The organism is Helicobacter cetorum MIT 00-7128 (assembly GCF_000259255.1).
Classification (GTDB): Bacteria; Campylobacterota; Campylobacteria; order Campylobacterales; family Helicobacteraceae; genus Helicobacter; species Helicobacter cetorum_B.
The window spans coordinates 402,621-460,291 of record NC_017737.1; the positions used below are offsets into that span (position 1 = coordinate 402,621).

The window sequence follows — 57,671 nt, forward strand, 5'->3', positions numbered from 1 at the left end:
ACTTTTTGACTTTCAATCAAATTTGTTTCTATTAAGATTGATAGAAAGTGATACTATAAAATTGTAGATACATTTATTTATTTTTTCTTATATCTTTAAGTGTATGGCGTATATTGTATTGATGGCACATATGGCAACTTGACTTAGCTACTAGAAAGAGGGATACATGAGAGTAGAGATAAGTCTCTTGATTTTTTTGGTAATAGATTGATAGTTATTGACATGATATATTTGTTGGATATGGAAACTTGTTTTTATGTTTAATAGAAATTTTAAGTTTTTACCAAAGGTAATTAGCCAAAAAATTCAATACTTGATTGGTGGTTTAAATTAACCCAAGATAGGCAAATGTTTGTTTTTAGTTTTTTTATTTCTTTCTTGATTGTTGTATTGAATATTGTTGGTGGTTTTTGATGGAGTTGATTGTGTGTTGCAGTGTAGGGCTATAGCAATGGTTTTGTTTGGTGTGATTGTAGGGTTGAGAATATATGTTTTAAAAAATGCTAGAATATTTCCAAGCATTAAGCGATGAGAATCTAAAGGAGCAATAGCTAAGTTATGGCAAAAGATATTGTTGATACAAAATTTACTCCTCTTTGTGGACTTTTTGGTAGAAAAGAGGATTTATATCAAGTTCCTAATTATCAACGCCCTTATAATTGGGGGTTAGAGGAATTAGAAGCCTTAATAGATGATTTAAGTGGGGCATTTGTTCATAGGGGAAGTGAGAGGTATTTTTGTGGTTCTTTAGTGCTGTATAAAAAAGATACCGATGATAGATATGATATTATAGATGGACAACAGCGTTTAACTACTTTTGTTCTTTTGGCGTGTGTGTTAGAAAAGCTTTGTGAGAGTAAAATCATAACTTTATCTGAGGCTACTTTAAATAAGTATATTAAGGAGAGTATTTATAGTGCTTGGGGTAAAGAAACGCTTACCTTGGCTACCCTTGATGATAAAATCATTCAGTTTAAAGTTGGTGTGGTTAAGGAACTGGATTTTACTAATGTGGCAACACAAAAGAATAAGCTTAACAACAAGTATTTAGAGAATGCGCACCACCTTAAGGACTTATTGGAAAGCGTATGTCAATCACATGATTTTGACAATAAAAAACTTAATGGTTTTATAGATTTTATTTATGAAAAAGTAGTATTTAGTCTTGTAATTTGTGATAATTTAGAGAGTGCGATTAAAGTTTTTACAACTTTGAATGCTAGGGGCATGCCTTTGAGTTTTACAGATATTGTGAAGGCAGAACTTATGGGGAAAAGCAAAGAAGATAAGGACAAGAGAGGTTTTCAAATGGCTTGGGATAGACTTGGGGAATCTCTGAAAAAATTTAATAAAAAAGAAGCAAAGGATAGTTCTGGGGCTTTTGAGCTTTTTCTGACTACTTATCTTTATTATCTTAAGGGGAGTAAACCCGAAGTAGCTTTGAGCAAGGGGCTTTTGCAAGAATGGCTAGATAAAAATGGAAATCTACAAAAAAGCATTTTAATAATTATGAGAGAGCTTGAAGACTTTGCTGTTTCGTATAAAGAAATATTGGAGAATGAGAAAGATGTCCACATAGCCCTTTTAAAACACTTAAAGCATAAGGTTTATTATAGGAGTATTTTATGTACCGCTCATTGTGTAAAATATGAGCATATAGAAAGTCTTAAAAGATTATTGGTACAATATTATTACCAGAATTTGCTTAAAGGCAGGAGAGCTGATGCGATTAGGGAGACTAGTTTTGCAATTATTAAGGATGTTAAAGAGAAAAAAACTTTAGAGGAAGTTAAGAAAAAAATTAGACAGAATTTAGGTATTCAAGGAGACAATGCAAAAGAAATTTTGGAGCTGTTGAAAGTTTCTAATTTTGCTAAAAGGCCATTTTCAAAATACATTTTACTTCTAATAGAATATTATCGTGTAGATAATCCTAAATTTTATCCATTTAATCAAGTATTCTTGGAACATATTTTGCCCCAAAATCCTAGCGAAGGTAGTCAGTGGCTTAAAGATTTTAGCAATGAAGAAAGGGAAAGATATACTCATTCTTTAGGTAATCTTACTCTTTTGGCAGAGCGCAAAAATAATCAAGCTGGGAATAAGGATTTTAAACAAAAATGTGATGTTTATATGAATAGCAACAAGAAAATAACAAGTTTTGCAATGACTCAAGATATAGTCAGGAAGTATCAAAAATGGGATAAAGAGAGTATAGAGAAGCGTTTCAAAGAGTTGAGCCAACGAGTGATAGAAATTTTAAAAATTCCAGAAGATAAAAAAGATTTAAAAGAGAAATCTGCTATAAAAAAGCATGTTAGCCTTAATTTGTTTGGACAAGAGATTGATTAGAATTATCAACAAAATATTGACCTACAAGTTGTGAAAAAGTTTTAGTTTTCTAACGATGGAGAAGGGGGAAAGGTCACTTAAATATTTAGCGCTAAGCAATAGATAATGCTCCAAAGTTTTCTAGCTATTGTATGTTTTTCTAAAAAGAGAATATAGTAGGTCTGTAATTGTAAAAGAATTGCAGATCGGTATTAAAAAATTAGAGTGCTTGAAAATTTATATTTAAGCTATTGAAATAATAAGGTATTTTAGAGTATCTAGGAATCTACAATGAATTTTGTGCTAATTGATGAGACCAAGTTTTATAGGAGGAATTGGGGGAGTTAGGTTCATATTCCTCTTAAGTTATTCTTTAGGAACATTATGGTAAAATACCTAAATACCTAAATACCTAAATACCTAAATACCTAAATACCTAAATACCTAAATACCTAAATACCTAAATACCTAAATACCTAAATACCTAAATACCTAAATACCTAAATACCTAAATACCTAAATACCTAAATACCTAAATACCTAAATACCTAAATACCTAAATACCTAAATACCTAAATACCTAAATACCTAAATACCTAAATACCTAAATACCTAAATACCTAAAGGTATATCTATTAGGTTAGATTATAGAGGCTAGGCTGATAGTTTTTAGGTTGTTAGGTATATTACAATTTATTCTTAGGAGATTTATATGGCATTTGTGGTTAAGGTAGTTAATGGTAAAGTAGTGGAATATGAAAATGGTTTTCAGAGAAAAACATATGGTAGTAATGTTGTGGATGCAGATACTGATGGGCATATTGTTGCTACCGTCACTAGAGATGGTAAGATAGTGGAGTATGAAAATGGCTTTCAAAGAAAGACTTATGGTAGCAATGTTGTAAGGGTGCAAATTTCAGGCGGAAGAGTGATTGCAACTACAGCAAATGGCAAGATGGTGGAATATGAAAATGGGTTTCAAAGAAGAACTTACTAGTAATTATGGGGTAGGGCAATGGCGACAAGAACTTATGCGTATCGCGTTAATTGTTGTGGTATTTACAATATGTCTTTGAGATGTGATGTTGAAATTATTGGAGAACCACCACCAGATTCTTTTCCTGCTACTTCAAAGAATGCAATCTATTGTAATATATTATTTCAAATGCTATATGAGGGAGGTTTTGAGATAGTATCTGTTGCGGTATGTCATGTTGGAAAGAAACTTGATGAAAGGTTTTCCAAAGAAGGAAAATATGGGGAATACGAGAATATCTTTTATGAGCTTATTGTTGTAGCCAACCCCCCTATAGTTGAAAATGGGAAAGATGAAACCACAGGTCTATTTTCGTGGGTCAAGCGAAAGTTAAGCAATCTAATTAAAAATTAAGAATAGGAGAAGAGTATGTTGAATGGAGCACATTTTTGGCACATGCAAATGCGCCCTGGTGAAGACAATCCTAAGGTTGAAGATACGATAAAGATTTTAAAAAATGGCTTTATTTGGTTTAGGCGGTTGGGAGCATGGCAATAACCAAATCGCTAAGTTTTTGAATGAAATAAAAGTCAATGGTATGGTTGCTATTAAGGTTGGGCAAGGCCTTGTTGCTTTGGTGCAAGTGATTGGTGGGGCGTATGATATTAGGAAATACGCCCATTATTCTGTGCCAAAAATAGAACATGATTGGCTCATTTATAGAATACCGGTTAGAGTTTTAGACTGGGCTAATAGTGGCGAAAGTATTCCGCAAGGCAGAGGCACTTTAAATAAATGTGTAAACCCTAGTGCAGAGACTTCACAAATCATTTTAAAATGGTATGAAAAAGTATGTGTCAAATTAAAAGAAAAAGGTGAATAGATAGTCTTAGTATAAATCATCACAAAACAAATATTAAAAAGGAGATGGAGATGATTTTAGAATAGTTTTGAGTGCATTGTTGGCATTGGTTTCTGTAGCTTGTGGGAACAAAGAGCCTCTAGTAGAAGTTGCAAGCAGTGATGGAGGGCTTATTATTACCTCTAAAACCGATGAAATAATGATTAAAAATGTTGAGGTTATCGTGGCAATTGTGGGTTAATCAGTGATTTAATGCGTTATTTGTCAAAGCTTGACCAACTTGATAAAAATCAAAAGCAATTTATCAATCAAGTCTTAGCGAATAATATGCCTACTAGCGAATATAGTGGGAGTGATGGCTATTCAATTGGTGCGCAAATAGGTGAAAGATTAGCATTTAAAAATCGTGTTCTTGGACTAGATGATGATGAGTTGCAATGGGATTTAAAATCAATGGTTGAAAAAAAGCAAAAAGACAAAGAAAACATGCGTTCAACTCTAAAATTTGGAGAGAAGAAATTTATTTTAGCTGGATGTGATGGGATTTTAGAAGTTAAAGCAGAAACTAATAAGGGGGGGGTTGGAATTTTAGCTTTTCGCAATGATAAATAAAAGTAAAGTGGGGGGGGGGTAAATTTATTAGGCTGATAAAACTGCGATAAATGCAAAAATATGGTAATATAAAACATAAAAGATTAGGCTTTCACTAAGCCTAAAAATACCAAAACAATCTTTTAGTGTTAGGATTAGCTTTGTTGTTGGTGGCATTAAAAACCAATCCAACTCATTTCATCATCTCTTCTACAAACCCCTTAATTTTTTCTAACATAGCGTTTTTGTTACTCAAATTCTCTTCTATAATTTTCACTAATGCTGAGCCACAAATCACACCACTTGCTCCCATATTTCTAGCATTTTTCACATGTTCTTTTTTAGAAATACCAAAGCCTAATAGGCATGGGGTAGCACAAAGGGATTTTAAGGTTTTGATAATGTTATTGGCGTCATTTTCTAGCGTATTGCTCGCACCAGTAACCCCACTTCTAGCTAAGGTGTAGATATAGCCTTGCGAATTATTAGCGACTTGTTCTAAGTCTTTAAGATTTGCGTTAGGGCTAGCGATAAAAACTTGTTTGATTTCGTGTTTTTTAGCGTGTTTTTCCACTAATTCTTTTTCTATTAAAGGCATATCCGCTATTAAGATGCTATCCACACCACATTCTTTAGCTGTGGCATAAAATTTTTCTATTCCAAAAGCCACAATTAAATTCGCATACACTAAAAGCCCGATAGGAATATGAGCGTTATGCTCTCTAATCTCTTTGAGAAGTTTAAAGTTTTTGTCCATTTTGGCATGTTTTAATGCCCTTAAATTACTCGCTTGTATTATGGCTCCATCAGCTACAGGGTCAGAAAAGCCAAAGCCTAGTTCTAAGGCACTCACATGGCTATCAATGAGTGTTTTGATAATCTCAAAACTCCATTCATAATTAGGGTCGCCTAAGGTTACAAACGGGATAAACGCCATTTTTTCTTGTCTTTTTAAGGTTTCAAACATATTTTCATATCTCATGGCTATCCTTTTTAAAATATTCATAAACGGTGTTTAAATCCTTATCGCCCCTACCACTTAAATTCACCACAATAATGCTCTCTTTATCGCACTTTTTAGCAAGCTTCAACGCATATGCTAAGGCGTGTGAGCTTTCTAGTGCTGGAATAATGCCTTCTTTTTGACACAATAAACTAAACGCTTCTAAAGCTTCATTATCAGTAGCACTCTCATAGGTAGCACGCTTACTATCTTTGAGATAACTATGTTCTGGCCCCACACCCGGATAATCTAGCCCTGCACTAATGCTATGACTTTCTGTGATTTGACCTTCACTATCCTGTAAAAGATAAGTTTTATTGCCATGCAAAATGCCTATACTCCCCTTATTTAAAGTCGCTCCATGCTTGTTTGTATCTAGTCCAAGTCCCGCTGGCTCTACACCAATAAGCTTGACTTCTTTATCTTTCAAAAACGCATTAAAAATCCCTATAGCATTAGAGCCACCCCCCACACACGCTATAACATAATCAGGTAGGCGATTTTCTTTTTCTAAAATTTGAGCTTTACATTCAGTGCCAATCATGCTTTGAAAAGTTTTAACCATTGTAGGGTAGGGGTGTGGTCCAGCGGCGGTGCCTAGCAAGTAATGCGTGTTTTTATAGCTACTTGCGTAGTCTCTTAAGGCTTCATTCACGGCGTCTTTAAGTGTGGCTGAACCTTGCGTTACGCTGATGATTTTTGCCCCTAATAAACGCATTCTAAATACATTTGGCTCTTGTCGTTTGATGTCTTTAGCCCCCATATAAATCACGCATTCTAATTGCAATAACGCACACGCTAAGGCTGTAGCTACGCCATGCTGACCAGCTCCCGTTTCTGCAATAATTCTAGTTTTACCCATTTTTTTAGCTAAAAGGGCTTGCCCTAAGGCTTGATTAGTCTTGTGTGCTCCGCCATGAATTAAATCTTCTCGTTTTAGATAAAGCTTTACTTTAGGATTAGAAATGATATTTCTACATAAGCTTAAGGGGCTAGGGCGACCTACAAAATCTTTTAATAGCCTTGTATATTCTTTTTGAAATTCGCTATCATTCAAGCTATCATAAAAAGCAAGCTCTAGTTCTCTAAGTGCAGGCACTAATAATTCTGAAACAAAACACCCTCCAAACTCCCCAAAATACGCATTTTTATTCATTCTAATACTCTCTTAAAATTTTTGCTACTTGCTTGATTTTATCTTTGTCTTTTAACCTTGGGGCAATTTCTAATCCTGAATTAAAGTCTAATCCTAAAGCCCCTACTTTTAAGGCTTCTTTAGTATTATTTAAATTAAGCCCACCAGCTAAAATAAAAGGCTCTTTAACATCTTTTAAAATACCCCATTCAAAGCTTATGCCATTACCCCCAAATTTATCCCCCTTGGTGTCATACAAAATTAAATTTGCCCCTTCAAACTTAGGTTTTAAATCTTTCTTAGAACTTACGCTGACTACTTGCCAAATGGCACAAGTTTTCACAAGCTTTTTTCTTAAATATGCCACTTCTTTAGATGAATAGTTGCCATGCAATTGAATGGCTTTTAAACCAAGCTCTTTGGCGAGTTTAACAATCTTTTTAGCTTTATGGCTCACAAATACGCCTACAAAATCTAGCTTTTTAACAGCTTTTGTGATTTTTAGTGCTTTTTTGGGTTTAATGAACCTAGGCGAAGATTTTTCAAAAATCAATCCCCCATAAATGAAATGGTTTTTATAAACCGCCTTAGCGTCTTTAATTCTAGTTAAGCCACAGACTTTATTTTCGCCTAAAATAAGTTTAGCACACGCTTTTTTTAAATCTTTTTCTTTCATTAAAGAACTACCGACTAAAAAGCCATTCACATAAGGGGCTAGGGCTTTAACTTCAGCATGCGAGTTAATGCCAGATTCACTAATCACTACAGCGTCTTTTCCTAAAAGGGGGCGTAAATTTAGGGTGTTAGTAATGTTAGTTTTTAGAGTGTGTAAATCCCTATTATTGATGCCTATAATGTCGTGCTTTAAACTTAAAAGGCGTTTGATTTCTTCTTCATTACTCACTTCGCTTAATACATTCATATTAAGGGTTTTAGCTAAGTCAAAAAGCTTTAAATAAGTTTTATCATCTAAGACACTTAGCATTAAAAGCACTGCATTAGCTCCCATAAATCGTGCAAGCTTGATTTGAAAACTATCTATGATAAAGTCTTTACACAAAATGGGTTTAGTGGTATTTCGCGAAACGATTTGAATGTTTTCATATGAGCCTAAAAAATAGCGTCTATCTGCTAAGACTGAAATGCATGATGCAAATTTTTCATAGGTTTTAGCGATTTTTTCTACATTAAAATCTTCTCTAATAAGCCCTTTAGAAGGCGAAGCTTTTTTACACTCTAGAATAAAGCTTGTGTTTTTTTCTAATAATGCCTTTTTAAAATCTCTATTACTTAAGCTTAGTGTTTTAGGTAAAGTATAGATTTTTTTAAGCGTTGCGACTTCTATGCGTTTGTTTTTGATAATATTTTCTAACACGCTAGGCATGGCTTAACTCTATAATTTTTTGTAAATGCGTATAGGCAATACCAGTTTTTAAATGCTCTAGCACCATTGCAACGCCTTCTTTTAAATCTTTAGCAATACCCTTCAAATACAATAAGCACGCTACATTAGCCACGACTACCATTTTATGCGAATCTTTGGCTTTATTTTGTAGTATATCTAAACATGCTCTTGTGCTTTCTTGTGCGTTATTAATCTGTAATTCTTTCAAATCATAGGGGGGCAAACTAAAATCTTTCGCACTCAAAGAATACTCTAAAATCTCATTATCTTTCAATTCGCACACACTTGTTGTATCGTGCAAGACAATTTCATCACTCCCACCCCCATTAACCACCATAGCTCTTTGAACGCCTAATTTTTTTAAAGCGAGTGCCATAGTCTTACACAAGGATTTATCATACACCCCTAAAAGCTGGATTTTAGGTCTTAAGGGGTTAATCAATGGCCCTAAGCAATTAAATATCGTTTTAGCAAAAAGCTCTTTTCTTAAAGGGGCAGATTTTCTAAAACTCTGATGATATAAGGGTGCGAATAAAAACCCAAATTGCGAATGCTCTAAGCAATTTTTTAATTGTGTGCTGTTCATTTCAATATTCACGCCTAGATTTTCTAATAAATCCGCACTCCCACTATAGCTTGATACGCTTCTGCTACCATGTTTTGCCATAGGTAGTCCCATAGAGCTAGCAATAAGTGCAGCTATGGTGCTAATATTGATTGTTTTTAGTCCATCGCCCCCTGTGCCGCAATTGTCTATTAAGTCCAAGTTGCTATTGAAAGGTTTTGGCGTATGCTTTAAAAGCGTTTGTGCGGCGATACTAATTTCATCAAAGCTCTCACCCTTAATTTTTAAAGCACTTAATATTGCTCCAAGCTGTGCTGGGCTGACTTCTTCATTGATAATAAGCGTGAATAATTTTTCTGCTTCTCTATCGCTCAAATTTTTTTGATTATATAGGGTGTTTAAAATGTCTTTCATGCTTTATAGTTTCCTTAAAAACTCTACGCTCTGTTTTAAAAGCTCCCTTCCTTTTAAGGTCATTATGCTTTCAGGGTGGAATTGATAAGCTAAGATTTTATCTTTTTCATCAATAATTGCCATAGGGATATTTTCATACTCTGCAATCACTTCTAAATTTTTAGGCAAATCACTTGCCATTAAAGAATGATAACGCCCCACAACCATACTTTCCCCTAAGCCCTTAAATACTTCGTGTTTTTTAAGCGTAATAGCACTTGCTTTGCCATGCATAATTTCTGGTGCTTGGATAATCTTAGCCCCATAGCTTTGCGCTAAGGCTTGTAAGCCTAAGCAAATCCCTAAAATGGGGAACTTCTTTTTAGCCATTTCTATGATTTCTAAGAGATTGCCAGAATTATTAGGATTACCCGGACCTGGTGAGAGAAACAAAAGGGGCTTTTCTTGTTCTTGATGCATAAGCTTCATAAGATAACTAGGCTCAATATCATTTCTATACACTAGCACTTCATAATCTAAATGCTCCAATTCATACACTAAGTTATACGAGAAAGAATCAAAATTATCTATAAAAAAGATTTTCATAAGCTTGTTTTCCTAATGGCAAAAATTAGTGCTTGCGCTTTAGCCCTTGTTTCGTCAGCTTCACTTTTAGGATTGCTATCTAGCACCACTCCAGCTCCCGCTTGTATCACAGCTCTATGATTTTTAACAAGACATGAGCGAATAGTAATACAAGAATCCATGGAGCCTTCGTTATTTAAATAACCCACACTCCCCCCATAAGACCCTCTTCTTTGATTTTCAAGTTGATAGATGAGTTTTATAGCAGAAATTTTTGGTGCTCCACTAAGCGTGCCTGCATTCATAAAACTTCTATAAGCATGCAAACTATCACAAGACTTTTTTAATTCCCCCACTACGCAAGAAACTAAATGCATGACATTGGAGTATTTATCCACTTTTAAGAGTTTATCACAATAGCGTTTTTGTGAAATTCTAGCCATGTCATTTCGTGCTAAATCCACTAGCATGATATGTTCAGCCCTTTCTTTATAATCGTGTTGCAAATCAAATTCCATTTTGCTATCCAAATCATAATCAATGTTGCCATTTGTATCCTTACCCCTTAAGCGAGTGCCTGCAATGGGATAAATCTCAGCCGTGTTGGTTAAGGCGTTGTATTTTAAAGCGCTCTCAGGGCTGGCTCCAAAAAGGATAAAATCGCTATCTTTTATATAGAACATATAGGGGCTAGGATTAGCAAGCTTTAAATGATAATACGCGCTCAAAGGCTCTTTGCATTCCATATAAAAACTTCGTGATAATACCGCTTGAAAAATCTCGCCTTTTTTGATTTCTTCTTGTAAAAACAGCACCTTTTTTTCAAACTCGCTATCGCTACAATTAGTGCTAATTTCTGTATTTTGCTTGAGTTTTTTTGGCATAAAATCTTGTTGTATGCTATTAGCTAGAATTTTTAAAGTTTGTAATTCTTTTTCTATCTCTATTTTAAGGTGTTTATCAAAACACGCCCCTAAAATCTCGGTGGTTTTTTCTTTATGGTCTATGATGATTAAATTTTGCGCCACATAGAAGATAAAGTCATTGGCTGTGTTATCCTGTGTTTGTAGCTTGGGCAAATCTTCAAAAAAATTCAGCATTTCAAAAGAAAACAATCCGGCACAAAAGAGTGCAAAAGGGTGTTTGTGCTTGGTGCTAATGCTTTTAAAAAGCCCCCTTAGGGCATCAAAAGGGCTAGGTTCAAAGAGTTTAGAAAACTCATCTTGTGCTTTTCTAACTTGTGGGTAGATTAAGGTTAAAGTGTTATTTTGAATAGGGGTTTTGAAAAATGCGCTTAGGTTTTTTAAAAATGCATAGCCATTAGGCGTAAGGCTAGTGATTATTACGGCGTTATGATTACAGATAAGTTTCAAGCAAGCTTTAGCCATAAGCAAAGATTTAGTATTGGTTTTGCTCTCAATTTCGGCACTCTCAAACAAAAGGGTGTTATTTTGCTCTAATTTCTCATAAAGAGCTAGGGGGTAAGCAACATAAGGGATTTGTTCTATTAGACTAATCATGGGCTACTTTAATTAAGATTTAAGGCTGTATTTTACAAGAAAATAGATGAATTAAGGTAAATAGCAAAATAACAAAAAGAGCTTGTAAGCTCTTTTTGTCTTGTAGGGAGTTTGGTTAAAAGCTGAAAGTATAAGTGCCTTTATTAGTTTTAATTTTAGCCTCTTTAAGATTGTTGCAAGTAGGTATCCTAAAAACTTCGCCAAATTTTAAGGGGACTTCCATAGTGTTGCCTTGCTCTTTCATTTCTTTGATTTTTTGTTCCACTTGAGCGAGTTTTTCTTGGTCTTGTTGCTTTTCTTTGAGAAGTTGGTTTAGATGTCTTTTAGCCTCATCAATTTTATCAGTCTTTACTATTTTTGGGAAAACTTCTTTATACCTTTTAAAAAAAACCTCATGGAACTTAGGCATTAGGGGGAATACGATTTGTTCAAATTCTTTTTTTGAAATTTTGCTTAAAAACTTTTTGTCAGTAAGTTTGTTATAGGTATTGACCCCTATAATATTTGCAACATATTTACTATGATAATATTTATTGTTTTTATATTTTGGACACTCTTTCATGATTAACCCCTTATAATCATCACCACAATAATCGTTAAAACTATTTATATAGCTTATATGCAACTCCGATAAGAAAGAGTTAAAGTAAGAAAGTGAAAACAATTCATTGTCTTTTGTGTATTCCTCTTTGGTTTTACTAGCCAAAACACCTTTTTTCTGCTTTAATTCTTCATAAGTCTTAAAAGAACTAACCTCTCTTTTTTGCTCTTCAACTTTCTTAATCTCTTTTTGGACTTCTTCTTGGGCTCGTTTAATGTTAGTAGGATAGAAATCTGGGTCATCATACCCCTCGATTCGTTTTATTATGTCTGCTCTTTCTCTTTCATAATTTTCTAAATGAGTATAACTATACCACCCACCAAGTTTTAGCCCAAATGACTCATTTTTACACTTCCCTCTGTTAAGCTCAACATTTTGGATAACAACATCATCTGCCTTAGATGAGATATTAAGATAAGTTTGTTTGGTGAGTTCGGAAGTAAAGATATTGGTTTCATGTTTTTTTTCTACAGACACATCAATAGGCGAACTCCCACACCCTGCCATAACTAATGCTAGGCTCAATGCTCCTAATCCTTTAATCCATAGGTTTGTTTTCATATTTGCTCCTTTTATGAAATATTTTAATAAGGTTTGTTTTGCCAACAAAGTGATAGGATAGCTATTTTAGTTTCTCCCATTCCAACTAAAGGATTATTCATTAATTCTTTTACGCACTCTTTTAAGTTATTATAGTTAGGACATTTTTGACAAAAAGAAATATCCCCAAGGTATTCAAAATGATATTTTTTCATGGTGCCTATAAGGTAAGATTGTATGTGTTGGGGGATAAAATCAATTCGTGTTGTATTTGAACAAAAATGTAGCGTGTGCATTCTTTCTAATAAGGCATTTGTGATGCTGGGATTATTTTTTTGGCTTAAGACTTCATCACAAATCTTAAAATAATCTTTTATTTTATTGCCTTGTATTTTGCCTATAGGTTCTAAAATGCACTTTATTTTGTCATCTTTATTATCTACAAAATCCACAAACACCCCTTTTAAATTTAAGTTTCATCTCAAATGGGCTGAGTATAGTAGACTTAGACTTAGACTTAGACTTAGACTTAGACTTAGCTTAAAGAGTGCCTAAATTTTGGGACTATTAGGGAGTATAAGGTTTTAAAAAAGTGGGGTTGAGGTAGACTAAAAAAACGATTAATTTTTTAAATTAATCGTTTTTTTTAAAATTGTCGTTTATTAAGGCTTATTTTTTATTTTTCCATGCTTTTAAAGGCTCAAGGCTCATTATCCCATGTGCCATAAAGAGAGTTGGGTAGAATAATCCATTCTGTGCCAAATTTTTGGGCGTTTTGTAGCACTTTTTTTTGTTGTTCTTTGCTATTTTTGGCGTTTTTGGCAAACATGGCATCAAAATCATGCAAGGTATCGCCAATTTGTAAAATAATCGCATAATCTTTAGCAACCACAGCGCGCCTTATTGCTTTTGGCTTGTTTTCTTCTTCTAATAAAACAGATTTTTCATTCACTTGCGGAAGTTTCAAGCTTTTTAACATTTTTAATACAAACGCCTTATTTTTGTGGGTGCGATTAGAAATATAAAAAATCATCACCCCCTTAGAATGAGCGTATTCTAAAAATTCTAATGCCCCAGCAATGAGCTTAGAAGTGCCTTGTTTTTCATAATTATCCCAAGTTTCTTTAGTGTATCTAAGACAATTTTTAATAAGATAGCCTGCATAATCAGAAGTATCAAGAATTGTTTCATCTAAATCCAAGATAACAGCAGGCTTTTTGTCTTTGATAAGTTTAAGATTGTTATCTAAGGCTAGTTTTGCCATTTTGTAAGTTTGTAGTTGCAAGGCTTTGATTTCAGCGCTTTGCTGGTGATACTTAGCACTTCTTGTAATAGGTGAAACACATTCTTTAGCATTTAAAACGCTCACTAAAGATAGTGCCACTAAGCCTAATATCATTTGATTTCTTATCATTACAACACCTAAATATAAGAATATAAGTTTCTTGGTATTATAGCTTAAGAATTGATTGCTTAAAAATAGGTAAAAAATAATTTTAAAAGATTATTTTTCCTTGTAATTTTCATTAAGAAACTTCTCAAAATAGTTCAATGCTATTGCTAAGGATATAAGCACAATTACTAATAGCCCCACATTTAACCAAGTATTATTGTCCCACTTACCATTTAAAACGACATCGGTAAAAAGATTATATAGCAGAAAACAACCCGCAACCATAAGAGCCAACAATAATAAAATATATGAAATATATATAATGTGTTTCATTGAATGTTTTTATTTCTTGTTATCTTTTCCACCACCAAATATCCAATAAGACACAGTACCTATAACAACAAATATTAACATAGCAAGGAACATAGAAGTGCCGTGTGAGAAACCATGTCTTTCAAGATTTTCGGTTGTCTGTCTTATAAAACGCTGGTGGGCTGATTCTTCGCAACCTACAAATACCAAGCTACTCAATCCGATAAAAAACAATAAATACCATTTACCTAAAAATTTCATGTTTATTCCTTTTATATAAAAATTTTAATCAAAGTTCGTTCTACCAAGAGAGTGATAAGATGGCTATTTTAGTTTCTCCCATTCCAACCAAAGGATTATGCATTAATTCTTCCACACACTCTTTTAAATTCTTATAGTTATTAGAACCGGAGCATGTTTGATGAAAAGAAATTCCACTACGAATTTCACCACGATATGTAAAATGATATTTTTTCATGGTGTTTATAAGATAAGATTGTATGTGTTTGGGGACAAAATCAATTCGTGTCCTATTTGAACAAAAATGTAGCGTGTGCTTTCTTTCTAATAAGATATTTGTGATGCTGGGATTACTTTTTTGGCTTAAGATTTCATCACAAATGTTAAAATAATCTCTTATTTGGTCGCTCCGTATTGCACCTATAGGTTCTAAAATGAATTCCTCATCTATTTTGTCATCTTTATTATCCACAAACACCCCTTTTAAATTTAAGTTTTTATCTCAAATGCGCTGAGTATAGTAGACTTAGACTTAGACTTAGACTTAGCTTAAATAGCGTGAAAAATTTAGTGGTGCTAGAAAATGTAGGACTAGCAAGGGATTTGAGTAAAGGAATAGTAAAAAAATCGTTTTTAATTTTTCGTTCTTTGTGTTATATTAAGCGTTTTATCAATCACATTTTTTCAAAAACTAAAAGGGCATTGTTTTTAAAAAATGAATTTATCCAAGACATTTTATTTTACGCTTTTTTTAGCATGCGCTTTTTTAATTGCTATAAATTTTTTAACTAAGGGTTCAAGCTTAAATCTTATTGCCTCATTAAGCGGGGTGCTATACGCATTTTTTGCCGGAGAGAAAAAGGTTGTTTGCTTTTTCTTTGGGTTTATCTATAATATTTCTTATGCGATTTTAGCGCATTTATGGGGGTTGAAAGCCGAAGTGATTTTAAATCTATTTTTATATATGCCTATGGGGATTTATGGATTAATTTCATGGAAAAAATTAGAAAATTTAGGGGAAGTGAAAATTAGAGCCTTAGATTTAAAGATGCGTGTTGTATTAGCATTTAGTATAGTGGCTTTGACTTATTTAGGCGTATTCTTTTTTGACTGGATGCAATCTAATTATATTTTGTTAGAGAGTTTTATTTTTGTGGTTTTTATCATAGCCTTTATTTTGCAGGTGTTGCGTTTTGTGGAGAGCTACTTTTTAGTAACTTTGGGTAATATGGCGTCTATTATGGTATGGTTTGGTATCTTTAAAATTTCTACAGAGAGTTTGACGCAACTACTCACAACGATTTTATTTCTCTTTATTGGCATGTATTATTTTAATCGGTGGAACAGGTCATGCAGGCAGTGATTTTGGCTAATGGGGAGTTTCCTAAGTCAAAAAAATGCTTAGAAATTTTAAAAAACGCCCCTTTTTTAATCGCATGCGATGGGGCTGTTGCACCCTTGCATAAGCTAAAAATTAAACCAAGTGTAGTCATAGGCGATTTGGATAGCATAGACTCAAACTTAAAAGCTTTGTATAACCCCATATGCGTGAATGAGCAAAATAGCAACGATTTATCCAAAGCCTTTTTTTATGCGTTTAATAAGGGCTATAATGATTTTATTTTCTTAGGATTGAACGGTAAGCGAGAAGACCACACCCTAGCGAACATTTTTTTATTGTTTGAGTATTTTAAATTTTGCAAGAAACTCCAAGCCATTAGTGATTATGGTATTTTTAGGGTGCTAGAAACCCCTTTTACTTTGCCTAGCTTTAAGGGAGAGCAGATTTCGCTTTTTAGCTTGGATTTTAAGGCTCAATTCACTTCTAAAAATCTCAAATACCCTTTAAAAGATTTGTGTTTAAACACGCTATTTTCCGGAACGCTTAATGAAGCTACGCATGATTTTTTTAGCTTATATTCTATGCCTAAAAGCGTTGTGCTTGTGTATGAAAAATACTAGCAAGCTTATACAAGCTCGCTAAATTCTATAATAATCGCTCGTATTGTTTCAAAAGATTTTTCTTGATGGAGCAATCTGTATGGAAAGTTATAGAGTAAGATACTTTTATCTAGGGGGTATTGTTGTTGGTAGGACTTAAAATAACATGCAATACCTTTTAAATTTTCAAGGTTGTCAGAGCTTTCTTTTTCATAACCTGGAGTGGGGAGATGATGAATAAAGCGATTGTATTTGTCTAAGCACCAAGATTGATATTCGTAAGTATAAATAATGAAGTTATGCCAATATTTATCTATGATTGCAGAAAGCATTCCTTGATGTTTAGTATTTAACCAACGCTCAAACTCTTGGTATAGAATTAATGGGTTATCTTCTAGCATTTCTATAACTTGCTTATGCAAATTATCTTTTTGCAATTCTTTTAAGGTTCTTTGGGCTATTTCTTCAATTCTATAAGTTTTTTCCCATTTATTGCCCACTTTCTTTAAGAAAAATTGTGAAGAATTAGCCAAATTCTCTATCTCGCCAACATAGTTTTCTAATATTATTGGGTCTTTAACAACTTCTTCTAGTCTAAAAGGACTAGAAGTTTTATGGTTGTGGACTTGATAATTTAATTTTTTTAAAAAATCAAGAAAATCATTGGTTGTGTTTTGCATCTTTTTAATGCCTATTCTATTGCTAAGTTTATTATTCTTTGCTTAGGTGTTTAATCTGAGCAGTGTCCCTTACTATCTCTACAAGCCCAACCATCGTTGGCGTCTGCGTCGCAGTCTGGATATTCAGAGCAGTCTGAATAAGCATTGAACTCTCTAAGAATTTTTACTTTATGTTTAAGTTCCAAGCTTTGTATTGCTTGTTTAAAATTTTCTTGTGTCATTTGAAATTCCTTTGCATTTTTTCATATATTATTGGGCTTAATGCCATTATTATTTGCTTAAGAGAATTAATTTGTTCACCTTGCTTGATTATTTGTTCATCTTGCTTGATTACAAGTTCAATAAGTTTGGGGGTAAGTTTAGCGCATTCCATTACGACTTTTTGACCTCCCATTTCTTTCATTTCGCAATTATTTCTAGCACCACCTGTTAATTTTCTGTGGGTTGCTGTGCTATGAAACTCATTATCTTTCTTATAGTATTTGTTATTCTTAGGCATTAAAAGCTCCTAATTCAAATTTGACCTTTCAGTCATTATTTATTATAGTTGCATTTGCATTTGCTTAAATAGTATAAAAATTTTGGGGTCTTACAGTTTGTGTGGCTTTAAAAAGCAATTTGTTTAGTTGGGTTAATATTTCAAGAGCAAGGGATATAAAATGAGATTATCCCAAGCTTGTTGTTTTTAAAATTATTTTTCTAATAATCCTAACAACGCCTTTTTATATTCTAACGCCGTTTTTTCATCTTTACCTTCAAAGCGAGTGACTAGACATGGGGTGGTGTTACTCGCACGAATGAGTCCAAAACCATGTTCAAAAACCACTCTCACGCCATCAATACTGATAATTTCTTTGATTCTAGGGAAGTTATCTGGCACATTTTGAAGTTTATTTTGTAAATTTTGAATGACTTCAAATTTTTCTTCTTCGCTCACGAGAATTTTTTCTTCAGGCGTGGTGTAGGAATAGGGGAGATTTTTAATGGTATTTTCTAAATCGCTTGGGTCTTCTTTAAGCATCAACTCTAAGGCTCTCAAAGCTGCATAAAGGGCATCATCATAGCCAAAATAACGCTCTTTAAAAAAGATATGTCCGCTCATCTCGGCTGCAAAATGTGCGTTAGTCTCTTTAAGCTTGACCTTTAAATTGCTATGTCCGGTTTTATACATCAGTGTCTTGCCAAAACTATTGATAGTGTTATACATCACTTGAGAGCATTTGACTTCACCTATCACAAAAGGGGTAATGCCTTGATTATATAAATGCTTTGCAAATAATATGGCTAATTCATCGCCTGTATAAATATGATTAGCCCCTAGCATTGCAATCCTATCCGCATCGCCATCAAAAGCAAAGCCTATAGAAATAGCATTTTCTTGCATATGCGTTTGTAAGTCTTGTAAATTTTTTGCAACGCTAGGGTCTGGGTGGTGGTTAGGAAAATTGCCATTAGGCTCACTATAGAGACTATTAAAATCAATGTTTAAAGCCTTTAAAATAGGCTCTAAGCCTAACGCTCCCACGCCATTACCAAAATCTAGGGCAATTTTGTGTTTGAAATCTTTTAAATGCTTAAAATCGTTGATTAAATAGTTATGATAAGCTTCTAGGGCATTGACTTTTAAAGGCATTTCTTTTAGGGGTTTAACTTCATGCGTAGTGTTTAAAAGCGTGTCTTTTAAAGCTTGAATATCCTTGCCATAAAAAGGGTTGTTATTGAGTGTGATTTTAAAGCCGTTATAAACTTTTGGGTTATGAGAGCCAGTTATCATAATGGAGTTAGGGCATTGAATATTATCTATCTCATTAAAGGTCGCAAAATACGCCACCGGTGTAGGAATAAGCCCTAAATCATACACTTTTAAACCCTCTTGTTGCAATCCTGCACTCAAAGCTTCAAAAAGTTTTTTTCCATGCACCCTTGCATCATAGCCTACAAATACGCCCTTGCTATATTGTTGCATGATTTTTCCTAGCTCTACGCCGATACTAAAAGCGGTATTTTCATCTAAAGTTTTGGGATAAATGCCCCTAATGTCATATTCTCTAAAAATACTTGTATCCATTATTGCTCCTTATTTTTAAGTAAATCTAAACCTTGCTCGCACAAACTTTGCCATGGGTTTGTTTGGTCTTTTTGTTTTAACTGAACACATTTTTCTAAACTCTCTTTAGACTTTGCTTTTTGATTATTTAAATCTAATAAACTAGATTGTAAATACAAGGCTTTTTGATGATTTTCTACAGAAAGCTTATGGTTGAGAAGTTTTTCTAGCACTTCTAAGGCTTTGAGATAGTCTTTGGTGGTTCTATAAGCATCAATAAGAGCAAATTCACTAAATGGTGTGTAAGAATAGTCCTTATAGGTGTCTTGTAGTTTGAGTAAGGTTGTGGCATAGATTTTAATGCTTTTGGGGTCTTTTTCGTTTTCTAGCAATTTGGCATAGACTAAAATTAAGCGTCTGTCATCTTTAAAGTTTTTTTCTAAAAACGCATAAAGTTCCAAAGCTGCATCTTTAGCCTTTGTTTGCATATAATCTGCAAAGAGAATGAATGCAATATCATAAAATTCTTTTTTATTCAAATTTTGAGCTAAAGCTAGGGCGTCTTTAGAGGCGAGTAAAGAATTTTTAAAATCCCCTAAGCGATAATAATTACGCCCTAAACGATAAAGCCATGGCAATTTTTCGCTGGGGGTTTTGGCAACTTTTAAAGCGTTTAAGGCGATGATTTGAGCTTTTTGGTGCAATGATGCGAAATATAAGCAATCAAAGGCTTTGATTTCTTGGTCTTTGCTTAAGTCAAAATTTTTAACTTGTGCTAGATATGCTAAAGCTTGTTTGCAATTATTGTTATCTAATTTTTCCTTAGAGAGAGTGTTGAGTGTTTTTTGAATTAAAGGAAAATCTTTAGGCAAATCTTTTTGCATGTTTAAAACTTCCGTGTAGTGTTTTTCATCAAAGAGTAATTGAGCCTTTAGTTCAGTAGCTTTGAGTGCCTCATTGGAGTTAGGAAAATTGTGAATGATTTTATCATAATGAGCGATTTTTTCTTGAGTGTTCCCACTCATAGAAAAGAGGGCGTTTTCATCTCTTGTTCTAACAATAGGCGCATGCGCTAAATCCCCATAAGCTTCTAAATATTTCAAGTTATAAAAATGAGCGTTTTTAAAATCTTTAAGCCTTGCATACAATGCCCCCAAATCATAGAGCGCTCGCTCTTTAATCTTTAAGCTATCGTCTTGCTTTATAAGTAGTTTGGCTACTTCAATGGCACTCTCATTCATTTGATTATTCTTTAGCATATCAAGCAATTCAAAGCCTAGTTGGCTGTGCGTAGAGATATAAGAGGGGTTGGCCTTAATAACTTTTTGAATGAGAAGTTTAGCGTTATTGAAATTTTGATACATAATTTCTACTTCAGCCCAACTCAAGGCAATTTTACTCGCACTTTCTTTATCTTTAGCATTAGAGAGAGCCTCTTTAAACATAGAGACCGCACTGCTAAAATCAGTTGCATTGGCCGCCTCAATGGCTAGGCGCATTTGTGCTAGGGGGGCATAGCGACTATCTTTGTATTCTAAAAGAATGCGCTTATAATGGCGGATAGCTTGCTTGTAATGGTTGTTTTCATCTAAAGCTTTAGCCACATAATATAACACCTCAGGAATATTTGGGTCAGTAGGGTAGTTTTTAATCCATTTAGTGCCTATATCTATAAGTAAGGTTTTTTTAATGTTTAGTTTGCTTAGAGCAATGATTTCTAAATAGTATAAATCTTTTTTAAAAATGGTTTGGGGATAATTTTTAAAAATACGACTAATAGTGCGTAAGGCATCAAAATAGGATTGTGAATCTACTTGGTTTTTAGCCTCTAAATAAGCGTCTAAATCATAGCCTTTGGTAGTTACTAAAGGCTTGCTATCAACACCTAATTCTTGAATAATTGGGGTCTGTGCGTTTTCAATCAAAATGGGGAAATTCAAGCCCTTTTTAGCCGAGCTATTTTCGTTTAAAAAGGGTATAGCTTGACTATAGCCTACAACTTGCCACATTTTAGCCTTGGAATCATTTTCTTGAAAGATTGGCACTTCATTCTTATAATCTCTAGCAAAAGAAAAAAGAGATTGTCGGCGCAAGGCTTTAGGTTTAATATGCAAATAAAAATGCCCATGGCTAATAGAATAAGTGATGCTAAAAAAAGAGTTTTCTAAAGGTGTGAAACCCTCTTTAGGAATAGAATCTATCATGCAAACTATAGGGCGTTTTACCTTAAGAGGAGCAGTAATTCCGCTATGAGGCTTTTCATTGTTATAAGCACAAGAAAAGGGCTGAGAATGACGCAAGGTTAAGACTGAGAAATTTTGCTCTTCCTCTCTGCCTTGAGTAAGTGTGAGGCTTAAGGCTTCAAGAGAGTAAGCGCTCAAGACTGCAAGGATTAAAAAACAAAAAAGCTTTGATGATTTAACCCACAAATTCTAATAATCCTTGCACAAAAAAGATAGAGAACGAGCAAATTAATGCCATAAGAATCACTACACCATAAATAGGCATGGTGGCGTTTTTGGTGTAAATATCGCCATAACCTTGAGCTTGCAAGGGTTTATTGAAAAACATTGCAACAAACCAACGAAAATAATAAAACGCTGCAACAGCGCTATTAACTAGCATTACAACTGCTAAAAGGGTGTAGTGGTTTGTTAAAGCGCTTTCAATTACAAGGAATTTGCCCCAAAATACACTAAAGGGGGGAATGCCCGCAAGTCCAAAAATAAAAATAGCGCTTAAAATAGCGATTAGGGGGTGTGTTTTAATGAGACCATTAAATTTAGAGTAGGGGTGGTCATAGCGATTATTCCAAGTTGTTTCACGGCTTTTAAGAGACCATAAAAGTCCAAATGCTCCTATGTAAGTAAACATAAACAAAAACCAGTAGATAAACATAGCGTTTTGGCTTTCTGGGGTATGGATAAACACGCAAGCTAGAGCAAACCCAGAATGTGAGATAGAGCTATAAGCAAGCATTCTTTTAACATCTTCTTGCCATAAAGCGATAAAATTTGGAATGGTAATAGTAATAAGAATAAGAGCGTAAAAAATATTTTCTACCCAAGCAATGTGAGTGTCTATAAACGCACCAAAAATGCGAGTAGCTACAACAAATCCAGCAATTTTAGGCACAATAGAGATATAGCTTGCAAAGATAGGATTATTGCCCTCATACACATCAGGCATCCAAGTATGGAAAGGTACTAAAGAGACTTTAAAGCCAATCGCTCCAATGAGAAAGACAACGCCCATAGCAAAGAGTAAGGGGTGCGTAATACCTTCTGTATTCAAATGAGTGCTAATATTTTCAAGGCTCAAACTACCAGTAAGCAAGTAAAAAGCCATTGCCCCCATAGCAAAAAATGCGCTAGCCATTGCCCCCATAGTAAAATACTTGATTCCTGCCTCTAAGCCGTAGCGTTTGTTGCTTAATGCCATAAGAACACAAATAGGTAAGGACGCTGTCTCTAAGCCAATAAGCATTAAAAGCAAGTGGTCTGTAGAAACCATAAATTGAAAGCCAGCCACAATAAACAAGTAAAGGGGGTAGAATTCAGCTGTTTGAAATTCTGCAAAACGCTCTTTTGAGAGCGCTAAGAAAATAAGAAAGAATGCTGAAGTTAAAATAATTGTTTGTGAGATAAGCGAGAGATTATCTAAGCTTAAGAAGTTAAAAAAGGCGTTTTCTTGATTATCAAGACCTAGGACAACCAAAAAGTCTAGGGCTAAAAAGAGCATGCACAAAAACACATTTAAGTTGCGTGAAAATTTTGAAGTGAATGCGTTGATTAAAAGCGTGAAAATTCCGCCACACACTATAACGAGCATGGGCAAAATACTTTGGAGCTTGAAAGTATCAAATGGAATGTGAATACTATTTAACATAAGTGGCCTCTTTTGCATTAGGGTTTGTATTCAGTGAGCCTATGAAAGGACTTGAGCGAAGTTGCATTACTTCTAAAAGCCCTTTAGTGCCTTGCTCAATAGGTTTTAAAAGCACTTTAGGATAGATGCCTAACGCTAAAATTAGGGCTAAAATAACGCTAAAAATCCCTACTTCACGAGCGCTCAAATCTTCAAACACACTCACTTGATTGTTGCCTGCTTTTAAGGTGCCAAAGAAAACATTTTTATATGAAGTCAGCATATAAATGGCTGATAGAATAATGCTTGTGCCTGCAATAATAGCAAGGATAGGGTGGATTGCAAAAAATCCTAGCAAGCTTAAAAATTCGCCTACAAAACCAATGGTTAAAGGCATACCCACATTTGCCATTAAAACCACCATAAAAAAGGTTGCAAAAATGGGCGCATAACTTGCAATAGCGCCAAAATGTGTCATATCCAAACTATCAGTGCGCTCTTCTAAAATCCCAGCGAGCATAAATAACCCCATAGCCGTAATACCATGGGCAAACATCATAAACACCGCCCCAGAAATGCCCTCAACATTGAAAGCAAAAATCCCTAGCACCACTACACCCATATGCGAAAACGAGCTATAAGCAATAAGGGTCTTAACATCTTTTTGTACATGCGCTAAATAACCCCCATAAATAATCATACACAACGCTAAAATAGCAATTGGGGTCAAATAGACTTCTGAAAGAGTAGGGAAAAGGGGGAGCAAAAAGCGTAATAGGGCATAAGTTCCCATTTTAGAAAGTAATGCTGATAAGCATACAGAGCCTAGAGTTGGGGCATTAGAATAGGCGTAAGGTAGCCAAGTATGCAAGGGAAAGAGTGGGACTTTAACCGCAATTCCAGCTAAGAAAGCTAAAAAGAGCCAAAATTTCACTTCGCTAGAAAGGTTTAGTTGATACCAATCTAAAATATCAAAGCTCCAAGCACCATAGCTTTGTGCGTAAGAATGACCAATATATAAAATACCTAAAAGCATAAATAATGATGCTAAAAAGGTATAGAGAAAGAATTTCATTCCTGAATAAACTTTATTATTGCGACCAAAACGCCCAATAAGATAGAGAATTGGCAAGAGAGAGACTTCCCAAAAAGTGTAGAACAATATCATATTAAGCGAAGAGAACACGCCCATTAGGATTCCCTCTAAGAGCAAGAGACAGATAGTAAAATCCTTACGATTTTCTTTGACATAAATCACTGATAAAAGCACTACAATCGCATTTAAAAGTAATAAAAAGAGTGAAATACCATCAATGCCTACATGATAATTTACGCCAATTTGATAAATCAATTCTTTGGTCTCTTCAAATTGCATGCCGATAGCTTGATTTTCAAAACCATGCCATAGTAATAGCGTGATTAACAATTCAATCAAAGCAACAACAATGCCATAGGCCCTACTAGCTTGTGCACTCATAAAGAAAGCTAAAATGGCACTAAGCATAGGGAAAAAGATGGCTATGCTTAAAAGATGTGTGTGTAAATATTGCATTATCTATCTCCCAAAAACAACTACAAATGCAAGCAAGATTAAAACCCCAACCACCATAAAGCGTAACATAGAAGTTAGGTTTCCATCTTGGCTTATTCTAAATAAGCGCCCTAGAATTAAAGTGCTTCTAGCAATATTATCTACTATTGCATCAATGATTTTTAACTCAATCACTTTATGCAAGAATAATGCTATGGCACTAAAGGCGCAAGCAATCTTATGATAAAGCTTAGGGATATAGTATTGATTGAGAAGTAGTTTATAAAAAAAGCCACCCTCTTTTTTGCAAGTTATGCCATGTTTGTATTTATAAATAGCATAAGCAATACTTAATAAAACCACAATGGTGGTAATTCCTACTAATAACATAAAAGGCACAGGGTATTCATCATAAGAATTAGGAATAACTTTTGAAATAAAATGGAAGAATGGCTCTTCAAAAAACCCAGCAATAACAGCCAAAATCCCTAAGGGTAACATGCTTAAAAGCATGAAATTTTTAGCCTCATGGGGGTGATGGATTGTGTGTTGTTTGGGTGCGAAAAAGACTAGCATAATTAGTCTAAAACTATAAAAGGCGGTAAAAATCGCTCCAATTAAAAGCGCAAACCATAAAATGTGATGGTGCATTCCAAAAGCTACTTCTAAAATCTTATCCTTAGAAAAATATCCTGCAAAAGGATAAATACCGCATAACGCTACTGAGCCTATAATCATAAAAATAGCTGTAGCTCTCATAGGCTTGTATAGCGCTCCCATTTTGGTAATATCCAAATTATCTTCCATAGCATGCATAACATTTCCTGAGCCTAAGAAAAGAAGCGACTTGAAAAACGCATGCGTAAAGAGATGAAAGAGGGCGACCCAGTAAGCTCCAAGACCCGCCGCAACAAACATATAGCCTAATTGAGAAAGCGTAGAGTAAGCTACAATGCGTTTTAAGTCCTTATTGACTAAAGCCATGCTCGCTCCAAAGAGAGCCACAAACGCCCCTAAGCATGCAATAAAGTAGCTTACTTCTGGAATTAAGCTATATAAAGGATTTGCCCTAATGACTAGATACACTCCAGCAGTTACCATAGTCGCTGCGTGAATGAGGGCAGATACAGGAGTTGGCCCTTCCATAGCGTTTGCTAACCATGTGTGCATAGGAAATTGCGCACTTTTACCCACAGCACCAATAAAAAGTAATACGCCAATATAAAAGAGCATTTGATTATCTGCGCTATTGAGTGCGCTAAAAACTTCTTTATATTGAAGAGTGCCAAAATTCCAATAAATCAAAATAATACCCATAAGCATGCCTAAATCTGTGATTCTATTCATCACAAAGGCTTCAATAGAGGCGTTATTTGCACTTTCTTTGTGATACCAAAAGCCAATGAGTAAGTAAGAACATAATCCAACCCCTTCCCAGCCAATGAAAAGCCCTAAGAAATTATCGCTCAAAACCAAAACAAGCATAGAAAATACAAAGCCAGAAAGATAAGAAAAATAGCGGTTAAACCCTTTGTCATGTTCCATATAGCCTATAGAATACACATGCACTAAGAAAGAAACTAGAGTAACGACTACAATCATTATAGCATTGATATTATCTAGCATAAGAGAAAAGCCGACGCTAAAATTTCCTATAACAATCCAATCAAACAAATGTGTGCTATAGTTAGCCCCATGCCATACTTGAATAAAGAGAAGTAAAGCGCTTACTAGAGAGATAAATACACACAAGGAATTAAAAATCCCTATGTGTAGCGCCTTAGCTCTAGCCCCAAATAATCCTGCATAAATCGCACCCACTAAGGGCGAGAATAAAACCACTGAGAGTAGCCAAGCATAAGAGTGTTGCATAACTTTCAACCTTTCATAGCATTGAGGTGGTCTATGTCTAGGCTCTTATGTTTTTTGAACCATAAAATGACTAAGCCTAGACCAATTGCCACTTCACTAGCTGCAATAGCAATGATAAAGAGTGCAAACATTTGCCCATCTAAATCTTGCTTGTATTTTGAAATTGCTACAAAGCCAATGTTAATTGCATTGAGCATGATTTCTGTAGAGAAAAAGAGTAATAAAATATTTTTGCGTTTTAGCATGCCCGCTAGACCAATGCAAAAAAGTAGCCCTGACACAATCAAGTAATGATTCAAACCTATCATAGAGATTCCTTTACAAATTGTGCGCCACTATGCCCATGAATTTTTTGAATCCCTGTAGCAATACCTCCAACTAAAGCGACCAAAAGCATTAAAGCAGCCACTTCAAAAGGAATCAAGTAATTAGTAAAGAGCGCATAACCAATGACTTTAATATTGGGAATTTGTGAATCAATGGCATTTTGTGCGTTTCCAAGATGTGCAAGATTTTCGCCAATACTAGGCGCACTTAAAATTAAAGTAAGCAATACCGCTACACCAAAGGAAAGCACGCATAAAATTTTAGGGCTTTGCTTACGCTCAACTACTTCAGCGGCTGAGTTGAAAAACATCATGCCAAAGGCATACATCACAATGACTGCACCCACATAAACCGTGATTTGCACCACGCCCAAAAACTCTGCATCAAGCAAAAAGAAAAAAGCTGAGATAAAGACCATACTACTAGCTAATGCGGTAATGGCATAAAGGATATTAGTGGTTGTAATTACCACTAATGCCATGCTTAAAATCAGCACTGCAAAAAAATAAAAGGCAATCGTTTCAAACATTATGCATCTCCTTTGTTGGTTTCTGTGTTTTGAATGGGGGTTTCTTTAGGTTTTTCTTCAGTCTTTGCTTTAGCGCTTTCTGTAATGTTTTCTTCTGTTTTAGCGCTTTCTTGTGTGCTGTTTTCTGTGCTTACTTCTTCTTTAGGTTCTGTTGTATAATCTAAAGGGGTAGCTGTTATGCGTTCATTGTAGTTAGGGCTTACTGAGCCAAAGCCTAAAAACTCTTTATGCGAGCCATTTTGAGCGTCTTTTTCACTTGTTAAAAACTCACCTTTAGAGCCATATTGAGAACGTTGAGTGCTGGCATTTTCAAACCTATTACCCATAACAATAGCAAGTTCTGGGCAGACTTCCGCACATAACCCACAATAAATACAACGCCCTAAATTAATCGTATAAGAATCAATCTTTTTGCGGTTATCTTCGCCCTTATGTGTGATGATTCTTATGCAATTGCTCGTGCAAATTTTTTCGCATAACCCACAGCCAATACACCTTTCAGAGCCTGAATCTAAAAGGCGTTGCAAATTATGCACTGCACGATAGCGTGGGCTTAAAGGAAGTTGTTCCATAGGATAATGAATGGTTACATTAGGGCTAAAAAATTCTTTAATCGTGAGTCCTAGTCCTTTGAATAAATCCAAACCCAGGCTTGTTTTTATGGTATCTGCAAAATGCTCTGTAGCACTACGAATTTCGGCTCGTTTAGGAAGTTGCTTGTATTCTTGTTTTGCCATAAATCTTCCTTAAATCAAAATGATAATGCCTGTTAGCACAATGTTTAATAACGCTAAAGGCAACATAATTTTCCAGCACATGCCCATTAACTGGTCTGGTCTAACATGCGGAAAAGTCGCTCTAACCCACATGGATAAAAAGACAAAAAAGCACACTTTAATTAAAATTGCAATACCACCAGGAATAAAGCCCCATGCGTTAAACCCGCCAAAAAATACAATAGAAATCACAAAAGAAAAGGCGAATAAATGGGCGTATTCAGCTAAGAAAAACATGCCCCATTTCAAGCCACTATATTCGGTGCAATACCCCGCTACAATCTCTGCTTCATGCTCTAACAAGTCAAAGGGGGTTCTATTAAGCTCAGCATAACTTGCGATTAAAAACAAAATAAAAGCCAAAGGTTGTTTGAATACGAGCCAATCTAAAAAACCACCGCTTTGATAGTGGTTAATCTCTACTAAAGAGAGCGAGCCTACTACCATTAAGGGAGCTAAAATCGTTAAGGTGCTTACCACTTCAAAACTGAGTAGTTGAATGGTAGCCCTTGCTGAGCCTATCAAAGAGTATTTATTATTAGAAGCAAGTCCGGCTAAAATAGGTGCATAAATGCCTGCTGAACCTACCGCTAAGAAAAATAAAAAGCCAATGTTAATATCAGAAATAATAGGCTTGATTTCATACCCAAACAAAGTGAAATTAGGGAAAAAAGGAATAGGTGCTATAGACACAAACGCACTCACCATAGCAATAATGGGGGCTAGTGTGAAAATGAATTTATTCGCCCCTTGGGGAATGATGTCTTCTTTGGTAAAAAGTTTAATACCATCAGCAGCGACTTGCAAAAGCCCAAAAGGCCCTACATAGCAAGGCCCTAAACGGCGTTGAAAATAGGCTAACACTTTTCGCTCAATATAAGTGGCAAAGCCCCCCAAGGCTGAAAAAATGGCAACTAAAACCAAGATTTTAATCAAAGTTTCAATGATGTAAGCACTCATGCTTGCTCCTTTAAACTCACGCTATCAAATACGCTCTCTTTGAAAAAGCTCTCATTAGAAATCTTATCTAAAAGACAAGGCGAAATGATAAATACATCTTGTTCCAAACTCTCATCTAAATACAAAATACCTGTAACTTCATCTTGTTCTTTAGCTAAAGTAATGCTTTGTCCCACTTCCTTATTCAATTTTTCTAAGAAAGCTTTAGAAACATAAATACCGGCTTTTAATTGCAGATTCTCACTTTTATTAGTAGCGTGGTTGAATTGCGTTTCTGGGTATTTCAAATATGCATTGAATGTAATTTTTTCTTTTAGGGGTTTAATCGGTTCGCATTCTATCTTCTCATATTCTTTAGCGCTATTTTCAAAATGACTTGATTCTAGTTTGTAGCCCCTATGATTAGCCCTATCATTAGTGAAGTGGTTCGTCAAGCTATCAAAATCTATGGCTTTAAAACCAGCTTCTGTAGGAAGTTGTTTGGTGCATTCTATTAAATTTTCTTCAATAAAGCCAAAGCCTTGCATAATATCGCTTAAGTCATAGCCTTCAAAATTTAAAGCCGGTTTTAAAGGTAACACACGCCCTTCAATATTAGTTATGGTGCCTTCTAGCTGGTTTAAACTAGGCAAGATGAAATTGACTTCGTTAGTTGCACCTTTTTCAAAGACCTTATCATCGCTACTGATTGTAAAATCCCCTTGAGCGCGAATGCCTACAATTTTTTCATTCTCAAAATCTTGTGTGCTTAATTCACAAAGTGAAGCGATACCTAGAGCGTTCGCACTAGGGGGGATAAGAGCGAAATTGATAGCACTCTTTTGAGCTAATAAACGCAACATTTTAGCGATATTTAAAGCTTGTTTATGGCTATAAATCTCTTCGCCTATGACAAGCAAGGTGTTGCTTGATTTTTGTAAGAGTGCGAGAATTTTTTCATAAGTCTCTAGGTTTATTCCTATTTCTTCAAGCATAGAATAAGTGGTTTTTGTAGGCACTTCAAAATTTTCTTCTTGCTTTTGTTCTTGGTCTTGTGTGGCTACTTCTTCGTTGTTTGAGTGCTCGTTTTTTTCTTTATTTTCTTCTTCTTGCTTCTTCTTTTCTTCTAAAGCTTTTTGACGCTCTTCTTCTAATTTTTTTAGAGCCACTTCATCTACAACGCTTTGTTTGGAATCTTCTAAATTTTTTAAACATGCGCTTTCAATATCAAGCATTTTTAAAAGCATGCCCAAAAGAATTTCTTCAGCACCCACTTCATGTGTGATATTTAGAACACTTCGGCTTAAATTCGCTAACGCATTATCCTTGATAGGGTGTAGAACCACTAAAGTTGCTTTATTGAGTTTGAGAGCGTTATTGATAGCATAACGCACAAGCGGGTTTTCTGTTTTGATAGAAGAGCCAAGTGTAATGACTAGATTAGAAGTTTTGATTTCTTCAATGCTAGGATAATTAATATTACCTAATACTTTCAAAAATTGTTGGAAATGATATAAATCTTCATTATAGATTTTGAAACCTAGTTGCTTTCTCAAACGCTCTATTAAAAACGCCTCTTCATTCGTAATATCTCCGCCTATTCGCACCGCATTACATTCTTTTAAGGCGTTTTGAGCCTCTTTAAGATTAGTGCTACCTTTAGAGCTAGAGCTCACATCAAAGGCAAAACGCCCTGCCCCACAAATAGGGTTGTGATAAAAATCATTCAACACTCTAAAAATCTTAGATTCTTCGCCTAGAGTATCAAAATGACGCACATCATATTGAACTAAACACCCCGCTGAACAATGTGAGCAAGTAGAAGTGATTTTTTTCAATTCCCATGCATTAGCCGTGTAAGCGAAGTCTTTGTAACTCATCGCACCCACAGGGCATACCGCAATACATTCCCCACAATCATAGCAAGGCGTATTTCCCACAAAAGAAATAATCCCTTTTTGCTTGCGACTCCACACGCTAAAGGCATCTTTTGGCATGCTATCTTTGAATTTATCTGGGGCGTGTAAGTTGGCTTTAGTGGCTTTGAGATTATTTTCGCCCACATTGTCCTTACAAGTGGTTACACATCTCTCACACATAATGCATAAATTAGGGTCATACAAGGCTTTTGCCCATGTGTCTAATTCTTTCATGTCATCAGCAACCGCATAGGGTTGGTGTTCTACGCCCGTTAAATGGGTCATGTCTTGCAATTCACACTCCCCACTCTTATCACACACACCACATTCTAGGGGGTGGTTTACATCATAAGTTTGCATAATGCTTTTTCTCTCAGCCATTAAAGCGGGGGTGTTAGTGAATATGACTGCATTATTTTTGGCTTTAGTGTTACAACTATAAATGCGTTTGCCATCCATTTCAGCCATACACATTTTGCATGCGACAGTGGGCGAGCAACCGCTTAGATAACAAATGGCTGGAATATAAATACCAGCACTTCTAGCAATTTCCAAAACGCTTTGTCCCTCTTCGCATTCAATTGTTTTACCATTGATGGTTACTTTAATCATAGATTTCCTTGAGAGTGGGATAAGAAAGTAATAGGGGTATAGGGATAAGTTTCAAAAAAAGCCCCTTCTAAAATCGCAACTAAGCCTTTCAAATAAGGGCATTCTTTTAATTCGCATTCTAATGTTTTATCTAAGACTTGAATGTTAGCCTTAGAATGATTGAGCTTATTGGCCATTTTAAATTGTTTAGAAAAATACAATTTGGGGGTTTCAAGAGTCTTATAGCTAACATAAGCAAATGAACCATTGGCTTCATTGATTTGTTCTAAAGGCTCTAAATCTTTTGATTTGAGCTGTGACTTGAAAGGCAAGATTTGTTCTTTTAAAGCTGTTTTAAGCAACAATTCTTTGTCTTTTGAGTGGTAAAATAAAGGTGTTGAATCTGAAAAACTTGAAAATACTTGTAGGATTTTTAAATGGATATGGTTTTGCAACTCGCTTAAAAGAGTGTATAAAAACAAACCATGAGCATGCTTTGTGATTTCTCTATTTAGGACAAACACCACTTTTTGAGCTTCAAAAATGAGCGTGATGAGTTCTTGCAATTCTTCCTCGCTCATATTAGCTTCAGAGCTTAGATACCCTACATCTATATTTTCTAAAACATGCCCTTTTAATTGCGAAGTTTTTTCTAAAATACCCCTTAAAAGCAAAGATAAAATTGCCACTTCGGTGTTAATTTCATAAGACATAAAAAGACAAGTTTCTTGCAAATCTCTAGTGTCTTGTAGGGGTCTTAGTAGGGCGTAATTGAGTTTTGATTGATGGATGGTTTCTAGCAACAAACGCTCATTTTCATTTAAATAAGTGTTTGAAAATCCCCCAAACAAAACACATAAATCGCTTTTTTCTAAAAAATTTAAGTCATCTTTAGTCACTTTATAGTTTATTTTAAAACCTTTTTTGAGAGATAATTGCTCCAAGTAATAGGTTTCTTCTAAGCTAAGAGATGAGTTTGCTTCTAAAAGAGAATTTAGGGGGTTAAAAGCACTCAAAATTAAGCCTTTTTCTTCACAACAATGGTCCAATCGGCTTGATTAAAACGCAAAGAATTAAGCAGTTCATGTCCTTTTGCCTGAATAAATTCAGCGCTCTTAGGAATATTAGAAAAATCCCCTACTTCAAACATAAAAATTGCTACTTCACTAGGTTGCATTTCTTTTTCAATCAATTGTTCCAAGCGTTCAAAAATATCCGCTTTTAGGGGGCGTAAATCAAAGCGTTTCATCTATCTACCTCGCCAAATACCGCATTTGTTGAGCCAATAACCGTTACTGCATCAGCTAAATATTGTCCTACTAAAATATCAGATAAAGCTCCGATGTGATAAAAGCTTGGGGCTCTAATCTTTAATCTATGGGGGTAGGGCTCACCCTCTGAATGGATAAAAAACCCTAATTCACCCTTAGGACTTTCTGTAGGTGCATACACCTCTCCAACAGGTGGACGCATGCCTTGAGTTACTAAGACAAAATGTTGCATTAAAGCATAGTTTTGAGTCATTATATCCTCTTTGGGCATAGAAATATAATGCGGATTTTGAGCCATAATGGGCGTATCGCTCTTGGCATACATAGGAATGAGTTGCTCAATAATGCGAATGCTTTCATCAATTTCTAGCATATACAAGCAATACCTATCATAGCTATCGCCATAATTACCCACCGGTATATCAAAATCAAGCTCTTTATAAAGCTCATAAGGCTCTTCTTTTCTGATATCATAGGCAATGCCAGTTCCTCTTAGCATAATGCCACTCATACCCCAACTTTGTGCCATTTTTTGCGTTACAACGCCCACATTTTCCAAACGCATACGCCAAATGCGGTTATTATCTAATAACCCTTGAATGAGTTTTTTGCATTCTCTCATTTCACCTAAGAATTTTTTTAAGCCTTCTAGCCAATTAGGGGGCAAATCTAAAGGCACACCACCAATTCTTATGGCATTATGTGTTAATCTTGCTCCGCAATAATCCTCCATTAAATCTAGCCCATACTCTCTTGTTTTAAACGCATATAAAAACACGCTCATCGCCCCTACATCTAGGGCATGCACGCTGATAAAAAAGATGTGTGAAATCATGCGGTTTAATTCCAATAAAATCGTGCGAATCACTTGGGCTCGGCGCGGGATTTCTAAATCTAGCAAGGTCTCTATGGCATGCGCATAAGCGTAATTGTTGCTTGTAGAAGATGTGTAGTCCAATCTGTCTGTGGTAGGCATGTATTCATTATAAGTCATGTTTTCGCCTAGCTTTTCACAGCCCCTATGCAAATAGCCAATTTCAGGCGTTGCTTTAATGATTCTTTCGCCTTCTAGTTCTAAAATCAAGCGTAATTGCCCATGGCTAGAAGGGTGTTGAGGTCCAAAATTGATAACCATTTGATTATCGTCATGTTCAAAGATAATATTTTCAAATTGGGGTTTTAGTTTGGTAAAATTTTGAGCCATTTTATAGCCTCTTCTTTAAAATAGTGGGAGCGAGTTTGTGCAAATCCTTAACAAAAGGAATTTTCTTAAACGCATGTTTTTCTTCTATCTCTTTTAGTTCTTCGCCCTTGCCTTGCTCATAGCCAACTTTTGCAAAATTGAAGGTATCTTTTTCATCTACCCTAGCACTATCTCGTTGCTCTTTGCCAATAATTTCTCTGTATTCTTTGCCAAAGATTTTATCCACTTCATACCACTGGGCAAATTCATCGCCCTTAAGCGGATAAGAGCGTAATAAGGGGTGCCCTACCCAATCATTAGGCATGATAATGCGTTTTAAATAAGGGTGCTTATCAAACACAATACCAAGCATATCATAGGCTTCTCTTTCGCTCCAATTAGCCGAGCGGTATAAAAAGCTTAGTGAATCTATGCTCTCATTAGGCAATAAAGTGCATTTCACGCGCACCCTGCGGCGATTCTTACAATTATCACCAAAACCTACAAATTGATAGAACAATTCAAAATGCCCTTTTTTAGCGCACAAATCTATCGCACTCATTTCACTTAGAGTTTCATAACCTAAATGGCGTAGTATGGTGGCAATCTCAAAAATATCATCTTTTTTAACCCAAAATACGGCGGTGTGAGTCTCTATGTATTTGTCTAAAATCTCATGCTTATAAGAGAGATGGTTATAGACAATTTCATAAGCACTACCTTCTAAATATTTTTTAGGGGTAGGTTCTATGATTTTGTAGCGGTCATGCTGGCGTGATTGTTTTTGCACATCTTCATAAGGGGATTGCTTTCTAATCATTAAATCAACCTTTTAGGGGTGTCTTGTTTAATCGCTTTGGAGCGTCTGATTTTATCTTGTAAAACCATAAGGGCGTATTGCAAAGTCTCTGGGCGTGGTGCACAGCCGGGCAAATAAATATCCACTGGAATGATTCTATCAGCCCCTTGAACGGTCGCATAAGTGTTAAACATTCCGCCAGTATTTGCACAACTTCCCATAGAAATCACCCATTTAGGTTCAGGCATTTGGTCATAGAGTCTACGCATAAACTCGGCATGTTTTTTAGTGAGTGTGCCAGCAATTATCATCACATCAGATTGTCTAGGGCTGGCTCTAAAAATCGTGCCAAATCTATCAAAATCAAACCTTGAACCCCCTGTTGCCATCATCTCAATCGCACAACATGCCAAGCCATAGGTCAAAGGCCAAAGCGAATTAGAACGCCCCCAATTTAATAATTTATCCAAAGTGCTTAGAACAACTGGTGCTTGTTGCATTACTTCACCTCTAAATTTTGCCAAGTTAAGGCATTTCGCTTGAGAGCATAGATAAAACCAATAGCTAAAAAGGATACAAAGCCTAGCATTTCAACTAGCCCAAATAAGCCTAACTTTCTAAAATCAATAGCCCAAGGAAACATGAAAACGATTTCTACATCAAATAAAATAAAAAGCATAGCCATGATATAGAAATGGTGTGAGATTCTATTGGGCTGTTTGAGAGCCACAGGTCCGCATTCATACGGAGCGAGCTTAAGCTTTTCGCCTTTTTTTTGAGCCATTTTACGGCTTAAAAAGCGTTGGATTCTTAAGGTTAGGTTAAACACCCAAAAAGTGAATACTAACAAAACAAAAACGCCAAAATAGGGGTGATTCAATGCTTCTGTAGCTTCTTGCATTAGGCTTTCAAGCTCCTTTGATTTATTACTTTATGGCAAATGATGACAAAGATTAAACCATATTTTTGTTAATGCTTGGCTGAAAAAATCAAAAATATTCTTTTAAATCAAAAATAGCTATGCACTTTCTATGAGTTTTGGCATTAAATCTTGCATAGCACTCACTGCACTACTACTAATACATTGAATATTTTTAGGCATGCGAGCACTTTTAGCCATAGGGTCAATATAATAAATGAGCGCATTCTTTGGTGCATAGGTAAAAAGACTCGCTGCAGGATAGACTTGCAAAGAAGTGCCAATAATCATTAAAATATCAGCTTTTTTAACTAAATAGATAGCCTCTTTTAAGAACAGCACTTTTTCGCCAAACCATACAATATCAGGGCGTAATTGCGATTTGTCTTCAGCCAAATCTCCTAAATGTAAATCCTTTTCCCACAAATAGACTAAATGAGGATTTTTAACACTGCGCACACTCAATAATTCTCCATGCAAATGCAAAACATTAGAAGAGCCTGCTCTTTCATGTAAATCATCTACATTTTGAGTAACGATACTAACTTGATAATATTTTTCTAATTTTGCTAAAGCTTTATGGGCATCATTAGGGCTGACTTCAAAAAGTTGTCTGCGTCTGGCGTTATAAAAATCTAGCACTTTTTGTGGGTTCTTTTCCCAACCTTGTGGCGAGGCAACCTCCATAATATCATGCCCCTCCCATAAACCTCCAGCATCTCTAAAAGTCTTAATCCCACTTTCTGCAGAAATCCCCGCTCCGCTTAAGATTACTAAGTTTTTCATTATTTTTCCTTGATGATTTCAATGTGAGTGCCACTGAGTTTATCATGCAAAAAAAACTTAAAAATAAAGGGTGCAATAAACCCTATAAGCAAACTCATGCTAAGTATCCATGCAACAAAGCGCCATAGGGCTAAGAAAAAGCCCACTTTTTTGCCATTATTTTTGATTAATCTAAAATTTGCATAACGCATTCCGGGGCTTTGAGTTTTGAAAGCAATAAATAAACTATGCACAATAGCATACCAACATAAGCATAAAAAAATCGCACCTTGATTTTCCCTAAAGCTTTGTGCGCTCCCTAAGACAATATAAGTCATAAAATAAAGCATAGGGGTATAAATCATAAAAATATCAGTGATAAAAGCCTTTAAGCGTAAGGTAACCCCAAGTTCTTTTGAAAAGTGGGGTTGGTAGGTATTTTTTGTGGCGTTTTTAATGGGTGAGGGTTTTAAAAGAGTTTTGGCACGATTTCTTTTAGTTCCCACGACTTCCGGGTTTTATAGCAGTGCTTGTAGCACATAAGGGACAAGTGCTAGGCTCATACATATCAAAAATAAAATCCTCTAGGGCAAAAAAGGGCAAATCGCTTGGTAGGCATGCGCCCTCTTTAGCCTCTAAAATAGAATGTGTGCGCTTGCAAATCCCACGATTAGCTAAAGCTCCAAAAGCTACAATTTTAGCGCCCTTTTCTTCTAAGGCTTTGGCGCATTCCATAGCGGATTTTCCGGTAGTGATAATATCTTCACACACTAAAATCCTTTCATTCTCTTTGACTTCAAAGCCACGCCTTAAAGTCATTACGCCATTCACCCTTTCAGTAAAGATAAAGCGCACATTTAAAGCCCTTGCAAGTTCATACCCAGCAAGTATGCCCCCAATAGCAGGCGAGCATACGCACTCAATGTCTAGTTTAGCCTCTTTAATTTGTTTGGCTAGATTGATAGCAAATTCTTGGGCTAGTTGGGGGTTTTCTAATACTTTAGCAGATTGCAAGTAATGATTAGAGTGAAACCCACTACTAAGCAAAAAATGCCCTTCTAAAAGCGCTCCAGCATTTTTGTAACATTCTTTGACATTCATAAGTGCCCCCTAGATTTTTAAAATATCTTCTTCTTTATTTTTGACGCTTTCTTCAATTTTCTTGCTTGCCTCATCGGTCATTTTCTGCACTTGCTCTTGAGCTTTTTTGCTTTCATCTTCAGTAATTTCTTTATCTTTTTCTAGTTTTTTAATTTTGTTATTAGCGTCTTGGCGGATATTGCGCACAGCTACTTTAGCTTTTTCGCCCATAGCTTTGGCATCTTTAGCAATTAACTTTCGTTGCTCTTGAGTCATTGGAGGGAAAAACAATTTGATGTTTTCGCCATCATTGTTAGGATTAACGCCAATATTAGCCTCTTGAATTGCCCTTTCAATTTCTTTTAATAAGTTCTTTTCCCAAGGACTGATTTGAATGGTTGTTGCATCAGTGGCAATAACAGAGCCTACTTGATTGAGTGCTGTAGGCGTGCCATAGTAATCTACTTTAATATGGTCTAAAATATTGATAGAGACCTTAGCACTTCGCAAGGTAGAAAATTCTCTATGTAGGGCTTGCACGCTTTTTTGCATTAAATCTTTGGTTTCATCATAAATAGCTTGTAACATTATTTTTCTTCCTTTGTTTGTTTTTTATGTGGTTGTTCTTTAGTGGGTTTTTTAGGAGTTTTTTCAGCATTTTTGGTTGTATGGGTTTTATTGTGCTGGGCTTTGGTGTGGGTGTTAGCATTTGTTTTGGCATTTGTTGTGGGTTTATTTTGTGCGCTTGGTTTAGGCTTATTAGGATTTTCTTGATTGTTGGTTGCTGGCTTTAAAGACTCTTTTTCTGGCGCTTTTGGCTCTATGGTCTTGGGCTTTTCAAGCGGAGCAAGAGGGTTTAGAAGATTAGAAGATGGCGTTTCTAAAAGTTTTTGAGCTCCAGAAGAAGGGATTAAAGGAGAGAGTTCTTTTTTATTCTTGGTGTCATCTAAAATACTTTTGTTATAGTCTTTGTTATACAAATATCCTAGTGCAATAGTATTGATAACAAAAATCAAACCCAAGAACATTGTGAGTTTAGCCATAAAACTTGCAGGTCCTTTTGCGCCAAATAAAGAATCATTGCTCCCACTATAAGCTCCCAAACCAATACTAGAACTTTTTTGCAATAAGACCACAATCACAATTAATACTGCTAAAATAATTTGCAACCAAAATAGCGCACTCGTCATAAACACCAATTCCTTAATTCTAAAAATTTAAGCAAAATTACTTGTGATTCTATCTAAAATTTGCTAAGAATACACTAAAATTTCGTTCATAGTCCAACTAAAGGCAATATTTAAGATTAGTGATGCCAAATTTCTTACACTCTTTTAACAAGCATGCTAAAACTTATAGCGCTAATTCTTTAGCACAACAAGACTTGGCTTTGCTGTTGCTTAAAAATTTAAAACAACGAGCTTATACTAAAGTTTTAGATTTGGGGGCTGGGAGTGGCATGGTAGCAAATATTTTAGAAAAATATGGTATTCAAGTAGATGAATTGATTGCCTTAGATAGTGCGCAAAACATGCTTGAATGCCATAAAAAAGTTAGTTCTAAGATTCAAAAAATCACTTTAGAATTGGCTGATTTTGAGTGTTATGAGTTTAAAGCTTATGATTTAATTATTGCTTGTTCATCTTTGCAATGGGCTTTGAATTTAGAAAAGCTTTTAAAAGATATTGCTTTAAGTGCTAAAGAAGTTGCACTAGCCATTCATACAGATTTTAGCTTGCATGAGGTGCATGCGTTTTTAAAAACAAACTCTCCATTAAAAAGCGCTTATGCACTAAAAAGCATGCTTAAAAATATCTTTAAAGATTTTGATTACAATATTCAAACAAAGCGTTTAGCGCTACATTTTGAGAATAAAGAAGATTTTTTTAGCCATTTGCAAAAATCAGGGCTTTTAGGAGGGGGAACACTTAGTTTTAAGCAAAAAAAAGATTTTTTTAAAAATATGGCATTTGAGAAATTGAGCTATGAGGCGCTCTTATTTTGGGCGATTAAACGCTCTTAAAAGTCTTTCATTGAAATATTAAAATTAGGTTGCTACAATATTTGAAATTAAAATATCTTTGTCAATTTAATTTAAAAAAGGATAATTTAGGTATGCAAAAAAAACGAGTCTTTTCAGGCATTCAGCCAACAGGACAAATCCATTTGGGTAATTATCTAGGAGCGATTAAGCATTGGGTTAAGATGCAAGATGAGTATGAAAACCTTTTTTGTGTGGTTAATTCGCATGCCATTACTCTACCCATAGAGCCTAAGTTTTTAAAAGCACAAAGCTATGAATTAGTTAAATTGCTTCTAGCTTGTGGGATAGATTCTAACAAATCAGGACTATTTATTCAAAGTGAAATTGATGAACACCCCGCATTAGCGTGGCTATTAGATTGTCAAGTGTCTATGGGGGAAATGCAACGCATGACACAATTTAAAGACAAATCTTTGAAAAACCCAAAAAGCGTGAATGTGGGGCTTTTTAATTATCCTATTTTAATGGCGTCAGATATTTTGTTGTATCAAACGGATTTAGTGCCAGTAGGCGAAGACCAAAAACAGCATTTAGAGCTCACACGAAATGTTGCAGAAAAGTTTAATAGGGATTTTGGAGAATGCTTTAAAGTGCCTGAACCTTTAATCGCAAAAGTGGGGGCAAGGGTTATGGGATTAGATGAACCAAGTATTAAGATGAGTAAATCGCATAAGGGAACTAACCATGCGATTTTTCTTTTAGATGAAGCTGATGTGATTTTAAGAAAAATCAAAAAAGCCACTACGGATTCTATTGGCACAATTAAATTTGATGAAAATAGAGAAGGCATTTTTAATCTCTTAAATATCTATATGCTTTTGAGCAATGAGAGTAAAGAAAATATAGAAGAGCGTTTTAGAGATAAGGGCTATGGGGATTTTAAAAAAGAATTAGCTGAAGTGATTATCCAATCGCTTAAGCCCATACAAGAAAAATACAAAGAAATCAGTGATGATGAAGTGAGAATGGTGTTAAATCAAGGCGTAGAAAAAGCTAGACCTTTAGCTAAAGCTACTTATCAAAAAGCTAAAGAGTTAATGGGGTTAATTTAAGTGTTGCGATTAGCCCTTTTACTTATTGTATTAGCAAGCTTATTGCGAGCTACTCCCTATTTGTATTTAGGGCAAGAACCAACACATCAAAAATCATTTTCACACTTTGATTATGCTAATGCTAACGCCCCAAAGGGTGGCGTTTTAAGAAGTGATGCGATTGGGACTTTTGATAGTCTTAACCCCTTTATTATTAAAGGCACTAAAGCAGAAGGCTTGGATTTAATTTTTGACACTTTAATGGCACAAAGTTTAGATGAGCCTTATGCAGAATATCCTTTGATTGCCAAAGATGCACAAGTGGCTAAGGATAATAGCTATGTAATTTTTACCATAGATGAAAGGGCTTTATTTAGTAATAACACGCCTATTTTAGCTAGTGATGTAAAATTTAGTTTTGATACGATTATGCAATTAGGCTCTCCTATCTACAAGCAGTATTATCAAGATGTAGAAAAAGCTGTTATTTTAGATAAATATCGTGTTAAATTTGTCTTTAAAACCACTGAAAATAAAGAGTTGCCTTTGATTTTAGGGCAACTACAGATTTTTTCAAAAAAAGCGTTTAAAAAGGATTATTTTGATAAAAATCCCTTGCTTATTCCGGTTTCTAGTGGTCCTTATGTGATTTCATCTTTTGATGTGGGAAAGCGCATTATTTATAGGCGCAATTTCAAATATTGGGCGAAAGATTTGCCAAGCAGAAAGGGGCAATTTAATTTCAATCAAGTGCGCTTTGAATATTACAAAGATGAAACGATTGCCTTGCAAGCTTTTTTTAAGCGGAGCGTATGATTGGCGTATTGAAAGCGTGGCTAAAATTTGGGCTAGGGGCTATAATGGTAAGGCTGTAGAGAAAAAAGACATCATCAAACATCTTATCCATCATAAAATGCCAAGTGGCATGCAAGGGTTTTTCTTTAACACACGCCGTGAAATTTTTAAGGATAAAAGGGTGCGTGAGGCACTTTTCTATGCTTTTGATTTTGAATGGGCCAATAAAAACTTGTTTTTTTCACAATATGAACGCACTACAAGTTTTTTTAACAACTCTGTATATGCATCAAGTCTTTTGCCAAGCCCTGAAGAAAAGTTTCTTTTGACTCCTTATAAAAAAATCTTAGATGAAAGGGTTTTTAATGAGCCTTTTATAGTGCCAAGAACTGATGGGGCCGATGTCTTAAACTATAACTTAAGAGAGAATTTGAAATACGCTCAAGGGCTTTTAAAAAGTGCCGGTTTTTCCTATAAAAACATGCGCTTAGTAGATAAAAACAACAAACCTTTTAGCTTTACTTTGCTTTTAAATAGCCCCGCATTTGAAAGGTTGGCTTTAGCTTATGCTAAGAATTTAAAGATTTTAGGCATTGAGATGAAGATTAAGCGTGTGGATTTAAGCCAATATATGAATCGCCTTAAAAGCTTTGATTTTGATATGATTGTAGGCGTGATAGGACAATCGCCCTTTCCGGGCAATGAACAACGCTTTTATTTTAGCTCAAGTAGTGCTAAAGAAAAAGGCTCTAGGAACTATGCAGGCATTTCTAATAAGGCTATAGATAATTTGATTGAAAAAATCATTATGGCTAAAACTTATGAAGAGCGTGTAGCAGCTACTCAAGCTATGGATAGGGTGTTGTTATGGGGGTTTTATGTTGTCCCTCATTTTTATTTGCCTAATTATCGTTTGGCGACTTGGAAAAAGATTGGTATGCCCTCTTATAGTCCTAGCTATGGATTTTCGCCTTATTTATGGTGGGATAACACAATAAAAGGTTCAAAATGATAACCTATATTCTTAAGCGTTTATTTTTAATTGTGCCTACTTTGCTTGGAATTATTACCATTAATTTTTTCCTCATTCAAACAGCTCCCGGAGGCCCTATAGAGCAAATTATGGCAAAGATTGATAACGCCTCTTCTAAAGAAACACGAAATGTTGCTAAACAAGAGCGTGTGTATAAGGGCGCTCAAGGCATGGATTCTGAATTATATGCCTCGTTAGTTAAACTCTATGGGTTTGATAAATCTATTGGTGAGCGTTATTTTTTAATGCTTAAAAACTATTTGAAGTTTGATTTTGGGGAGAGCTTTTATCGCCAAATTAAAGTGGTTGATTTGATTAAAGAAAAATTACCGGTTTCTATTTCTTTAGGGCTTTTTAGCACGCTTTTAATTTATCTCATTTCTATTCCTTTGGGGATTTTTAAGGCTAGACATAATAATGAGCCTTTAGATGTGTTAAGCAGTGTGGCAATTATTGTTGCTAATGCTATTCCGGCATTTTTATTCGCCGTAGTGCTGATTATCTTTTTTGCTGGAGGTAATTACTTGCATTGGTTTCCTTTAAAGGGGTTAGTGAGCGATAATTTTGAAAATTTAAGCACACTAGGTAAAATTAAAGATTATTTATGGCATATTACCTTGCCTGTTCTTTGCATTTCTTTAGGGGGTTTTGCAAGCCTTACGCTTTTAGTTAAAAACTCCTTTTTAGATGAAATGGGAAAGCTTTATGTGGTGAGCGCTAAGGCTAAGGGTTGTTCAGTGGGGCGTATTTTTTATGCGCATGTGTTTCGTAATGCGATTTTATTAGTCGTGGCTGGTTTTCCACAAGCTTTTTTGAGCATGTTTTTTAGCTCTAGCTTACTCATAGAAATTATTTTTAGTTTGGACGGATTAGGATTGCTTGGATATGAAAGCATAGTGAGTAGGGATTATCCAGTCATTTTTGGTTCGCTTTATATTTTTACGCTTTTAGGGTTATTAGCAAGTTTAGCAAGCGATTTATTGTGTGCAGTCATTGACCCTAGAATTGATTTTGAAAAGCGCTAAGGATTTTAATATTGATAACTTATAAACAAGCGGGCGTGAATATTGATGAGGGGAATGCTTTAGCAGAATTGATTAAACCTTTGGCAAAATCTACTTTTAATACGCAAGTTTTAGGAGGTATTGGAGGCTTTGCTGGGGCTTTTAGAATGCCTAAAGGGTATAATGAGCCTGTGCTTTTAGCATGCGCTGATGGGGTAGGGACAAAGTTGCGTTTAGCTATTGAATCAAAGCGTTTAAACACAATAGGAATTGATTTGGTAGCCATGTGTGTAAATGATTTGTTATGTCATTTGGCTAAACCTTTGTTCTTTTTAGATTATTATGCGACTTCTAAATTAGTTAAAGAAGAGGCATTAGAAGTTATTCAAGGCATTACGCAAGGTTGCTTAATGGCAAAAGTAGCGCTTTTAGGGGGCGAGAGCGCTGAAATGCCCGGGATTTATACGCATAAGGATTTTGATTTGGCAGGCTTTATGGTGGGGGTTTGCGAAGAAAAAGATTTAAGGCGTTTTCAAAACTTAGAAGAGGGCGATGTATTAGTGGGTCTTAAAAGCTCTGGATTGCATAGTAACGGCTATGCTTTGGCACGAAAAGTTTTGTTTGAAAAATTGTGTTTTAAATATGATACCATGTTAGACAATAAGCCTTTGATAGATATATTGTTAGAACCCACGCACATTTATGTGGCTGAGATTGAGAGTGTAAAACCTTATCTTAAAGCTCTAGCACATATTACAGGAGGAGGGCTGTTGGGAAATGTGGCACGCATTTTGCCTCATCACTTGAGTGCTGTTATTCATAGGCATGCCTTAATTTTTGATGAAATTTTTGCTATTCTAAAAGAACAAGTAGGAGAGAAAGAGGCTTTTAGGGTGTTTAATATGGGGGTGGGAATGGTGCTAATAGTGGGCAAAAAAGAGCTTGAAGAAGTGCTTAAAAGATTAGGTAGTAGCGCATATGTAATAGGGGCTTTAGAGCCAAGAGACACACAAGATTCTGTAGTGCTAAGGTAGGAATTATGAACTTTTTTTTCAGACTTTATACGCAACCTTTATTGGTGCTTATGGCATTTTTGCTAATTTATGTATTAGCATATATGGGGATTTCTTATTCAATTAGAGAAGATACTCCAAAAAATTTAAAAACTATTGATATGCCTAATAAAGAGGGCGTGTCTAATGCGCCTTATGAAGTCAAAAATGAGTCTAAAACACTAGAAAATTCCAAAGATTTAGACCTTATTCAAGAACCTCAAAAAGAAGAAAAAGAAGAATTGGTTCAAACTTATGAAAATACAGATATTTCTAAAAGTTCTAGTTCTAAAGAAAACGCTCCCCTAAAGAATGAGACACAAGAAGATTTGCAAACTTTAGGGGATTATATTGTTGTGCCATCAAGTGTGAATGTGCGTGCTTTACCTAGCACAAAAGGCAAGGTTATTGGAGGGCTTTTGAAAGACCAAAGCGTGCAAGTTTTAGAAATCAAAAAGGATTGGGCAAAGATTCAGTTTTCTTCTTCTAAGCAAGGCTATGTTTTTTTAAAGCTTTTGAAAAAAGCTACTTTAGATGACACTACACCTCAAAAAGAGTTTTAGAATATGGTTTTAAAGTCTTTTGGAGTTTTTGGAAACCCTATCAAACATTCTAAATCGCCCTTAATTCATAACGCATGTTTTATCACTTATGCTAAAAGATTAGGCTTTTTAGGGCATTATCATCATTTGTTATTGCCTTTAGAAAGCGATATTAAAGCGAGTTTTTTAAACTTAGGGCTTTGTGGGGCTAATGTTACCTTGCCTTTTAAAGAAAAAGCTTTTAAGGCTTGTGATAGAGTAAAAGGCATTGCTAAAAAATGTGGCTCTGTGAATACGCTTATTTTAGAAAACAATGAGCTTGTAGGTTATAATACGGACGCACTAGGTTTTTATTACACCTTGAAAGATACTTTTAAAAATGCGTTGATTTTAGGCGCTGGAGGGAGTGCTAAGGCTTTAGCATGCGAATTGTTAGAACAAGGCTTAGAGGTAAGCGTTTTTAATCGCTCTAAAGAAAAATTAGATTTTTTTAAGCAACTTGGTTGTGATATTAGAAGTTTAGAAGATTTACTTGAAAGTTCTTTTGAGCTTATCATTAACACCACTTCAGCAAGCCTTAATAACGAATTACCTCTAGCTAAAGAGCTTTTAAAAGCATTGTTTAAAAATTCTAAATTGGCGTATGATTTGATGTATAACACTTCTATTTTTTTAGATTTAGCGCATTCTATGGGGCTAGAAATTCAAGATGGTAAAGACATGCTTTTAATGCAAGCGTCTTTAAGTTTTGAATATTTTAGTCATTCAAAAGTAAGTTATAAAGAGGCTTTAGAAATTATGCAGAGCGTTTTTTAATGCAACGCTTTTTAACGCATTTATTTACCGGAGTTAAGGAAGTCCCTAAAAAATTTTCTTATCTTTTAGAAGATAGTATTTTTAAAGAGGTCATAGAAAATAAAAACAATCATGTTGTTTTAAAACAAGGTTTTGATATTGGTAAAATTGAATTAAATAAACAACGCCAAGCTTTTTTGATTTCGCTAGGCATTCATTATGCTAAAGACCCTATTTTAAAAGGTTTTCCTAAAAATATCGCCCCCAATGCGCTTGTATTATGTTCTATTAATCCTAGGCGTAAACGCCCTATAGCACGCTACATAGCCACTCTTTCTATTAAGACGCATTCTATAGTGTGTTATTTAACTAAAATGAATCAAAAAATTGTTGCCCTTAGTTTTAAAGACCCGACAAAAACCCCCATTTTTTTAAAGCATAGTCAAAAGTCCTTATTAGAATTGCCCAAGCATTGTGTGATAAAAATCAATCTTAAAGAGCGTAAGATTGAAGAAATTCTAGGGGTTTTAGAAGACCCATTAATTGATGAGCGTTTGTCTTTAGAATTGTTTCAAAGGCAACTCACTTTTTCTAAAGACGCCCTAGATTTAGCACAAAATTTTTCTCAAATGCCCGCACAAAGTTTTATGGGTTATCAAGATTATACGCACATGCCTTTTTGCACCATTGACCCAATAACAGCCAAAGATTTTGATGATGCCATCTTTTATGATAAAGATTTAGAAACGCTTTATGTAGCCATTGCCGATGTGAGTGCGTTTGTGCCTTTACATTCAGTGCTTGATACAGAATCAAGGGCTAGGGGTTTTAGTGTGTATTTTCCTAATAGTGTCTATCCTATGCTCCCACCTAGTCTTAGTCAAGGGGCATGTTCATTAAAAGCACAAGAAAAACGCCTTGCTTTAGTGTGGGAAATCCCTTTAAAAGATATAAAAAATGCCAAGCTAGTTCAAGCTATGATTGAAGTAAGGGCTAATACAAGCTATGAAGAAATAGAAGAATTTTTTAATAACCCTACAACTTGTAATATCTCTAAAGAAATTCAAGAAAGCCTTTTAGGGTTTTTGCCCCTAGCTTTAGAATTAAAAAAAGTGCGTTTGAAAAAGGGCTTTGATTTTATTAGTGATAAAAGAATGCTTTGTTTGGATAAAGAGGGGCGTTTAGAAAATCTAGCCTTAGACAAAGAGGGCATAGCCCATAGTGTTGTAGAAGAGGCTATGCTATTAGCTAATCAATCTAGTGCAAGACTTTTAGATGAGGCTTTAGGGGGTAAGGGGATTTATCGTGTGCATGAAAAACCCACTTTAGAGCAACAAAAACGCCTTAATGCTAAACTTTTTAGCTATGGCTTTGAGCGCAATAAAAAAATGTCTTTCCATCATTTTTTACACCATGTTTTAGAGCTTGCAAAAGAAAAGGGCTTAGAAAATGAAGTGGGGCATATGATGATTAAAGCCCAGCAAGAGGCACGCTATAGCCCTTTTAATGAGGGGCATTTTGGCTTAGGCTTTTCTAGTTATACGCATTTCACTTCGCCTATTAGGCGTTATAGTGATTTGATGTTGCATAGGATTTTAAAAGAGCTATTATTTGGGAATGCTAAAAAACTTGCTTACTTGCTTGAAGAAACAATAATAGTATGCTCTGAATTAAACGCTTTGCAAAAAAATGTTGCCTTGATTGAAAGAGATTTTAGAAAGCGTAAATTCGCTCGCTATGCTTTAGAGCATATTAATGAAGAATTTTTAGGTATTGTGCTAGAGAATAAAGATTTTATTGTTGTAAGTTTAAAAGAAAAGCTTATTGGCGCTAAGGTTTTAGTAAAATCTAAGCACTCTTTTGAGATATTAGAGAAAGTGCGCCTTAAAATCACTCAAGCTGATTTAATTTTAGGTGAAATTAGAGGCGAGATTATACAAAAAGGGCTTTGAATGTATCGCAATAAAAAATTAGGCAAGCTTTATCGCAATGACTTGGAAAACTACTTAGCGACTAAATTACCAAAAGCATTGTTGCTCTATGGGGAGTCTGATTTTTTTATTAGGCATTATATGAAAAAAGTTAGCGCCCTTATTAAAGAGCAAAATCCTAGTATAGAAATTTATGCGATAAATTCCATAGACTATGAGCCTGATAAAATCCTAAGCTTATTAGAGCAAGATTCTTTATTTGGTGAGCCTAGTTTGGTTATCTTAGAGCTTGAAAGTGCGATTTTGCAAAAAATGCGCAAGAAATTTAAAGAAGAGGACATTAAACTTTTTTTAAAAGCGTTAGAACGCCATAGTGCTAATAGGCTAATTATTGGGCTTTATGGGGCTAAAAGTGATGAGGCTAGTAAGTATAAGCGCCTTAGTGATACCCTATTAAAAGCCTTTCATCAAAGCCCTATGAAAGAGGAATTAACTTATGCACGCTTTTTTATGCCTAGTGTTTCAGAGAGTTTGGGTTTTTTGCAAATTAGCGCACAAGATTTGCAAATAGAAATCAATACGCATTTACTAGGGGCATTACTTGAAATTGATAATAACGATTTGAGTATCGCTCATAGTGATTTACAAAAATTTGCTATTTTAAAGCGCCCTATTAATATAGAAGATGTTAAAGAGCTTTCTAGCTGTGCGGGGGATATGGATTTACAAAAGCTCTTTGAAGCACTTTTTAGTCGTCAAAATGTGCTGAGTGTTTATCAGTATTTACTCAAAGAGGGGATAAAAGATTTAGATATTTTAAGAGGACTTGAAAGGTATTTTTACCAACTTTTTTTATTTTTCGCACATATTAAGACAACAGGGGCAGTCAATGCAACAGAAGTCTTAGGCTATGCTCCCCCAAAGACTATCATAGAGAATTATACTAAACGAGCTTTACGCTTAAAGGAATTAGGTTATAAGCAAATTTTTGAGCTTTTTAGATTGTGGCATATCCAAAGTATGCAAGGTAAAAAAGAGCTTGGATTATTGTATTTAATAAAAATTCAAGGCTATTTGCGCTAGAATAAAAAGTTTTTTCAAACCTTGCTCTTTTTTAGTAAAAAAAGGGCTATAAAACCACAAGGAGAATCTTAATGAGGCATTATGAGACAATGTTTGTCCTCAAACCTACTTTAGTAGAAGAAGAAATCAAAGCAAAGATTGATTTTTATAAAGAAGTCATTCTTAAGCATGGCGGAACGATTGAGACCAATTTAGATATGGGTATGCGTAATTTGGCTTATGAAATCAAAAAGCATAAGCGTGGTTATTATTATGTGATTTATTTTAAAGCATCTCCCTCAATGATTTTAGAGCTTGAGAGACTTTATCGCATTAATGAAGATATTTTACGCTTTATTGTGATTAAATACGATAGCAAGAAAGAAGTAGAGGCATGGCATGCTTTAGTAGATAGAGCTAATAAAAAGCCAAGTCATGCTAAAGAGAGTCATAAATCTGAGCAAACCCATGAACACCATGAAAACCATCATGAGCATGGTGAAAAAGAAAGCACAGAGGCTCATAGCGAGTAAGTTTGAGTAGTTAGAAAGACTTCATAAAGAGAGGTTTTAGGCATGTATAATAAAGTAATTATGGTAGGGCGCTTGACTAGAAATGTGGAATTGAAGTATTTGCCAAGTGGTTCAGCTGCCGCTACAATAGGTCTAGCTACAAATAGGCGTTTCAAAAAGCAAGATGGAACTCAAGGCGAGGAAGTGTGCTTTATAGATGTGCGCCTATTTGGTCGCACCGCTGAAATTGCTAATCAGTTTTTAAGCAAAGGCTCAAGCGTTCTAGTAGAGGGACGCTTGACTTTAGAGAGTTGGACTGACCAAATGGGTAAGAAAAATTCACGCCACACGATTACAGCGGATACTTTGCAGTTTATGGATAAAAAGCCTACAGAAGAGCAAGCTCATCATGACAACTCTTCTTTTGGTGTAAATTCTTATAATAACGCTTATACAGCCCCTAGCCATGATAGCTTTACTAAGCAAAGCCCCTCTAATAGTTATTCTAATTACCAAGGTGCTTATACTCAAGAAAAACCTCAGGCACAACCGGCTAAATACCAAAATAGCGTGCCTGAAATCAACATTGATGAAGAAGAAATCCCCTTTTAAGGGTTAATTTAAGGAGACATTATGGAAAGAAAACGCTATTCAAAACGCTACTGCAAATATACTGAGGCTAAAATTGCCTTTATTGATTATAAAGATTTAGATATGCTTAAGCATACTTTATCAGAGCGTTATAAAATTATGCCAAGACGCTTAACCGGTAATAGCAAAAAATGGCAAGAGAAAGTAGAAACTGCAATTAAGAGAGCACGCCATATGGCATTAATCCCTTATATTGTGGATAGAAAGAAAGTGGTAGATAGCCCTTTCAAACAACACTAAATTTTAAGAAAGGGGGTTTAAAACCCCTTGTCTTACTTTCAATTTATTTTTTATCTTTTTAAGCTTTTTACTCTTATTTTTAACTCTTAAATCCATTAAACTACTTTTGCATTTTTGTTATTAATTAGGTTTTGTATTAAAAATTAAGAAAAATCAAAGCCTATTAGGACAATAATAGCGTTAAACAACAATTATAAGGATAAACAATGATTAAACAAGAGCGAGTAAAGGCGACATTTTGAATAACGATAAAAGTCTTACTATGAATGTAAAAACATTAAGCAAAAGTGCATGTTTGGTATTGGCAAGCTTTTTGAGTGAGTGTGAGGCGCACCCAAAAAGTGGGTTTTTTGTAGAGGGTGGTTTTGAAACGGGTGAATTACAAGCAAGACAAAGAGAAAAAACAAGGGTTTTAAACAACAGCTACATGCCCCCTATAATCACTAGCCCTAGTTTCCCTCAAAATGCTAGTAAGCCAGAAAACAAGCCTTCTGTAATAGAAAAGCCTCAAGAAGAAAAACCCCAAATAGATGAATCTCAAGTAGAAAAACCCCAACAAGTAGTTTTGAAATACCCCACTTTAAAAAGTGGAGCGGATATTAAGCAGTTAGAGCAAAATATAAAAGCAATTGATACCACTAATAGCCAAGACCTTTTTACCAAAGACAATATTACAGACCCCTCACGCTCTATTAGCACGACCGCACCCATTAAAATCACTCTTGCAAATAAAGAGGGGAAAGTTAGCATTCAAAATTACTTGCCCTATGATTTGAGTAATGTAGATGTTGTGGTTAAGTATTTACCAGAGGGAGCTACAGATAATTCACAAATGAAAGAGGTCAAAATCGCTACGATTGCCAAACTAGGTGCAGATAAAGAAGTGCTACTAGACCCAAAGGACTTTCCTAATTTAAAAGATTATTTTGATGGGGATATTGACCCTCAAGATTTTAAAATCAAGCCAAAAGAGGGCGATACAAGCAATACTGCAAGGGTTTTAAACGCAGTTAATAGCATTACAACTAATATTCATGGGCATTTTAGCAATCAAGAAGTGTATTATAGCGTTTGTGGAAAAGATACCATTACGGGTGAAAAAAATCCATGTTTTACTGATGTGAGCGTTACTGATGCTAAAAATTATTTCAATACTTTCTTAAGCATAGCGTATGTCATAGATTCAAAAGAATGGGAAGATATGGTAAGAAATGCACCCTTTAAGTTTTGGGATAGGCGCACAGGTATCATTGACCCACAAACAGTGATTGATAGATTTAGAGCTGATACTAACGATATGACCTTAAAAGTGCTTAGTCCTAGAGCTAATAATGGCAAATTAAAGGGGCGGGCTTCTAATGGAGGAGGATTGCTTGCAGTGCAATCTGAGTTTTTAGATTTTTCAAAATTAGATTTATTAAAAAATAATAAATATTGTCAAAATAATGGTAGTGATTTGGATAGGGGGCATTGCTTAGAGCAATATGGTAATGCTAGTATTGTTTTACATGAATTTTCACACACTAAGGGATATGGTCTTTCTGACCATAAAGGCAATATGACTAAGCACTATAGTGATAGTTTTGTGGGTCTCACTCTCAATGCATGGATTGAGTTAGGAGCTAAGGGGGATTTGCCTATTTATTATGAAAATGGCAAAATAGCATCTTATGATGAGGGGAAAGTTCCAAAACATAGCCCCGGCACTAGACCTATATACTATGATTGTTGGGGGATTAATGTGGATGATAAGAATAATTGTCAGCCAAAAAATACTCCAAACGCCTCTGTTATAGCGCAAAAAGAGCAAGACTTACAACATGCTCATGCAAGGGTTATGTCAAATAGGCATTATTTGCAACTTCCTAATAAAGATACTACCACTACTTTTGCAGAAAGTTCTATTAACGCAAGTTTAAGCTCTATGTTTAGCGAGCATTTAAGCAATACTTTTATCGCACTTTCAAATCAAGTAAATAATAATGACAACCAAACTAGCACCAAAGAACAAACCCTTAAAGCCCCTATGCTAGGATTTAATGCTATGTTAGGTTATCAGCAGTATTTTAATGACTATGTAGGGTTGTCTTATTATGGTTTTTTCAACTACAATAACGCCAATCTCAAAGGCACTTTAAAGCAAGTTTCACAACTAGGTTTAGGAGTAGGGAGCAATTTGCTTTTAGATTTTTATACAAGTTATGACAATAATAGTGTGAGAAATGTTTTAGGGATTTTTGGAGGCTTTAGGGCATTATGGAGTAATTATAAGAGTAATGGGCTAATTAAGCTTAATAAGAATTTAGGAAATATCCATTTTACCACCGGAATCAATTACCGCTACAAGCATTCTAAATTTTCTATTGGCATAGCCTTGCCCTTACTTAAGCAAAACATCAATGCTAAAAGCGTGCAAGATACGACTATAAGCGAAGTAGAATTAAGCGAAACCCCAAAAAACATGCATATTTATTTCAACTATGGTTGGGTGTTTTAAAATGGTTTTTTAATCAATAAGCTTGCATAAGAAAATATTTAAAAAGATAACATAAAGAGTTTTTTATAAAAACAAAAAACTCTTTATGAAGATATTTTATTTGTCAATATTTTTTAAAAATATAATCAATTTTTAATTTTTTTACCTTATTTTTGCCCAAAGCACTTGACACCCCCCCCCCCATTTGTTACAATTTTCTCTCATTTTTAATTTTTAAATAGGAGTATTGTTATGAAAGTAAAATTTCTAGGTGCGTTAGCGTTGAGCTTGAGTTTAAGTGGGTTATATGCTGAAGAGAGTTCGTTATTTGCAGGAGTTGGCTATGAGTTAGGTTTAGGGCTTAATCAAATGACAGCCCATTACCCCATATGCGGTTCAAATGGGGATAAATGGTGCACAAAATCTATGACAACCGCTCAGCCTTTGATGAATGGCGTGAATTTATCCGCAGGTTATCATCAATTTGTAGGTAAGAGCAAACGCTTTGGGATTAAATACTATGGGTTCTTTAGCTATAGCGCTAGTTCAAACGCTCAAAATCAAGGGGGTGTTTCTGGCGGTTTAGATTTGCCTCAAGGAGCCTATGGAGCAACTGCCCCTAATGCTCTAGCGCTTTATGGTGCAGGAATGAATTTTATTTATAATGTTAAAGAAACTCAAGACGCTAAATTTGGCTTTTATACCGGTTTTGCACTAGCAGGACAGACTTGGTCTTTTGGTTCTATTGATAAATCAAGAGATATTGTTTCTAAAAAGGACATTAAAGATACTCTTGCTACTATGAATGCGAGCTATGTGCAATTCTTGTTTGATTTTGGTATGCGTTTAAAATACAAAAAGCATGCGATTGTTGAGCTTGGCTTTAAAGTTCCCACTATCAATTTACCTTATTATAAAACTCCAAAAATGTCTTATGACCAAACAACAGGAGAGTGGGTTAAAGATAAATCTTGGACAAAGCTTGAAACAAGAAGAGCGATTGCTTTTTATATCAACTTCCTTTATGCTTTCTAAAAGTAGCCTCTCTTTAAAGAGAGGTTATGACCTTAGCAAATCCTAGGCAAGATTTCGCCTTCTGGCATTTCTAAGATTCTTTCAAAACCCCATGCATTTTTTAAAGTTACGCTAGGATAGGGGTTTTTAAACACTTCGCCTATAATACAAGCGTTTTTGCCTTTTTCATTAGCATGCAAGAGCTCTAAGGCTTTAGGGGCGTCTTTTTTATCCATAGCTAGGACAAACACCCCTTCATTAGCTAATGCGTAAGGTTCTAGCCCTAGAATCTCACAAATGCCTTGCGTTTCTTCTTTCAAAGGAATTTTGTCTTCTTCTATAATGATTTTTACCTTAGAGCTACTCGCCCATTCATTTAGAACGCTTGCTAGTCCGCCCCTAGTTGCATCTCTTAGGGCATAAATTTTTAAGTTGCTTAAAAATAAAGGTTTTAATAAAGGATAGAGTAATTGACAATCGCTTTCTAAACTCGTTTTTAGCTTGATTTCATTACGCATGGCAAACAAACTTGCCCCATGATTTGCGATACTATCACTCACGATAATGGCTTGTCCTTCTTTTAAATTTTGTGAAGAAATCTCTGGCTTTATGATTTTACCAATGCAAGTTGAGTTAATAAAGAGCTTATCCACGCTCCCCTTTGGCACCACCTTAGTGTCTAATGAGAGTAGTTTCAGATTAGCTAATTTTAATTGCTCTTGAATGGAATTTAAAATCTGTTTTAGCAAGCTAATTTCTAAGCCTTCTTCTAAAATAAAGCCTATGTTTAGAAAAAGGGGTTCGCCCCCTTGCATGCTCACATCATTCGCACTCCCACAAACACAGAGTTTGCCTATATCGCCCCCATTAAAAACTAAGGGCGTAATGACAAAACTATCCGTGCTGACACAATACTCCCCATTAGCCCTAAACTTAGGGGCATCTTCATTAAAAGCACTAATAAATTCTTTTAAATAAGGCATAAACACTTGCTCAATTAATGCATTAGTTTCTTGCCCCCCATTCCCACATGCTAGAGTTACGCTATCCATTGTTAATCCTTTTTGATAATTTGAGTTTGATAATACGCCATTAAAGCTTGACCAATAGCGATATTGCTATCATTAGGCGGAAAATTTTTGTGGAAAAAATACTTTCTTTTAAGCTCTTTTAAGCGTTTGGCTAATTGCTCGCATAATAGTTTGTTGCAAAACACACCCCCACCAAACACCACTGCATGCTCTTTAAAAGGCATGATTAAAGCGATAATGATTTCTACTAGACTATTAAAAAATTTCTTAGCGATATGTTTAAATTCTAGTTTTTCTAAATCATTTTCAAACGCTTGATAAAATTTTCTCAAACGCACCATATTGTCCTTAATTTCAAAAGGATAAATTGAAGTTTCATTGCTCTCTTTGGCTAAATTTTCTAAAACTTGACCGCTCTGTGCTTCAAAACTAATTGTTTCTACTAAGTTTAAACTAAACGCCACAATATCAAACAAACGCCCTATGGAATTTGTGGCTATGCTTTGGATTTGTCTCACATGCATTTGTTTAAAAATTTCTAATTCATTTTTGTTAAAATGCTTTTGAATGCGTTTTAAAAGCTTGCCAAGCTGGTATTTTAAAGCGATTTCTAAAACTAGGCGTTTAGGCTCTTTTATGGCTTTCTCGCCCCCTAAAAGCAAAAATTCTTCAAACCTAGCGACTTCTCTAATTTCTTTAAAATCCCCTATAAAACACTCCGCCCCATAAATCTTATTTTCATAAGCCCCACTCCCATCCCAGATAATGCCTATGAATTGATTGGTATTTCTATCTTGTAAAAATGCGTCTAAGATACTTGCTAAAAAATGCGCATGGTGGTGCTGGACTTGTAATAAGGGCATGTTAAAATTCAAAGCCATTTTAGTGGTGGCGTAGTTTGGGTGTTTATCGCAAGCTAAAAGCGTGGGTTTGAAATGATAAGCGTTTAAAATAAAATTTAGAGTTTCTTTAAAGTGGTTTTCATTTTCTAAAACGCTCAAATCCCCACAAAAAGGCGAGAGTAAAAGCGTGGAAGTCTCGCTATCTAGCAAGCTAAAATGCCCTTTTTGCTCCGCTCCTAGGGCTAAAATTTTTTCTTTCTTTTTTAAAGGCTTTGGTAAGGTAATATAAAGTGGGGCAAACCCCCTAGCCAAACGCACTAAACGGATTTTATTATCCACGCATTGTGTGATACTATCATCAATTCTATGAATAATAAAGCGATTGTGTGTGAGTTTAAAATCATAGAGAAAATGCAGTTTTTTGATTTCTTCTTCATTACTTGCTAAAGGTTGGGAGCTAAAATTTGCACTTGTAAAAATAGTAGGAAAATCTAACAAATCTAATAACAAAGCATGTAAGGGGGTATAGGGCAATACGACACCATAAAAAGGGGAGTTTGGGGCAATATTTGGGGCTAATTGGGTGTTAGTTTTTTTATGAGCTAAGAGTATGGGGGCATTAAAAGAGTTTAAGCTCTCGCATTCTAACTTGTTTAAAAACACATATTGATGTGCTGTGTTTAAATCTTTAAGCATGAGTGCGAATGGTTTTAAGGGGCGATTTTTTAAAAGGCGTAATCTTTCTATAGTTACTTGATTTCTCGCATCACATACAAAGGCAAAACCCCCTAAGCCTTTAAAAGCGATAATTTTACCCTTTTGAATGTCCTTAGCACACTCTAAAAGAGCATCATAATTTTTTAATTCTTTATAGTTAAGCGTAATACCGCACTTTTGACAGCTTATGCCTTGAATATGAAATCGCTTGTTAGTGGGGTCTTTATAGATAGAAGAACAAAATTCACAGAGTTTGAAAGGTTTTAAGGCGGAGTTTTCTCTGTCATAGGGTAAGGCGTTTAAAAGGCTGTATCTTGCCCCACATTTTGCACAAGAGTTGAAAGCGTAATGAAAATAGGGGGAGTTCTTGTCCCTAATTTCATGCAAGCAATTTTTACACACGCCTAAGTCTTTGGGGATTTGACTAAGCAAATTTAAGGCGTTAGTCTTGCTTTTTAAAATTTTAAAACCATTAAAATTTAGCACTTTATTATAGGGGCTAATCTCAATTTTTTCAATCAAGGCTAAAGGGGGTAATCCATTTTTTAAAGCGTTTAAAAATAACTCGGTCTTATTTTTAGGCAAGACAATTTCTAGAGCAGTGCTGACATTACGCACAAAGCCTACAAGCTCTAATTTTTGAGCTAGGGCAACCACAAAAGGGCGCATGCCCACGCCTTGAACCACGCCAAAAAGCGTGATTTTATTTAATATAGTTGCATCGTTACACAATGCAAGCTTCCATGTTGCTTGATTAGGGTATTACAATTTATACCTACTACTTCTAGGGGAGTATGCTCTTTTAAGGTCTCTAAAATGAGCGTATCCTTAGGGTCGTTATAAGTTGGCACGATTAAGGCGTTATTACAAAATAAGAAGTTTACATAAGTAGCTGGTAATCGTTCGTTATTCTCATCAAAAATCGCTTTGGGGATTTCTAAAGGGATTAGTTTATAAGGTGTGCCATCAAGTTTTTTAAAGGTTTTTAATTCTTCTTGCATTTTGGCTAATTCTTCATAATGCTCATCATTTTTATCCTTGCACGCACTATAAACAATGGTATCTTTATCTAAAAACCGAGCGAGCGTGTCAGTATGACTATCTGTATCATCGCCCCTTAAATAGCCATGAGAATACCATAGCACTTGTTTAGCCCCTAATTCCTTTTTAAGCATGTTTTCTAATTCATCTTTATTCAAATGGGGGTTACGATTTGGTTCTAATAGGCACTGAGTGTTGGTTAAAATAGTTCCAGCCCCATCACTTTCTATACTTCCGCCTTCTAAAATATAGGGTATAGTCTTTAAGGGGTGTTTTAAAAACCCTAAATTTTTGAGTTTGAAATTCACTAGATTATCCAAATTTGATGGGTATTTTAACCCCCAGCCATTAAAACCAAAATTCAAGCACT

Annotated in this window: 59 protein-coding genes and 2 pseudogenes (1 of these 61 only partly in view); 23 read left to right on the forward strand and 38 right to left on the reverse strand. The window is 35.1% G+C overall.

Annotated features, from left to right (window positions below):
• The first annotated feature begins 558 nt into the window (after window positions 1-558).
• The 7 genes from HCW_RS01940 to HCW_RS01960 all read left to right on the forward strand — a co-directional run bounded on the left by HCW_RS01940 (window position 559) and on the right by HCW_RS01960 (window position 4,781).
• Window positions 559-2,352: a DUF262 domain-containing protein gene (locus tag HCW_RS01940; protein ID WP_014660547.1), complete on the forward strand. Its 1,794-nt coding sequence runs from the start codon at window positions 559-561 to the stop codon at window positions 2,350-2,352.
• A 691-nt stretch (window positions 2,353-3,043) separates the two neighbouring features.
• The gene (locus tag HCW_RS01945; RefSeq protein ID WP_014660548.1) at window positions 3,044-3,328 is read left to right on the forward strand and encodes an IceA2 protein; all 285 of its coding nucleotides are present in this window, start codon (window positions 3,044-3,046) and stop codon (window positions 3,326-3,328) included.
• Between the two features lie 18 nt (window positions 3,329-3,346).
• Window positions 3,347-3,721 (forward strand): hypothetical protein, encoded by a 375-nt coding sequence (locus tag HCW_RS01950; RefSeq protein WP_014660549.1) that lies wholly within the window; start codon window positions 3,347-3,349, stop codon window positions 3,719-3,721.
• 15 nt (window positions 3,722-3,736) lie between these two features.
• A complete protein-coding gene (locus HCW_RS09835) occupies window positions 3,737-3,865 on the forward strand; it encodes a hypothetical protein (protein ID WP_269208201.1) in 129 nt (42 codons plus the stop codon).
• A complete protein-coding gene (locus HCW_RS01955) occupies window positions 3,825-4,190 on the forward strand; it encodes a hypothetical protein (protein ID WP_014660550.1) in 366 nt (121 codons plus the stop codon). The genes HCW_RS09835 and HCW_RS01955 overlap by 41 nt, the downstream gene beginning before the upstream one ends.
• 67 nt (window positions 4,191-4,257) lie before the next feature.
• On the forward strand, window positions 4,258-4,410 hold the full coding sequence (locus HCW_RS09355; RefSeq protein WP_155802207.1) for a hypothetical protein: 153 nt from the start codon (window positions 4,258-4,260) through the stop codon (window positions 4,408-4,410).
• Window positions 4,411-4,421: 11 nt separating this feature from the next.
• Window positions 4,422-4,781 (forward strand): hypothetical protein, encoded by a 360-nt coding sequence (locus HCW_RS01960; RefSeq protein ID WP_014660551.1) that lies wholly within the window; start codon window positions 4,422-4,424, stop codon window positions 4,779-4,781.
• Between the two features lie 172 nt (window positions 4,782-4,953).
• Here the strand turns inward: HCW_RS01960 and trpA are convergent, their stop codons facing one another.
• The 11 genes and pseudogenes from trpA to HCW_RS02025 form a co-directional block, all read right to left on the reverse strand.
• On the reverse strand, window positions 4,954-5,742 hold the full coding sequence (gene trpA / locus HCW_RS01965; RefSeq protein WP_014660552.1) for a tryptophan synthase subunit alpha: 789 nt from the start codon (window positions 5,740-5,742) through the stop codon (window positions 4,954-4,956).
• Entirely contained in the window at window positions 5,732-6,919 is a 1,188-nt protein-coding gene (gene trpB, locus HCW_RS01970) for a tryptophan synthase subunit beta (protein ID WP_014660553.1), read from the reverse strand. The genes trpA and trpB overlap by 11 nt, the downstream gene beginning before the upstream one ends.
• A gap of 1 nt (window position 6,920) precedes the next feature.
• Complete coding sequence (gene trpCF / locus HCW_RS01975) at window positions 6,921-8,282, reverse strand: bifunctional indole-3-glycerol-phosphate synthase TrpC/phosphoribosylanthranilate isomerase TrpF (RefSeq protein ID WP_014660554.1); 1,362 nt, start codon at window positions 8,280-8,282, stop codon at window positions 6,921-6,923.
• Entirely contained in the window at window positions 8,275-9,282 is a 1,008-nt protein-coding gene (trpD, locus tag HCW_RS01980; RefSeq protein ID WP_014660555.1) for an anthranilate phosphoribosyltransferase, read from the reverse strand. The genes trpCF and trpD overlap by 8 nt, the downstream gene beginning before the upstream one ends.
• 3 nt (window positions 9,283-9,285) lie before the next feature.
• Window positions 9,286-9,867, reverse strand: a complete 582-nt coding sequence (locus tag HCW_RS01985) for an aminodeoxychorismate/anthranilate synthase component II (RefSeq protein ID WP_014660556.1) — start codon at window positions 9,865-9,867, stop codon at window positions 9,286-9,288.
• Window positions 9,864-11,366: an anthranilate synthase component I gene (trpE, locus tag HCW_RS01990; protein ID WP_014660557.1), complete on the reverse strand. Its 1,503-nt coding sequence runs from the start codon at window positions 11,364-11,366 to the stop codon at window positions 9,864-9,866. The genes HCW_RS01985 and trpE overlap by 4 nt, the downstream gene beginning before the upstream one ends.
• Before the next feature lie 115 nt (window positions 11,367-11,481).
• Complete coding sequence (locus HCW_RS09035) at window positions 11,482-12,528, reverse strand: hypothetical protein (RefSeq protein ID WP_014660558.1); 1,047 nt, start codon at window positions 12,526-12,528, stop codon at window positions 11,482-11,484.
• Between the two features lie 23 nt (window positions 12,529-12,551).
• Window positions 12,552-12,959, reverse strand: coding sequence for a hypothetical protein (locus HCW_RS02005; RefSeq protein ID WP_014660559.1), 408 nt, complete (start codon window positions 12,957-12,959; stop codon window positions 12,552-12,554).
• Between the two features lie 217 nt (window positions 12,960-13,176).
• Window positions 13,177-13,921, reverse strand: a pseudogene (locus HCW_RS02010) (5'-nucleotidase, lipoprotein e(P4) family).
• A 321-nt stretch (window positions 13,922-14,242) separates the two neighbouring features.
• A complete protein-coding gene (locus tag HCW_RS02020; RefSeq protein WP_014660562.1) occupies window positions 14,243-14,473 on the reverse strand; it encodes a hypothetical protein in 231 nt (76 codons plus the stop codon).
• Between the two features lie 40 nt (window positions 14,474-14,513).
• Window positions 14,514-14,924, reverse strand: coding sequence for a hypothetical protein (locus HCW_RS02025; RefSeq protein ID WP_014660563.1), 411 nt, complete (start codon window positions 14,922-14,924; stop codon window positions 14,514-14,516).
• A 243-nt stretch (window positions 14,925-15,167) separates the two neighbouring features.
• Here HCW_RS02025 and pnuC point away from each other — a divergent pair, with 243 nt between their 5' ends.
• Both pnuC and HCW_RS02040 read left to right on the forward strand, forming a co-directional pair.
• Window positions 15,168-15,815 (forward strand): nicotinamide riboside transporter PnuC, encoded by a 648-nt coding sequence (pnuC, locus tag HCW_RS02035; protein ID WP_014660564.1) that lies wholly within the window; start codon window positions 15,168-15,170, stop codon window positions 15,813-15,815.
• Entirely contained in the window at window positions 15,803-16,414 is a 612-nt protein-coding gene (locus tag HCW_RS02040) for a thiamine diphosphokinase (RefSeq protein ID WP_014660565.1), read from the forward strand. The genes pnuC and HCW_RS02040 overlap by 13 nt, the downstream gene beginning before the upstream one ends.
• A gap of 5 nt (window positions 16,415-16,419) precedes the next feature.
• On the opposite strand, the gene HCW_RS09680 is transcribed toward HCW_RS02040, so the two are convergent.
• From HCW_RS09680 to secG, 24 genes are all read right to left on the reverse strand, one after another.
• On the reverse strand, window positions 16,420-17,073 hold the full coding sequence (locus tag HCW_RS09680; RefSeq protein WP_014660566.1) for a hypothetical protein: 654 nt from the start codon (window positions 17,071-17,073) through the stop codon (window positions 16,420-16,422).
• 50 nt (window positions 17,074-17,123) lie between these two features.
• Entirely contained in the window at window positions 17,124-17,294 is a 171-nt protein-coding gene (locus HCW_RS09370; protein WP_155802210.1) for a hypothetical protein, read from the reverse strand.
• Entirely contained in the window at window positions 17,291-17,572 is a 282-nt protein-coding gene (locus HCW_RS02050) for a hypothetical protein (protein WP_014660567.1), read from the reverse strand. Before HCW_RS02050 ends, HCW_RS09370 begins: the two co-directional genes overlap by 4 nt.
• Before the next feature lie 192 nt (window positions 17,573-17,764).
• On the reverse strand, window positions 17,765-19,141 hold the full coding sequence (locus HCW_RS02055) for a phosphomannomutase/phosphoglucomutase (protein WP_014660568.1): 1,377 nt from the start codon (window positions 19,139-19,141) through the stop codon (window positions 17,765-17,767).
• Window positions 19,141-21,549, reverse strand: a complete 2,409-nt coding sequence (locus tag HCW_RS02060) for a DUF7494 domain-containing protein (protein WP_014660569.1) — start codon at window positions 21,547-21,549, stop codon at window positions 19,141-19,143. Before HCW_RS02060 ends, HCW_RS02055 begins: the two co-directional genes overlap by 1 nt.
• A complete protein-coding gene (nuoN, locus tag HCW_RS02065; protein ID WP_014660570.1) occupies window positions 21,539-23,008 on the reverse strand; it encodes an NADH-quinone oxidoreductase subunit NuoN in 1,470 nt (489 codons plus the stop codon). The genes HCW_RS02060 and nuoN overlap by 11 nt, the downstream gene beginning before the upstream one ends.
• Window positions 22,998-24,539, reverse strand: coding sequence for an NADH-quinone oxidoreductase subunit M (locus HCW_RS02070; RefSeq protein ID WP_014660571.1), 1,542 nt, complete (start codon window positions 24,537-24,539; stop codon window positions 22,998-23,000). Before HCW_RS02070 ends, nuoN begins: the two co-directional genes overlap by 11 nt.
• 3 nt (window positions 24,540-24,542) lie before the next feature.
• Window positions 24,543-26,390, reverse strand: coding sequence for an NADH-quinone oxidoreductase subunit L (gene nuoL, locus HCW_RS02075; RefSeq protein WP_014660572.1), 1,848 nt, complete (start codon window positions 26,388-26,390; stop codon window positions 24,543-24,545).
• A gap of 5 nt (window positions 26,391-26,395) precedes the next feature.
• Window positions 26,396-26,698 (reverse strand): NADH-quinone oxidoreductase subunit NuoK, encoded by a 303-nt coding sequence (nuoK, locus tag HCW_RS02080; protein WP_014660573.1) that lies wholly within the window; start codon window positions 26,696-26,698, stop codon window positions 26,396-26,398.
• On the reverse strand, window positions 26,695-27,246 hold the full coding sequence (locus tag HCW_RS02085; protein WP_014660574.1) for an NADH-quinone oxidoreductase subunit J: 552 nt from the start codon (window positions 27,244-27,246) through the stop codon (window positions 26,695-26,697). The genes nuoK and HCW_RS02085 overlap by 4 nt, the downstream gene beginning before the upstream one ends.
• Complete coding sequence (gene nuoI, locus HCW_RS02090) at window positions 27,246-27,983, reverse strand: NADH-quinone oxidoreductase subunit NuoI (protein WP_014660575.1); 738 nt, start codon at window positions 27,981-27,983, stop codon at window positions 27,246-27,248. Before nuoI ends, HCW_RS02085 begins: the two co-directional genes overlap by 1 nt.
• A gap of 9 nt (window positions 27,984-27,992) precedes the next feature.
• Window positions 27,993-28,982: an NADH-quinone oxidoreductase subunit NuoH gene (gene nuoH / locus HCW_RS02095; RefSeq protein ID WP_014660576.1), complete on the reverse strand. Its 990-nt coding sequence runs from the start codon at window positions 28,980-28,982 to the stop codon at window positions 27,993-27,995.
• Window positions 28,979-31,492 (reverse strand): NADH-quinone oxidoreductase subunit G, encoded by a 2,514-nt coding sequence (locus HCW_RS02100; protein ID WP_014660577.1) that lies wholly within the window; start codon window positions 31,490-31,492, stop codon window positions 28,979-28,981. The genes nuoH and HCW_RS02100 overlap by 4 nt, the downstream gene beginning before the upstream one ends.
• On the reverse strand, window positions 31,489-32,487 hold the full coding sequence (locus HCW_RS02105; protein ID WP_014660578.1) for a hypothetical protein: 999 nt from the start codon (window positions 32,485-32,487) through the stop codon (window positions 31,489-31,491). The genes HCW_RS02100 and HCW_RS02105 overlap by 4 nt, the downstream gene beginning before the upstream one ends.
• Window positions 32,488-32,489: 2 nt before the next feature.
• Complete coding sequence (locus HCW_RS02110; protein WP_014660579.1) at window positions 32,490-32,720, reverse strand: NADH-ubiquinone oxidoreductase subunit E family protein; 231 nt, start codon at window positions 32,718-32,720, stop codon at window positions 32,490-32,492.
• Complete coding sequence (gene nuoD / locus HCW_RS02115; RefSeq protein ID WP_014660580.1) at window positions 32,717-33,946, reverse strand: NADH dehydrogenase (quinone) subunit D; 1,230 nt, start codon at window positions 33,944-33,946, stop codon at window positions 32,717-32,719. The genes HCW_RS02110 and nuoD overlap by 4 nt, the downstream gene beginning before the upstream one ends.
• 1 nt (window position 33,947) lies before the next feature.
• Window positions 33,948-34,745 (reverse strand): NADH-quinone oxidoreductase subunit C, encoded by a 798-nt coding sequence (locus tag HCW_RS02120; protein ID WP_014660581.1) that lies wholly within the window; start codon window positions 34,743-34,745, stop codon window positions 33,948-33,950.
• On the reverse strand, window positions 34,745-35,224 hold the full coding sequence (locus HCW_RS02125) for a NuoB/complex I 20 kDa subunit family protein (RefSeq protein WP_014660582.1): 480 nt from the start codon (window positions 35,222-35,224) through the stop codon (window positions 34,745-34,747). Before HCW_RS02125 ends, HCW_RS02120 begins: the two co-directional genes overlap by 1 nt.
• Window positions 35,224-35,625: an NAD(P)H-quinone oxidoreductase subunit 3 gene (locus HCW_RS02130; protein ID WP_014660583.1), complete on the reverse strand. Its 402-nt coding sequence runs from the start codon at window positions 35,623-35,625 to the stop codon at window positions 35,224-35,226. Before HCW_RS02130 ends, HCW_RS02125 begins: the two co-directional genes overlap by 1 nt.
• 117 nt (window positions 35,626-35,742) lie before the next feature.
• Window positions 35,743-36,429, reverse strand: coding sequence for an SIR2 family NAD-dependent protein deacylase (locus tag HCW_RS02135; protein WP_014660584.1), 687 nt, complete (start codon window positions 36,427-36,429; stop codon window positions 35,743-35,745).
• Window positions 36,429-36,866 (reverse strand): RDD family protein, encoded by a 438-nt coding sequence (locus tag HCW_RS02140; protein WP_231283049.1) that lies wholly within the window; start codon window positions 36,864-36,866, stop codon window positions 36,429-36,431. Before HCW_RS02140 ends, HCW_RS02135 begins: the two co-directional genes overlap by 1 nt.
• A gap of 37 nt (window positions 36,867-36,903) precedes the next feature.
• Window positions 36,904-37,509: an orotate phosphoribosyltransferase gene (pyrE, locus tag HCW_RS02145; protein ID WP_014660586.1), complete on the reverse strand. Its 606-nt coding sequence runs from the start codon at window positions 37,507-37,509 to the stop codon at window positions 36,904-36,906.
• Between the two features lie 9 nt (window positions 37,510-37,518).
• Complete coding sequence (gene frr / locus HCW_RS02150; RefSeq protein ID WP_014660587.1) at window positions 37,519-38,076, reverse strand: ribosome recycling factor; 558 nt, start codon at window positions 38,074-38,076, stop codon at window positions 37,519-37,521.
• Window positions 38,076-38,678 carry a preprotein translocase subunit SecG gene (gene secG / locus HCW_RS02155; protein WP_014660588.1) on the reverse strand — a complete coding sequence of 201 codons (603 nt, stop codon included), beginning with the start codon at window positions 38,676-38,678 and terminating at the stop codon, window positions 38,076-38,078. The genes frr and secG overlap by 1 nt, the downstream gene beginning before the upstream one ends.
• 122 nt (window positions 38,679-38,800) lie before the next feature.
• Between secG and HCW_RS02160 the strand changes: the two genes are divergently transcribed.
• The 14 genes and pseudogenes from HCW_RS02160 to HCW_RS02225 all read left to right on the forward strand — a co-directional run bounded on the left by HCW_RS02160 (window position 38,801) and on the right by HCW_RS02225 (window position 53,691).
• On the forward strand, window positions 38,801-39,511 hold the full coding sequence (locus HCW_RS02160; RefSeq protein ID WP_043902741.1) for a methyltransferase domain-containing protein: 711 nt from the start codon (window positions 38,801-38,803) through the stop codon (window positions 39,509-39,511).
• A 92-nt stretch (window positions 39,512-39,603) separates the two neighbouring features.
• Window positions 39,604-40,584 (forward strand): tryptophan--tRNA ligase, encoded by a 981-nt coding sequence (gene trpS, locus HCW_RS02165; RefSeq protein WP_014660590.1) that lies wholly within the window; start codon window positions 39,604-39,606, stop codon window positions 40,582-40,584.
• 3 nt (window positions 40,585-40,587) lie between these two features.
• Window positions 40,588-42,370 (forward strand): annotated as a pseudogene (locus HCW_RS02170) (extracellular solute-binding protein).
• The gene (yejB, locus tag HCW_RS02175; protein WP_014660591.1) at window positions 42,367-43,416 is read left to right on the forward strand and encodes a microcin C ABC transporter permease YejB; all 1,050 of its coding nucleotides are present in this window, start codon (window positions 42,367-42,369) and stop codon (window positions 43,414-43,416) included. Before HCW_RS02170 ends, yejB begins: the two are co-directional and overlap by 4 nt.
• 8 nt (window positions 43,417-43,424) lie before the next feature.
• Window positions 43,425-44,429 carry a phosphoribosylformylglycinamidine cyclo-ligase gene (gene purM / locus HCW_RS02180; RefSeq protein WP_155802211.1) on the forward strand — a complete coding sequence of 335 codons (1,005 nt, stop codon included), beginning with the start codon at window positions 43,425-43,427 and terminating at the stop codon, window positions 44,427-44,429.
• Between the two features lie 5 nt (window positions 44,430-44,434).
• The gene (locus HCW_RS02185) at window positions 44,435-45,010 is read left to right on the forward strand and encodes an SH3 domain-containing protein (protein ID WP_014660593.1); all 576 of its coding nucleotides are present in this window, start codon (window positions 44,435-44,437) and stop codon (window positions 45,008-45,010) included.
• 3 nt (window positions 45,011-45,013) lie between these two features.
• A complete protein-coding gene (locus HCW_RS02190) occupies window positions 45,014-45,805 on the forward strand; it encodes a shikimate dehydrogenase (RefSeq protein ID WP_014660594.1) in 792 nt (263 codons plus the stop codon).
• Window positions 45,805-47,736: an RNB domain-containing ribonuclease gene (locus HCW_RS02195; protein ID WP_014660595.1), complete on the forward strand. Its 1,932-nt coding sequence runs from the start codon at window positions 45,805-45,807 to the stop codon at window positions 47,734-47,736. Before HCW_RS02190 ends, HCW_RS02195 begins: the two co-directional genes overlap by 1 nt.
• The gene (gene holA / locus HCW_RS02200) at window positions 47,737-48,798 is read left to right on the forward strand and encodes a DNA polymerase III subunit delta (protein ID WP_014660596.1); all 1,062 of its coding nucleotides are present in this window, start codon (window positions 47,737-47,739) and stop codon (window positions 48,796-48,798) included.
• Between the two features lie 71 nt (window positions 48,799-48,869).
• Window positions 48,870-49,310 carry a 30S ribosomal protein S6 gene (gene rpsF / locus HCW_RS02205; RefSeq protein ID WP_014660597.1) on the forward strand — a complete coding sequence of 147 codons (441 nt, stop codon included), beginning with the start codon at window positions 48,870-48,872 and terminating at the stop codon, window positions 49,308-49,310.
• A gap of 42 nt (window positions 49,311-49,352) precedes the next feature.
• Entirely contained in the window at window positions 49,353-49,901 is a 549-nt protein-coding gene (locus tag HCW_RS02210; RefSeq protein WP_014660598.1) for a single-stranded DNA-binding protein, read from the forward strand.
• A 21-nt stretch (window positions 49,902-49,922) separates the two neighbouring features.
• Window positions 49,923-50,180, forward strand: a complete 258-nt coding sequence (gene rpsR / locus HCW_RS02215) for a 30S ribosomal protein S18 (RefSeq protein ID WP_014660599.1) — start codon at window positions 49,923-49,925, stop codon at window positions 50,178-50,180.
• A 238-nt stretch (window positions 50,181-50,418) separates the two neighbouring features.
• Window positions 50,419-52,677 (forward strand): outer membrane beta-barrel protein, encoded by a 2,259-nt coding sequence (locus HCW_RS02220; RefSeq protein WP_014660600.1) that lies wholly within the window; start codon window positions 50,419-50,421, stop codon window positions 52,675-52,677.
• Between the two features lie 231 nt (window positions 52,678-52,908).
• On the forward strand, window positions 52,909-53,691 hold the full coding sequence (locus HCW_RS02225; protein WP_014660601.1) for an outer membrane protein: 783 nt from the start codon (window positions 52,909-52,911) through the stop codon (window positions 53,689-53,691).
• 32 nt (window positions 53,692-53,723) lie between these two features.
• Here the strand turns inward: HCW_RS02225 and hypE are convergent, their stop codons facing one another.
• The 3 genes in view from hypE to HCW_RS02240 are tightly spaced (at most 2 nt apart) and all read right to left on the reverse strand, a layout consistent with a single transcriptional unit that may run on beyond the window.
• Window positions 53,724-54,722 (reverse strand): hydrogenase expression/formation protein HypE, encoded by a 999-nt coding sequence (gene hypE / locus HCW_RS02230; RefSeq protein WP_014660602.1) that lies wholly within the window; start codon window positions 54,720-54,722, stop codon window positions 53,724-53,726.
• A 2-nt stretch (window positions 54,723-54,724) separates the two neighbouring features.
• On the reverse strand, window positions 54,725-56,992 hold the full coding sequence (gene hypF / locus HCW_RS02235) for a carbamoyltransferase HypF (RefSeq protein WP_014660603.1): 2,268 nt from the start codon (window positions 56,990-56,992) through the stop codon (window positions 54,725-54,727).
• On the reverse strand, window positions 56,968-57,671 hold the 3' portion of the coding sequence (locus HCW_RS02240) for an agmatine deiminase family protein (protein ID WP_014660604.1). It continues 289 nt past the right edge of the window; 704 of the gene's 993 nt are visible here — the last part of the coding sequence; the start codon falls outside the window, past its right edge; its stop codon occupies window positions 56,968-56,970. Before HCW_RS02240 ends, hypF begins: the two co-directional genes overlap by 25 nt.

Excerpts from the sequence above, each read along its gene's own strand:
- HCW_RS01940 (WP_014660547.1), top strand. The coding sequence starts at position 559 with ATGGCAAAAGATATTGTTGATACAAAATTTACTCCTCTTTGTGGACTT.
- HCW_RS01945 (WP_014660548.1), top strand. The coding sequence starts at position 3,044 with ATGGCATTTGTGGTTAAGGTAGTTAATGGTAAAGTAGTGGAATATGAA.
- HCW_RS01950 (WP_014660549.1), top strand. The coding sequence starts at position 3,347 with ATGGCGACAAGAACTTATGCGTATCGCGTTAATTGTTGTGGTATTTAC.
- HCW_RS09835 (WP_269208201.1), top strand. The coding sequence starts at position 3,737 with ATGTTGAATGGAGCACATTTTTGGCACATGCAAATGCGCCCTGGTGAA.
- HCW_RS01955 (WP_014660550.1), top strand. The coding sequence starts at position 3,825 with ATGGCTTTATTTGGTTTAGGCGGTTGGGAGCATGGCAATAACCAAATC.
- HCW_RS01960 (WP_014660551.1), top strand. The coding sequence starts at position 4,422 with ATGCGTTATTTGTCAAAGCTTGACCAACTTGATAAAAATCAAAAGCAA.
- trpA (WP_014660552.1), bottom strand. The coding sequence starts at position 5,742 with ATGAGATATGAAAATATGTTTGAAACCTTAAAAAGACAAGAAAAAATG.
- trpB (WP_014660553.1), bottom strand. The coding sequence starts at position 6,919 with ATGAATAAAAATGCGTATTTTGGGGAGTTTGGAGGGTGTTTTGTTTCA.
- trpCF (WP_014660554.1), bottom strand. The coding sequence starts at position 8,282 with ATGCCTAGCGTGTTAGAAAATATTATCAAAAACAAACGCATAGAAGTC.
- trpD (WP_014660555.1), bottom strand. The coding sequence starts at position 9,282 with ATGAAAGACATTTTAAACACCCTATATAATCAAAAAAATTTGAGCGAT.
- HCW_RS01985 (WP_014660556.1), bottom strand. The coding sequence starts at position 9,867 with ATGAAAATCTTTTTTATAGATAATTTTGATTCTTTCTCGTATAACTTA.
- trpE (WP_014660557.1), bottom strand. The coding sequence starts at position 11,366 with ATGATTAGTCTAATAGAACAAATCCCTTATGTTGCTTACCCCCTAGCT.
- HCW_RS09035 (WP_014660558.1), bottom strand. The coding sequence starts at position 12,528 with ATGAAAACAAACCTATGGATTAAAGGATTAGGAGCATTGAGCCTAGCA.
- HCW_RS02020 (WP_014660562.1), bottom strand. The coding sequence starts at position 14,473 with ATGAAATTTTTAGGTAAATGGTATTTATTGTTTTTTATCGGATTGAGT.
- pnuC (WP_014660564.1), top strand. The coding sequence starts at position 15,168 with ATGAATTTATCCAAGACATTTTATTTTACGCTTTTTTTAGCATGCGCT.
- HCW_RS02040 (WP_014660565.1), top strand. The coding sequence starts at position 15,803 with ATGCAGGCAGTGATTTTGGCTAATGGGGAGTTTCCTAAGTCAAAAAAA.
- HCW_RS09680 (WP_014660566.1), bottom strand. The coding sequence starts at position 17,073 with ATGCAAAACACAACCAATGATTTTCTTGATTTTTTAAAAAAATTAAAT.
- HCW_RS09370 (WP_155802210.1), bottom strand. The coding sequence starts at position 17,294 with ATGACACAAGAAAATTTTAAACAAGCAATACAAAGCTTGGAACTTAAA.
- HCW_RS02050 (WP_014660567.1), bottom strand. The coding sequence starts at position 17,572 with ATGCCTAAGAATAACAAATACTATAAGAAAGATAATGAGTTTCATAGC.
- HCW_RS02055 (WP_014660568.1), bottom strand. The coding sequence starts at position 19,141 with ATGGATACAAGTATTTTTAGAGAATATGACATTAGGGGCATTTATCCC.
- nuoN (WP_014660570.1), bottom strand. The coding sequence starts at position 23,008 with ATGTTAAATAGTATTCACATTCCATTTGATACTTTCAAGCTCCAAAGT.
- HCW_RS02070 (WP_014660571.1), bottom strand. The coding sequence starts at position 24,539 with ATGCAATATTTACACACACATCTTTTAAGCATAGCCATCTTTTTCCCT.
- nuoL (WP_014660572.1), bottom strand. The coding sequence starts at position 26,390 with ATGCAACACTCTTATGCTTGGCTACTCTCAGTGGTTTTATTCTCGCCC.
- nuoK (WP_014660573.1), bottom strand. The coding sequence starts at position 26,698 with ATGATAGGTTTGAATCATTACTTGATTGTGTCAGGGCTACTTTTTTGC.
- HCW_RS02085 (WP_014660574.1), bottom strand. The coding sequence starts at position 27,246 with ATGTTTGAAACGATTGCCTTTTATTTTTTTGCAGTGCTGATTTTAAGC.
- nuoI (WP_014660575.1), bottom strand. The coding sequence starts at position 27,983 with ATGGCAAAACAAGAATACAAGCAACTTCCTAAACGAGCCGAAATTCGT.
- nuoH (WP_014660576.1), bottom strand. The coding sequence starts at position 28,982 with ATGAGTGCTTACATCATTGAAACTTTGATTAAAATCTTGGTTTTAGTT.
- HCW_RS02100 (WP_014660577.1), bottom strand. The coding sequence starts at position 31,492 with ATGATTAAAGTAACCATCAATGGTAAAACAATTGAATGCGAAGAGGGA.
- HCW_RS02110 (WP_014660579.1), bottom strand. The coding sequence starts at position 32,720 with ATGAAACGCTTTGATTTACGCCCCCTAAAAGCGGATATTTTTGAACGC.
- nuoD (WP_014660580.1), bottom strand. The coding sequence starts at position 33,946 with ATGGCTCAAAATTTTACCAAACTAAAACCCCAATTTGAAAATATTATC.
- HCW_RS02120 (WP_014660581.1), bottom strand. The coding sequence starts at position 34,745 with ATGATTAGAAAGCAATCCCCTTATGAAGATGTGCAAAAACAATCACGC.
- HCW_RS02125 (WP_014660582.1), bottom strand. The coding sequence starts at position 35,224 with ATGCAACAAGCACCAGTTGTTCTAAGCACTTTGGATAAATTATTAAAT.
- HCW_RS02130 (WP_014660583.1), bottom strand. The coding sequence starts at position 35,625 with ATGCAAGAAGCTACAGAAGCATTGAATCACCCCTATTTTGGCGTTTTT.
- HCW_RS02135 (WP_014660584.1), bottom strand. The coding sequence starts at position 36,429 with ATGAAAAACTTAGTAATCTTAAGCGGAGCGGGGATTTCTGCAGAAAGT.
- pyrE (WP_014660586.1), bottom strand. The coding sequence starts at position 37,509 with ATGAATGTCAAAGAATGTTACAAAAATGCTGGAGCGCTTTTAGAAGGG.
- frr (WP_014660587.1), bottom strand. The coding sequence starts at position 38,076 with ATGTTACAAGCTATTTATGATGAAACCAAAGATTTAATGCAAAAAAGC.
- secG (WP_014660588.1), bottom strand. The coding sequence starts at position 38,678 with ATGACGAGTGCGCTATTTTGGTTGCAAATTATTTTAGCAGTATTAATT.
- HCW_RS02160 (WP_043902741.1), top strand. The coding sequence starts at position 38,801 with ATGCCAAATTTCTTACACTCTTTTAACAAGCATGCTAAAACTTATAGC.
- trpS (WP_014660590.1), top strand. The coding sequence starts at position 39,604 with ATGCAAAAAAAACGAGTCTTTTCAGGCATTCAGCCAACAGGACAAATC.
- yejB (WP_014660591.1), top strand. The coding sequence starts at position 42,367 with ATGATAACCTATATTCTTAAGCGTTTATTTTTAATTGTGCCTACTTTG.
- HCW_RS02185 (WP_014660593.1), top strand. The coding sequence starts at position 44,435 with ATGAACTTTTTTTTCAGACTTTATACGCAACCTTTATTGGTGCTTATG.
- HCW_RS02190 (WP_014660594.1), top strand. The coding sequence starts at position 45,014 with ATGGTTTTAAAGTCTTTTGGAGTTTTTGGAAACCCTATCAAACATTCT.
- HCW_RS02195 (WP_014660595.1), top strand. The coding sequence starts at position 45,805 with ATGCAACGCTTTTTAACGCATTTATTTACCGGAGTTAAGGAAGTCCCT.
- holA (WP_014660596.1), top strand. The coding sequence starts at position 47,737 with ATGTATCGCAATAAAAAATTAGGCAAGCTTTATCGCAATGACTTGGAA.
- rpsF (WP_014660597.1), top strand. The coding sequence starts at position 48,870 with ATGAGGCATTATGAGACAATGTTTGTCCTCAAACCTACTTTAGTAGAA.
- HCW_RS02210 (WP_014660598.1), top strand. The coding sequence starts at position 49,353 with ATGTATAATAAAGTAATTATGGTAGGGCGCTTGACTAGAAATGTGGAA.
- rpsR (WP_014660599.1), top strand. The coding sequence starts at position 49,923 with ATGGAAAGAAAACGCTATTCAAAACGCTACTGCAAATATACTGAGGCT.
- HCW_RS02225 (WP_014660601.1), top strand. The coding sequence starts at position 52,909 with ATGAAAGTAAAATTTCTAGGTGCGTTAGCGTTGAGCTTGAGTTTAAGT.
- hypE (WP_014660602.1), bottom strand. The coding sequence starts at position 54,722 with ATGGATAGCGTAACTCTAGCATGTGGGAATGGGGGGCAAGAAACTAAT.